Below are 57671 nucleotides of genomic sequence, written 5' to 3' on the forward strand. Positions count from 1 at the left end.
TTCCGCTCGACTTGCATGTGTTAAGCCTGCCGCCAGCGTTCAATCTGAGCCATGATCAAACTCTTCAATTAAAATCGTTTGTGAAGCTAAAAGCTTCTGCTCAATGAATTCTGTACTATAAAACTTAGTAAGTTTGTATATAGACATTCATCAAGATAAATTCGTTGCCGAAGCAACTTTTAGTTGAATCTATCATCGTCGTGAATGCCCACACACATTGCATGATAACTACTTGTTAAAGAACTTAATCTTGCGATTCAAACAAAACATCGCACTCGTGTTTTGTTGTTGCTCTCTCGTTGAGAGCGGATGCGCATTTTACGCTTCCTAGTTTTGATGTCAACAACTTTTTGAAAAACTTTTCTTAAAAAATAAGTAAATCGTTTTTCTAAGTTATCTGACCCGTTTACCTAGCATATTCACCAACTAAACTTATCAAAACACTTCGTTGGGCTGCCCCGCGGAAGTGGATGCGCATTTTAGAGATTTTTATCTTGCCGTCAACACTTATTTTAAAGTTTTTTCGTTTTTTTGTTTGTTTGCTCTATTTTTCCACAAACTGCGTAATAATTAGCTTTAATTGGCTTATTTATGGTGATGTAAGTGTTTAAATAGAGATTTATATACTACTTAGCACTCATAGTTAGAAAACTATACTTTAGTCAAAATTAATAAACTATTTGTTCTGCTTCGATGATATTTTGCTAGAGTTAAATGATAAAAACAGATCAATAGGCATATTTAACTATGACAAATAATATTAGAGCTTATAAAAATACAACGCCAACATTTGGTAAGTCGAGCTATGTCGATCAATCAGCAGTACTTATTGGTGATATCGTATGTGGTGATGATGTTAGCATTTGGCCTTTAGTTGCAGGCCGAGGAGATGTTAACCATATTCGCATTGGTGACCGCACTAATATTCAAGACGGTACAATTTTGCACGTAACACGCAAAAGCCCTTCTCAACCGGAAGGTTTTCCATTAATCATTGGTGAAGATGTCACAATTGGCCATCAATGTATGTTACACGGCTGCGAAATAGGCAATCGCATCTTAGTGGGAATGGGAGCCATTGTTATGGATGGTGCTGTTGTTGAAGATGATGTCTTTATCGGAGCCGGAACAGTAGTGCCACCCAATAAGCGTTTAGAAAGTGGCTATTTATATGTAGGTAACCCGATGAAGCAAGCAAGGCCACTTAAACAAGCTGAAATCGATTTTTTAAAACAATCTGCTGTCAATTATGTCGAGCTTAAAAACGATTATCTCGCTGAACAAGAATAATCATCACTAGGTTAATGTAATAACCACTGGATTTTGAACTGGCTCGTTATCTTCGAGCCAGTCTTCTATTTGCAGCTCCCAATCAAACTTAATTTGCTCTGTCAGCTCATTGACCTTGGTTTTCAACTCAAATACAACTAACTCGCCCTGATAAAAGCCAGATAACTGCCATATGCCATCAGCTTTTTGGCAAAGGTCATCGTTAAATAATATTGCTTGATTCAATTTACTTGCCTGCTAAATATGGTTATTGACTAAGTAACTGCTTAAGTTTTTGCTTTACAGCTTCGGTTTCAGGTTTGACCCCACGCCAAATCCTGAAACTTTCAGCAGCTTGCTCAACCAACATGCCAAGACCATCAATTAATCTAACAGCCCCTGCCTGCTGTGCTTGTTGCAAAAACGGCGTTAAACCTGTGCCATAAATCATGTCGTAGCACACGCTTTTCTCGCTAAAGATAATATCACTAACGGGAAGTTTGCTTTTTGACAGACCTGCCGACGTTGCGTTGATAACAATGTCATAACTTTGTTTGAGCTGTTCGAAACCGCAAACGTAGACATTATTGTAGTTTTCGACACTATCAGCGATCGCCTGTGCTTTACTTAACGTGCGGTTAGCAATAATTAAACTTTGTGGTGCTTGCTCTAGCAATGGCAAAACAACACCTTTGGCTGCGCCGCCAGCTCCGAGCAGTAAAATAGATTTGCCGCTAAATTCGACCTGCTGATTAATTAAATCAGTAACTAAACCAATACCGTCGGTATTGTCACCGACATACTTTCCGTCGAGACAAGAAATAGTATTTACCGCGCCAGCTAAGCGAGCGTACTCGCTTAATTGATGACAAACACTGTAGGCCTGTTCTTTAAATGGCACCGTGATATTCAAGCCTTTACCACCGCTCTGTGAAAACTGTGCGAGCGCTTGCTCAAAATCAGTTAATTCGACCAGCTCACTTTGATAATTGAGTGCTTGACCTGTTTGCTGAGCAAACCATTGATGGATTTGTGGTGATTTTGATTGGGCAATTGGATTGCCAAAAACGCGGTATTGATCCATAGCGATGGGCGATTAAAAAATTTGCCATAGAGTACCCGATACTAGGCCAGAAATGAATACGTGCTAATTCTACGCTTAATACCATCATTAACTAAGATAGAGCTTATAAAAAGACACTGTTGGTCAGGAAACGTTGTTGCCTCAGATACATGTGATCACAATATGTATATACGCTTGTGTATAAAAAAAGCAGTAACTAGGTTACTGCTTTTTAGAGGAGAAATTATTGTAACGTCTAACTTAGAAAGTATAACCTACCATCAAAGAAACAACGATAGGGTCAACATCAACGCTTACTTTACCTGGCACAGCACCACCAACAGCGGTAAATGTAGCTTCTGTGTCAATGTCGATATAGCGAACTGAAGCATTTACAGACCAGTGATCATCAATGTGGTAGTCAGCGCCAATTTGTGCACTTAAACCCCAAGAGCTATCTAAGTCTAAGTCGTTTGCATCCAATGGAGCACCAACTGGAGTAGTTGTTGTACCATCGCTAATGCTTACGATAGCTGGGCTATTAGCACCTTGTAATGCTGAGTTGAACTTGTCATCAAAGAAAATTGTGTAGTTAATACCAGCGCCAACGTAAGGCTTAAAGTTCGAGTTAGTATCAAAGTAGTACAATGCCATTAACGTTGGTGGTAAGTGCTTAGTTTCACCTAAATTAACTGAGCCAGCACCAGTGTTAACAGTAATGTCGTGGTTAAATGGTGTCGCTGCTAACAACTCAACAGCCCAATTTGAATCAATGAAGTAAACAAAGTTCAAGCCTAATTGAGTGTCGTCTTCTACTGACGCAGTGATCGCACCAGCACCTAGATTAACAGTGTTGTTTAAGTTGGCACCAGCATAGATAGTTGCATCTTGATCATCAGGGTTTACGTTAGTTAAACCACCGCGAATTAAGAAATCGCCAGCTTTGTTACCTGCAGCTAATGCAGTACCTGATAATGTAGTTAATACTGCTAATGCTAAAAGACTTTTTTTCATGAGAACTTTCCTTCACTTGAGATTTGAGGCTATTGTAGCCAGCCCGATAATAGGAAAGTTGATTTAGCGCAAGTTACGAATTAAATGGCAGGAATGGAGCCTAAAACCAAATTAAATACTGATCTAAATCAATAAATATTCGGCTTTAGACTTGTGCTCGACAATAAATATTGCTCGGCGTTAGGCTAAAAACAACAAATAGAGTTTATACCCCCACACCAGCAAAAAGTAGCCAATGGCAACGGCAACCGCTGCTGAGCCCAGATCTTTAGCGCGGCCACTGAGCTCGTGATGCTCAAGGCCTACCCTATCTACAACCGCTTCAACCGCAGAATTGAGGAGCTCAGCGATAATAATGCCGAAAATAGCACCGACTAAAATAGCGAAATCGACAAAGCCATCACTAATAACAAACGCAACAGGTGTTAACACCAAAAACAAAAATAGTTCTTGTCGAAAAGCAACTTCATATTTATAGGCCGCTTTAGCTCCTTTCCAGCTATTAATTGCGGCAGGACCAAAACGACGAAAGTGACCTAATTGATTTTTACCGTGATTTTGCTTAGACACTTGCCAGCTCCGTCAACCAGTCTCTCGGTACTAAATAAGATTGCAATTTGGCTTCGGCACTGTCTTGCTCTGGTTGATAATTATATTGCCAACGCGCTAGTGGCGGCATTGACATCAAAATAGATTCGGTGCGACCACCCGATTGCAGACCGAATAAAGTACCGCGATCAAATACTAAGTTAAACTCAACATAGCGACCACGACGATAGAGTTGGAACTGACGCTCACTATCGCCGTAACCAGTATCTTTGCGGCGTTCAACAATCGGCACGTAAGCGTCGATATAACCTTGGCCAACGGCTTTAATGTAATTTAAACAAGTATCAAAGTCCCACTGGTTTAAATCATCAAAAAACAGCCCGCCAACGCCTCGGGTTTCATCGCGGTGCTTCAAATAGAAATAGTCGTCACACCATTTTTTGTGTTCTGGGTAAACATTATCACCAAATGGCTGACATAAATCATGGGCAACTTGGTGCCAATGCTTAACATCTTGATCAAATGGATAAAACGGGGTTAAGTCGAAACCACCACCAAACCACCATACCGGTGCTTCACCTTCTTTTTCGGCAATAAAAAAGCGGACATTGGCATGTGACGTTGGAATATAAGGGTTTTTTGGGTGAATAACTAAAGACACACCACAAGCTTGCCAACGACGACCGGCCAACTCAGGACGATGTGCCGTAGCCGACGGTGGTAATTTATCACCAGACACTAAAGAGAAGTTAACACCGCCCTGCTCGATAACAGCACCATCGGTTAATACGCGAGTGCGACCACCGCCACCTTCTGCTCGTTGCCAATTGTCTTCAACGAATTTAGCACTGCCATCAGCTTGCTCTAAGGCGTGGCAAATTTGGTCTTGAAGCTGTTTTAAAAACTCGATAACGGTTTCAATGTTAATTGTGCTCATTAGCGAAATACTTCTCCAGTTAGGCCATTAATAATGGTAGAAGGTTTGTCGAAACCAAGGGTTTCACCTTTGACGATAAAATCGATTTGCTCTACTAAGGCAGGATCAAGTGTTTGCCATGTTTTCGCTGGCTCTTCGCCTGTAAGATTGGCACTCGTAGATACAATTGGGCGATTGGTGGCATTGCATAGGGCAACTACGTCGGGTTGGCTGGTCACTCGCACAGCAATGGTGTCAAATGCTCCCGTTAAATATTTGCCTATACCTGCTTTGGCTGGTAGTACTTGAGTTATGCCATCTGGCCAGCGCGACAACACGGTAAAGCGCATGTCTTGTGGAATTTTGCTGTCTTCAACATAGTCGAGTAATTGAGAATAACTTGCCGCAAGTAAAATAAGGCCTTTTTCGATAGGGCGTTGCTTAACGGCCAATAGTTTGTGTACTGCAGCTTCATTCGCTGGATCACAACCTAAACCAAAAACGGCTTCAGTCGGGTAAGCGATTAAGCCTCCACTTTCAAAGCTTTCTACTGCGCTCGTCATTTTTGTTATTACCTCAACAATTAAATGCCGAGAATTATACTTGAACAAAAACAAGAAGCGAATTAATAGAGTCGATTAAACAAAAATGGCATAGTCATTAATAACTATGCCATTCGAACGCTGATTAAAAGTATTCAGTTATTACTATTCAAATAACGTTTTAACTTTTTGGCGCAGGATAAATTTCTGAATTTTACCGGTAGACGTTTTAGGTAAATCACTAAAAACAACGGTTTTAGGACACTTAAAATGTGCCATGTGGCTGCGACAAAACTCAATGACTTCCGCTTCAGTTAACTCGGCTCCCTCTTTAACGCTAACAAAAGCACATGGGGTTTCGCCCCACTTTTCATCTGCGCGCGCCACCACCGCTGCTTCTAAAATATCAGGATGTTGGTACAAAGTGCCTTCAACTTCTACCGATGAGATATTTTCACCGCCAGAGATAATAATGTCTTTTGATCTATCGCGAATCTCGATGTAGCCATCAGGGTGCTTAACGGCGAGATCACCAGAGTGAAACCAACCGCCGGCAAACGCGGCTTCGGTAGCGGTTTCGTTTTTCAAATATCCCTTCATGGTTGTGTTGCCGCGAAACATAATTTCACCAATCGTCTCTGCATCGGCAGGCACAGGTTCCATAGTATTAGGATCTAGCACATCAACTTGCTCTTCGGTTGGGTATCGGACGCCTTGACGCGCTTTTAGTGCGGCTCTTTGGTCAACGTCACAATCGTCCCACTCATGCTTCCATTCACTGACCACGCAAGGCCCATAAACTTCGGTTAAGCCATAGCTTTGCGTTATTTCAAAGCCGAGCTCTTCACAGCCCTTAATAACAGCCGCAGGAGGTGGCGCACCGGCAGTCATGACCTTGATATTTTTAGGCAATTGAGCAAGCTTCTCAGGTGCTGCATTCATGATCATGTTTAAGACAATTGGCGCCCCACAAAAATGGGTTACCTGATTTTTCACCATGCTGTCAGCAACGGCGTCGACATCAACACAGCGCAAGCAAACTTGAACACCACCAACCGCGACAATTGTCCATGGAAAGCACCAACCGTTGCAGTGGAACATTGGCAACGTCCATAAATAAACCGGCTGCTCCCCCAATGGCCAAACAAGTGTGTGACCAATCGCATTCAAGTATGCACCGCGATGAGAATAAACGACGCCTTTAGGGTTACCAGTTGTGCCAGAGGTATAATTGAGTGCCATCGCTTGCCACTCGTCGGTAATATTATTACCTGTAAAATTTGGATCGCCTTCCGCGAGCAATGCTTGATACTCAATAACACCTAAATGCTCGCCACCTTCGCTCATCGGATCATCAATATCAATCACCAAAGGCTGCCTTGAGCATATCGCTAGCGCTTTTTTAACCACTGGTGCAAAGGCAGTGTCAGTCAACAACACATCACACTCGCTGTGGTCGAGAATAAACGCAATCGCTTCGGCATCAAGCCTAATGTTAATAGCATTAAGCACCGCACCCGTTAAAGGAACGCCGTAGTGAGCATCGAGAAATGCAGGAATGTTTGCGGCAATAACACTTACCGTATCGCCGGTTTTTACGCCTCGATTAATCAACGCTGAAGCCAATCTGCGAACATTAGCTAAATACTCAGCATAGGAATACTTATCATCACCGTGAATAATCGCCGTGCGATCTGGGTGAACATCAGCTGTACGCTGTAAAAAAGTAATAGGTGTTAACGGTAAACTATTCGCTTGTTCTTTATCTAAACCATGATTATATATATTCATCACTGCCACCATGTCGACAAACACAATGAAAAAATGACAAAAACCGATTAAAAACTCACTTTAATCTTAATTCTCGCCCCCAAGTGTCGACAATTTTACATACCAAGTCAGTTTTCGATATTATCCTTTGGTCTAATATTGACCGTTTTACACGCTCAAACAGAGGCTGTTTAGCTCGCCTTTAAATCCCTTTGCGTATATAATCGCCAGCCATATTAATTCCAGCTTCCAGCACAACACAAAAAGGTATAGACGATGACAGTGGGTATTATTATGGGGTCAAAATCAGATTGGCCGACAATGCAACATGCCGCAGAGATGTTAGATTTATTGGGTGTTGCTTATGAAACTAAAGTTGTTTCAGCTCACCGAACTCCTCACCTACTTGCAGATTATTCTGAAAGCGCTAAAGACCGCGGTATCAAAGTAATTATCGCAGGTGCTGGCGGCGCGGCACATCTGCCGGGTATGACAGCAGCATACACAAGCTTGCCAGTACTTGGCGTGCCAGTGCAATCAAAAGCACTAAGTGGCCAAGACTCATTATTATCAATTGTCCAAATGCCTAAGGGCATTGCCGTTGGTACACTCGCTATTGGCACCGCTGGTGCTGCTAACGCAGGCTTATTAGCCGCACAAATTTTAGGTACTTCAAACCCAACGATTCAAGCAGCGATCGAAAAATTTCGCACTGAGCAAACTGAAACTATCTTAAGTAATCCAAATCCTGCGGAATAACAAAGTATGAAAGTTCTCGTTTTAGGTGCTGGCCAACTGGCGCGAATGATGGCGTTAGCAAGTACGCCACTAAATATTGACGTACTCGCTTATGACGTTAACAACAACTCGGTGGTAAACCCGCTTGCCCCCGGTGAGAGCTTGGGTGACTTAACTCAAGGTATTGCCGAATGTGACGTAATTACTGCCGAGTTTGAGCACATTGATCACGCTATTTTAGAGCAATGCCAACGTTCGGGAAAACTGCAACCAAGCGCCACCGCCATTATGACTGGCGGCGACCGTCGCTTAGAAAAAGCACTATTAACTGAATGCAGCGTTAGCAATGCCAAACATGTGATTGTTGATAATCAACAAAGTTTTGAACAAGCATTATCTGAACTTAGCCTACCGATTATTTTTAAAAGTGCGCTTGCAGGTTACGATGGCAAAGGCCAATGGCGCTTAAAAGACAGTGACCAAGCCCAAGCACTGTGGTCTGAACTAAGCGAGTTTCTTACAGAAAACCCAACTCAAGCGCTAGTTGCCGAGCAAATGGTACCCTTTGATCGCGAAATCTCGATTATTGGTGCCCGTAATAAAAACGGCGAAGTAAAGATTTACCCTCTGACCGAAAACTTTCACCAAAATGGCGTTCTCAGTGTTTCACTAGCACAAGCGTGTGATGAAGCGTTACAACAGCAAGCCCTAAGCGCTTTCACTAAACTTACTGAAAACTTAGGCTACACTGGCGTGTTGGCCATTGAGTTTTTCCAAGTAGGCGAGCAGCTACTCGTTAATGAAATTGCGCCGCGAGTCCATAACTCAGGTCATTGGAGCCAGCAAGGTGCAGATACTTGTCAGTTTGAAAATCACATTCGCGCAGTGACAAATTTACCTTTGGGCAACACTGAGTTAGTGAGACCAACGGCAATGATCAATATTTTAGGTACAGATACTGTGCCTGAAGCGCTGTTGGCAATTGCTGGGCTCAGTTTACACTGGTACGGCAAAACTAAACGTGCAGGCCGAAAAATGGGTCACATTAATGTCTCAGCAGCCGACTGCGAAACACTGGTTAGCAAACTAGAACAAGTCGCAAGCTTGTTACCTGAAACTGATTTTCCAGGCGTTAAAAGCTATATACAGAGCCTTTAAGCGAATAACGAAGGCTTTAAAACAAAAAATAGCGGCAACTGCCGCTATTTTTTATTCTCCAAAACTATTAGCGCTAACTGGACTGAAAGTGACCACAGCGCTTTTGTCCACATTGGAATTTTTCGCCAGCAGCCATATCACGCTTTAACAATAACTCAAAACCACATTTTTCACAGGTACCAACCACAGGTGGATGATTAACGGCAAATTTGCACTTTGGGTAAGCGTTGCAAGCGTAAAAGGTTTTGCCAAACCGACTTTGGCGTTCAATTAATTGTCCTGCATGACAACTAGGGCAGCTCACCTCTTCGCTGATCGATTGCTCATCCTGGTGTTCGTGTTCAATATGGTGACAACTGGGAAAGTTAGTACAACCAATAAACATACCGTAACGGCCTTGCTTAACAGCCAGTAAGTTACCGCACTCAGGACACTCTGTGCCCGGTAATACTTGGTCTTCTACTTTTTCATGCTCTACCACAGGGCGTGTGTATTGGCAGTTTGGGTAGTTGCTACAACCAATAAAGTTGCCTGCCTTACCGTGCTTGATCATTAGCTCAGCACCACATTCAGGACACACTTCATAAGCTTGCTCTAAGGCATGCTCGTGTCGGGTAAATAACGGCTGATCTGATTTAGACTTATCTGACATTAGTGCTGGTGAGGCATAATTGCTTATGCGCAAAGTCGTTGAACATAACGACAATTATGCCATAGTGGTTAAAAAGTGACGAGCGCTTTCAATTCGCTGAATTTAGTGTGGAGGGCCTTCTGGCTGTTCATCAAAAATCAGGTCTTCCATCTGCGAATAGGCATTTTCACGCCCAGGGACATTAAACAAGACCATCAAGATAACCCACTTTAAATCGTCGAGATAAAAGTCTTTGGTATCGAGCTCCATCACCCGATCAATCACCATTTCTCTGGTGGTAAAATCAAGCACGTTAACTTGCTCTAAGAACATAATAAAACCACGACATTCAGTGTCGAGTATCGCCATTTCGCCTTCGGTATATATTCTGACATTGTTACTGGCAACTTTGGTCAGATAAGGATAAGCATCGGTGTCTTGCAAAGCAGCCAGTTTTTCTAGCCAACTCAATGCTTTGTAGATTTCGTCTTGATGAAAGCCAGCGCGTGTTAGCTCATCTGTCAAAACGTCGTGGTCAACCATTACTTCGGCTTCAGAATGAATATAGTTTTCAAAAAGGTACATCAGAATGTCGAACATAATTACCCCCTGTCTAACCTAAGATAACCACCTGGCACTGCAGCTACCAGACCTTTGAGTTCAAGTAGTGTCAAACGAGTCAGTGCGTCGTTAGCGCTTAACCGACTGCGCGAAACAATCACATCTACAGGTGTTGTTTCATATCCCACACTAGCTAACAATGGATCGAGAAACAAGCTTTGTTGCTCATTTTTCTCAACTTTCACCTGTTGTTCACTATCACTGTTATTAATACGACCGGAGTCTGACTGAAAATCTAACTGGCTTAAAATATCATCGGCTGATTCCGTTAAAAAAGCGCCTTGTTTAATCAACCAGTGGCAGCCTTTAGCAAGTGGGTTGTTAACAGCGCCAGGCACCGCAAAAACGTCTCTATTTTGCTCAAGGGCCATTTTCGCGGTAATTAATGAGCCGCTTGGTAAGCCAGCTTCAACCAGTAATACGGCTAAACTCAAACCACTGATCAACCGATTGCGCTTTGGAAAATGGCCAGCCCGCGCTGGTGTTCCCGGCAAAAACTCACTAACAATCGCACCGCCCTGCTCAATAATACTGTGGGCCAAGCTGCGGTGACGACTCGGGTATACCGTATCGAGTCCGGTGGCGACAACAGCCACTGTCGCGCCACTAAGAGCCAAGCAAGCGCGATGTGCAAAACCATCAATACCAAGCGCTAGGCCACTGGTTATCGTTAACCCGGCTAAACTTAAATCGCGAGTAATAGCCTTAGTAAATTCACGGGCAGAAACACTCGCATTACGACTACCGACAATGGCCAGCTGCTCACTTGATAACAATTCGACATTGCCACGGACAAATAGCACCAGTGGTGGATCGTAAATTTGCTGTAAGCGCTTAGGGTACAAATCGTCGCTGTAACCAATAGCAAGGCAACCGTGCTGCTGCGTTTGTTCGAGAACCGTCTCGATTTTTTGCCAGTCAGGTGATTCAATTGCAGCTTGTTGTTTGTCGGTGAGTTTATAACGACTCGGTAAAGGTTGAGTAAAAAGAGCTGTTAAACCAAGCTGCTCAACCAACTCGAGCTTTTTTTTGACCGACAAACGCGGAACAAATTTTAGCGCGAGCCAGTAATCAAGAGGTTGGCGAATTTGAGGCACTGTCCTTGGCCTTTTCTAATAGTTATTGATTTAACTATAGCCCACCTTTGCTCAAAGCGTTAGCCTTGAGCAAAGGATAAAAGAAGGGGAATTTAAGGCGCCGTTACCACATCGGCAAGACGAACAGGCTTCTCAGTTTTAAGAATCAATGCCATGCTGACACGATCATAGACCTTAAATACCATCATTTCGCCCAGCGCTTCTTCTGGCATTTTATAGTCTGAATCTTTATTGGTGAGTTTGTGCCAGCCCGACGCATCTTTTAGATACTGTGGTCCAGACTTAGTCTCAACAATACCAGGGCTTTGACGTTTAATTGCAAAAACATCTCCAGGCTCAACACTGTGGCTTTGACCACGGTTAATCATCACTACATCAAGCTTGCCAAATTCGCGGACATCAATGCTCGACTGGACAATGGAACCGCGCAAGCTATCGTCTGCGGCTTGCATGGTAAAGTACGAAGGTAGTAATTGTCCTTCGTTAACAGGAACAACAACATCACCGGCACGAATTTCTCGCTTCGAGCTTTCTACGTATAGAGTACTTGGCTCTTTATCACTAATATTACCCGCTCTTAGCGCTTGACCGGTACCCGCTAAAATAACTTGATAGCCGAGCATTTCATTGGTTTCAGGATCAATAACGGGTTTGCCTTTTTGATAAATGGCATAGGCTTTAGCAAGTTCTAAATCGCCTTTGACATAAAGTTTGAAGCCGTCGATACTGGATTTATGGCCGCGATCACTCCCTAAAACATAAGGCAATTGCTCAACTTGCGCTTCGGTGAATAAACTGTCGTATTTAATATAAGGCGCTATGGTGCTAAGCGGTAAAGTACTAACTGGGTTTTGATCTTTTAACTGAGTGCGTACTCGCGGTGACCATTTTAATTCAGGCTTGCCTTTAACCAGCATAGGCTGGCCTTGCTCGTCAAACACCAAGCGCAACTCATCGCCGGGATAAATCAAATGTGGGTTGTTAATTTCAGGGTTTAAACGCCATAGCTTAGGCCAAAGCCAGGGTTGGTCGAGGAAAATACCGGAAATGTCCCAAAGTGTATCACCCTTTTTAACCACATAGGTTTTCGGCGCGTTTTCTTTGAGGGTTAGTTGATCAGCAAGCGCTAACCAAGGAAGAGAAAAGCTAATGACGATTAAGATTATTTTTTTTAGCATGCCGCTGCCCTGCCTGTTTTGTTCATAATCGAAAGTGACTTGGCGATATTTATACCTATTACTTCCTATATTGTCAGCTATTAGCTGAAAGCACTAGGATTAATTTCATTTAATGGCTAAAATTACAACATAACACCGTATCAGAATTATCGCTAATTCTTTTACCCAGACAACGATTTACTAACAGTAGAAAACAAATAAATAGCTATGGCAGTTTTACCCGTATTACGATTTCCAGATGAGAGGCTCAGAACCAAAGCCGCAACCGTTGAACTAGTTGACGATAGTATTCGCGCGATTGTCGACGATATGTTCGACACTATGTACGACGAAAAAGGCGTTGGTTTAGCCGCGACTCAAGTTAACATTCACAAGCGCATTGTGGTTATGGATGTCTCAGAAAATGCCGATCAACCGCGCGTTTTTGTCAACCCTGAAATTATCAAAAAGAGTGATGCGACCTTTGTTAATGAAGAGGGTTGTTTATCCGTTCCGGGCTGCTACGCAAAAGTCACTCGTCACGAAACAGTTACGGTTAAAGCACTGGACCGCGACGGCAATGAATTTACCTTAGATGGCGATGAACTATTGAGTATTTGTATTCAACACGAGCTCGACCACTTGGCTGGTATCTTGTTTGTTGATTATCTATCACCACTAAAACGCCAGCGCATTAAAACCAAACTCGAAAAAGAAGCGCGTTTACAAAAAGCTAGTGCCTAATCACTAGCTTTACTTTCTGTTCGACCCAACGCTTAACTATCAGGATATCCCCTTGTCTAAACCTCTCAATATCATCTTTGCTGGCACGCCAGATTTTGCCGCGCAACACTTACAAGCACTGATCGACTCACCACACAATGTTGTCGCCGTTTACTGTCCGCCAGACAAACCCGCGGGTCGCGGTAAAAAACTCACCGCCTGTGCAACTAAAGAGCTTGCCCTGAAACACGACTTAATCGTTGAACAGCCGGTTAATTTTAAAGCCGAAGCAGATCAAGAGCAGCTCGCCAGCTACAAGGCCGATGTCATGGTCGTTGTCGCCTACGGCTTATTGTTACCGGAAGTGATTTTGAACACGCCGAGGTTGGGCTGTATTAACGTTCACGGGTCAATTTTACCGAAATGGCGCGGCGCCGCGCCAATTCAACGTTCATTAGAAGCAGGTGATCCGCAAACGGGTGTCACCATCATGCAAATGGACAAAGGCTTAGACACCGGCGATATGATCGCTAAAGCCTACTGCGATATTACTCCACTGGATACCAGTGCCAGCTTATACCAAAAACTAGCCGAGCTAGGACCACAAGCGCTAATAGACACACTTGCGCAAATGGCAACGGGTGATTATCCGAGAGAGCCACAAAATAACGAGCTAGCGAACTACGCAGCGAAATTAGACAAAGCCGAAGCAGAGTTAGACTGGCACCAAAGTGCAGATGTCCTCGACCGAAAAATTCGCGCTTACAACCCTTGGCCAGTTGCTCAGTTTACCTTTAACGAAAGTACAGAGAAAAGCCACCGCATTCGCATTTGGCAAGCACAGCCAAAGCCGTCAGAGCAACACGACCAAGTGCCCGGCACCATTTTAGCTGCCGATAAACACGGCATTTTAGTTGCCACTGGCGAAGGAGCATTGCTGCTAACCAGTATTCAACTGCCGGGCAAGAAGGCGCTAGCTGTCGCTGATGTACTTAATGCTCGCGCCGATTGGTTTAGCCCAGGTCAGGTTATTACAGGTTAACATTGGTATGACAACTCACGCTAACGTTCGCGCACTGGCTGCCAAATGCCTCTATAAAGTTGTTGATGGAGGCCGCAGCCTATCTGATGAGCTACCGCAAGCGCAAAGTAAAGCCGCGATTAAAGACAAAGGCTTATTGCAGGAGCTTTGCTACGGGGTATTGAGATATTTACCCGAACTTGAATACGAAGTTCGCACCTTTATCAGCAAACCGTTGAAAGGAAAGCAACGCGTCTGTCACTTTTTAATGTTAGTAGGTGTTTACCAACTTAAGTATTTACGGATACCAGATCACGCGGCAGTCAGTGAGACGGTTGCCGCTTGTAAGCCATTAAAAAACTTTCATTTAAAAGGGTTAATTAACGGCGTCTTGCGCAGTGTTCAACGCGCTAGCCAAAAGAGCGCCAGCCAAGAGAATCCAGCTCCAGAATCAATAACGCAAGCACCTTACAACAAGCCAGCGCCTGTGAAATACAATCACCCGTCTTGGTTTATTGATAAAGTTCGCAGTGCTTACCCAGAAAAGTGGCAACAAATTCTCGCAGAAAATCAGCAAAAACCACCGATGTGGTTACGGGTCAATCAGCGTCACCACAGTGTTGAACAATACCTAGAGAAACTCGCTCAAGCCGAAATTGCAGTTGCGCAAACAGACGCACAAAGTGGTGGCATCTTGCTGACTAAAGCGGTTGATGTTGAGCTCTTGCCCGGCTTCGACCTTGGCCACGTTTCAGTGCAAGACGGCGCCGCACAGCAAGCAGGTATTTTATTAAATCCTAACAACGGCGACCAAGTCTTAGATTGCTGCGCAGCACCGGGCGGTAAAACCTGTCACCTGCTCGAGCTCAACCCTAATATTGACATGACCGCACTCGATGTCGACCAAAACCGACTAGACCGAGTACAAGAAAACCTAACGCGCCTTAAGCTTGATGCCAAACTGATTTGTGCTGACGCCAGCCAACCAGAAAATTGGGCGCAAGCTCAGAGTTTTAATCACATTTTGCTCGATGCACCTTGTTCCGCAACTGGCGTGATTAGACGTCACCCAGATATCAAGTGGTTGCGCAAAGCGGCTGACATTGCCGAGCTAGTAGAACTACAACAACAAATTTTGGTAAAAATCTGGTCTTTGCTCAAACCGGGTGGTACTTTGCTCTATGCAACCTGTAGTATTTTGCCTGAAGAAAACGAGCAACAAATCGCCCGTTTTATCGACCAGCACGACGACGCTAAGCTGATTAGTCTCAGTCAGTACAGTGCCGATGAAAACGCTTTGGGCTGGCAAATTTTACCCAATACTCAGGGCATGGATGGCTTTTACTACGCCAAGTTAGAAAAGCAGCCAAGCGCTTAATTCATTTTTAAGTAAGCGGTTTGGCTCCATTAGCGATACGTTAAATACAAGCAAAAAAGCAGAACAACAATAACATGAAGATTATCATTATTGGTGCAGGTCAAGTCGGTGGCACACTAGCGGAAAATTTAGTTGGTGAGAATAACGAAATTACGCTAATTGACACCAACCAAGAAATACTGCGCGAACTGCAAGACAAAATGGATTTACAGGTTGTCCACGGCCACGGTAGTCACCCTGAGGTACTACTGAAAGCAGGTGCCGAAGATGCCGATATGATTGTCGCGGTCACCAATGATGACTCGACCAACATGATTGCTTGTCAAATTAGCTATACCCTGTTCCACACCACGCGCAAGATCGCCCGTATTCGCTCAGAGCAAATCCTAAAATTCGGCGATGAATTGTTCCACAACCAGCATATTCCAGTAGACAACATTATCGCTCCTGAGCATTTAGTGACCCGAGATATCGCCCGTTTAATCGATTACCCGGGCGCATTACAGGTACTTGAATTTGCCGGTGGTAAAGTGAGCTTAGTCGCGGTTAAAGCCTACTACGGCGGCTTACTGGTTGGCCACGCACTGTCGACTTTGCGCGAGCACATCCCGAACGTAGACACCCGCGTAGCGGCAATCTATCGCAACGGTAAGCCGATCAGACCACTGGGGACAACCGTGATCGAGGCCGACGACGAAGTATTCTTTATCGCCGCCAGTAAACACATTCGCGCGGTGATGAACGAGTTGCAAAAACTCGAACCGGCTTATAAACGCATTATGATTGCCGGTGGCGGTAACATAGGCGCCGGGCTTGCCAGTATCCTAGAGCAAGATCACCAAGTGAAACTGATTGAACGCTCACCTAAACGCGCTGAAGAGTTGGCCTCAGAACTCGATAACACGGTGGTATTCACTGGTGATTCGTCGGATCAAGAATTACTCAACGAAGAAAATATTGACCAGTTCGATGTCTTTATCGCCGTCACCAATGACGATGAAGCCAATATTATGTCGTCCTTGCTCGCCAAACGACTTGGCGTGCGCAAAACCATGGTGTTAATTCAGCGCGGTGCCTATATAGACTTAGTTCACGGCAGCACTATCGACATCGCCATTTCACCACAGCACGCGACAATTTCAGCACTACTAACCCATGTCAGACGCGGTGCTATCGACAATGTTTACAGTTTGCGCGGTGGTGCAGCTGAAGCGATAGAAATAGTCGCTAAAGGTGACGAAACTGCATCAAAAGTTGTCGGTCGCACTATAAAATCAATCAAACTGCCGCCGGGTACCACCATAGGTGCGATTGTCCGCGGTGAAGAAGTGTTAATTGCTCACTCCAACACCGTTATTATGGAAGAAGACCACGTTATTATTTTCTTGGTCAACAAACGATACATTTCAGATGTAGAGAAATTGTTCCAAGTCGCGGCCATTTATTTCTAATAAAATCAGTGCATTGCTTTGATAAAGCAATAGTCTTTCGCGCTAACTATTCAATATTCATAATTTGTTACAAGGCAACTTTAGCAGTTGCCGCTAGCAGCCGTTAAACTCTGCCGCTTATCACTATTAATAGCCAAACTCAGCATGCGCATTTCATCACTGATGCGGTTGGGTTAAACTGTTATTGGTCTCAACAAATTAAGTATTCGTGAACAAAACTATGTCTTCAACAAGCACTAAACGCCAATGGTTGGCGCAGCGTCCATATATCCTCGCCATTATTATCAGTCTGCTACTCATTACTTGGATGGCATCTGGCATTATGCAAGCGCAAGAGCTACCGGAAACCGTCGACAAGCAAGAACAAATCATCGCCAAAGTTAAGGTTGAAACCATTCTGGCTGACAACATTAATGACGTTGTTGAGCTATACGGTCGCACCGAGCCTGACCGTGTTACTACCTTAAAAGCCGAAATTAACGGTCGCATTGTTGAGGTACTTGCTCAAAGAGGTGCCCGAGTCAACCAAGGCGACATTATTGCCAAGCTTGGCAAAGACGACTTACCCGACCAGCTTAAACGCGCAAAAGCGCTGTTAAAGCAGCGCGAAATTGAATATCGCGGCGCAAAAAAATTAGCAGCAAAAGGCTTGCAAGGTGAAGTACAACTGGCAACCGCTGTCAGCAACTTAGCAGCAGTAAGAGCAGACATTGCACGCATTGAATTAGCATTAGAAAAAACTGTAATAAAAGCGCCATTTGACGGTGTACTCAATATTCGTCATGTTGAACAAGGTGACTATGTCCAAAGCGGCGACAATATTGCCATGGTGGCAGATCTAGAGCCGTTGATTGTGCGCGCCCATGTGACCGAACAACAAGTCGCCCAATTGTCAGCCGATCAAAAGGCGCAAATTAGAGTGCTCAACCAAGGTACAGTGACAGGTAAAGTGCGCTACATTGCCAGTGTTGCTGACGAAAACACTAATACCTTTCGAGTTGAAGTGGCGATTGCCAACTCCGATTATCAGTTGCTCGCCGGTTTAAGCAGTGAAGTGACCATTCCACTAGAAACGGTTGCAGCAATTAAAGTATCGCCAGCCCTACTCGCCCTCGACGAAAATGGCAATATTGGCGTCAAAACTGTCAAAGACAATATCGTTGTGTTTACGCCAATCAATATGGTTAAAAGCGAAAGTGATGGTATCTGGCTAACCGGTTTAGGCTCTCAGGCTGACATTATTACGTTAGGTCAAGGCTTTGTCCGCGCAGGCGATACTGTTGAGGCGGTTTACGACACTGAACTCAAGTCAGTAAATCAAGACAGTAAATAAGGGTATCGCATGTTAACTATTATTGATGCAGCCCTAACCCGAACGCGTTCGGTGTTAATGGTTTTTATGTTATTACTTATTGCTGGTGGTATTACCTACGCCAATATTCCAAAGGAATCTAACCCCGACATCACAATTCCGATGATCTATGTCTCGATGACTCACGATGGTATTTCGCCGGAAGATGCCGAGCGTATGTTAGTCAGGCCGATGGAAAAAGAACTCAAATCAATTGCCGGCATTAAAGAAATGACCGCCAATGCCGCCGAAGGTCACGCTTCTGTCACCATAGAGTTTGTCGCCGGCTTAGACCCCAAAGAGGCATTGGCTGATGTTCGCGATAAAGTGACCTTAGCAAAAGCCAAACTGCCGTCGGAATCAGAAGAGCCAGAAGTACACGAAATCACTATCGCCAACCAAGTGCCGGTCGTCACGGTAATTTTATCAGGCCCGGTCACTGAACGCGGTTTAATTACCCTTGCACGCTCACTAAAAGACAACATTGAAGGCCTACAAGAAGTACTAGAAGTCGATATTGGCGGTGACCGCGAAGACATGGTTGAAATCATTGTCGACCCATTGCTAATGGAGAGCTACAACCTAGATCAAAACGATATTTTTAATCTGGTGGAACGCAATAACCGCCTAGTGCCCGCAGGTACTATGGATACAGGTAAAGGTCGTTTCGCGATTAAAGTACCGTCTGTTTTTGAAACAGTGCAAGACTTGTTGGAGCTGCCGATTAAAGTCGACGGTGACAAGGTTATTACTTTTGAAGACGTTTCTATTGTTCGTCGCGCCTACAAAGACCCGAGCACATTCGCACGTTTAAATGGCGAACGCTCTATTTCACTTGAAATCAAAAAGCGTTCAGGTGAAAACATTATTAACACGGTTGAAAAAGTTAAAGCGCTCATCGAAGCCGATCGCAAACGCTGGCCAAATCAAATTCAAGTGGATTACGTTGGCGACCAATCAAAAGACGTTAAAGACACTCTGAGCGATCTTCAAAACAACGTATTTTCTGCAGTACTTTTAGTTGTTATTGTCGTAATTGCCGCGCTTGGTTCGCGATCAGCTTTACTGGTTGGTTTAGCTATTCCGGGTGCTTTCTTAACCGGTATTTTAGTACTAGCGATTGCTGGCCTAACGGTAAACATAGTTGTATTGTTTGGCTTGATTATGGCCGTTGGTATGTTGGTTGACGGCGCTATTGTTGTCACGGAATTTGCTGACCGACAATTGCAAGAAGGCAAGCCGCGCAAACAAGCTTATGGTTTAGCCGCTCGTCGTATGGCATGGCCAATTATTGCATCGACCGCGACCACTTTAGCCGCCTTTGCACCTTTGATGTTTTGGCCGGGTATGATGGGCGAGTTTATGAAGTATTTGCCAATCACTCTAATTGCCGTACTTACCGCCTCATTGGCAATGGCTTTAGTTTTTGTGCCAACCATTGGTGGTGCTATCGGTAAGTCTCGCTTGCTGACACCAAAAGCACAGCAACAAATAGAGCAGGCTGAACAAGGCAACTTAGAACAACTGTCCGGCTTTACCGGCAAATACATTCGCCTACTTAAAACGGCTATTAGTCATCCGTGGAAAGTGGTTGCCGGTACTATTGCAATAGCTGTGGCGGTTATTATGCTCTACGGCTCTTCGGGCTTAGGCGCGGTATTTTTTCCAGAAATCGAACCCAACAGCGCCACTATGGTAGTGCGTTCTCACGGTGATTTGTCAATCCGTGAAAAAGACCAAATTATGCGCGATATTGAAAGCCGCGTTTTAGACATGGAAGAAATAGAAACCCTATATACCCGCACGGGTGGCAGCGATATTGTTGGTACCTTTCAAGTCAACTTCACCAACTGGCAATTTCGTCGCCCTGCCAATGAAACCATTGAAGAGATCCATCAACGTACCGATGACTTAGCTGGCGTAGAAATTGAAGTCAGGAAGAACGAAGACGGGCCGCAGAGTGGTAAAGACTTGGTGATTCAACTCAGTGCCAGTAACCCGGATAAACTCGATGACGCGGTTAAGAAAATCCGCCATGCACTCGAAGCTCACGGCACTTTTACCGATTTTGAAGACACCGGCTCAAAACCGGGCATCGAATGGCAGCTAAAGATAGATCGCAACCGCGCGGCAACCTATGGTGCTGATGCAACGTTGGTCGGCTCGACCGTACAAATGGTCACCAACGGCTTAAAGCTTGGTGAGTACCGCCCTGACGACGTCGACGATGAGCTCGATATTCGCGTGCGCTTTCCCGAAGACAAACGCAATATTGGTCGTTTAGACAGCTTACGCCTAAAAACGCCAAATGGCCTAGTACCGGTTGGCAGTTTTGTTGAGCGAGAAGCAGCGCCGAAAGTCGATACCATTCGCCGAGTTGACGGTAAACGCGTGGTGTCAATTCAAGCGAACTTGGTTTCAGGCGCTCAACTGATTAGAGAGCTGCCGCTACTGCAAGCTAAGTTTCCAGAGTTGGGCATCGACCCATCAGTTCAAATTGAAATAAAAGGCCAAAATGAGGACCAAGCAGAATCAGAAGCCTTCTTACTCAATGCTTTTGGTATTGCGCTGTTTGTTATGGCGATTATTCTCGTGACTCAGTTCAACAGTTTTTATCAAGCCTTCTTAATTTTAAGTGCTGTCGTATTCTCTACCGTCGGTGTATTTTTAGCGCTATTTTTGGTGCAAAAACCATTTGGTATCGTGATGGGCGGGATTGGCGTTATTTCACTCGCGGGCATTGTGGTCAATAACAATATCGTCTTGATTGACACTTATAATGTCTTGCGCCGTGAAGGCCTATCGGCAATTGATGCCATCTTGAGAACCGGCGCTCAGCGTTTACGCCCCGTTATGTTAACCACGATTACCACAATACTTGGCTTGATGCCTATGGTCTTGCAAGTTAACCTTAACTTTTTCGAGCGCACAGCCGTTTTTGGCGCGCCATCAACACAATGGTGGACTCAGTTGGCCACCGCAATTGCCGGTGGTTTAACCTTCGCAACCATACTAACGTTAGTGTTAACACCGTGCTTATTGATACTAAGAGATCGTCGCAAAACGCGTAAAAAAGTGATACCAACACCATTGCCACAAACAGCGCGAAAAAAATTAATCGCTTAATTGCATTTAGTTCTTCGCCGCAGGTTATTAAGGAATAAACACCGATGAAACAGTACGAAGCAAATTTTGACGGACTCGTAGGTCCAAGTCACAACTATGCCGGTTTGTCTTTTGGTAATGTTGCCTCCCTCAACAATGCCAATGCGGTCAGCAATCCTAAACAGGCGGCGAAACAAGGCTTGGCCAAAATGAAAGCGCTCGCCGACATGGGCATGTTACAAGGTGTATTGGCACCACAAGAGCGACCTGATGTTAACGCCTTGCGTCGTTTAGGTTTTACCGGTTCTGACAGCCAAGTACTGGAAAGTGCAGCCAAACAAGCACCGGAAGTGTTTTTGAATTGCTGCTCAGCATCGAGTATGTGGACAGCCAATGCGGCGACAGTCTCGCCAAGTGCCGATACCTGTAACGGTAAAATTCACTTTACGCCAGCTAACTTAACCAACAAATTTCACCGTTCGTTAGAGCCCGAGGTTACTGGCCGGATTTTGGCAGCGACCTTTAACAACAGTGACTTCTTTGAGCATCACCTACACTTACCTGAAAACGACCATTTTGGTGATGAAGGGGCCGCTAACCACACTCGTTTATGCGCGGGTTATGGCGAACCAGGACTAGAACTGTTTACTTATGGTCGTTATGCCTTTAACAGCAGTAAACCGGCGCCAACTAAGTTTCCGGCTAGGCAAACCATTGAAGCATCACAGGCGATTGCTCGGTTGCACGGCTTGAATGAGCAAAACACTGTCTTTATGCAGCAAAACCCCGCCGTGATTGACCAAGGGGTTTTTCACAACGATGTTATTGCCGTCGGCAATCGCAATGTTTTGTTTTATCACGAGCAAGCGTTTTTAGACACCCAATCAGTACTCAGTGAAATTGAACAAAAGTTTGCTGCCATTAACAGCAACGAGCAACTGCACTTTATTGAAGTGCCAACGGCGAAAGTATCGATTAATGACGCGGTAAAAACATACTTGTTCAATACTCAAATCATTAACATGCCGAGCGGTGAAATGGCGATTATCGCCCCGACCGAGTGTCAGGAAAATCCAGCGGTGTCTGCTTACTTAGCGGAGTTGGTGACCTTAGGTACACCAATCAAAAAAGTGCATTTTTTCGACGTTAAACAAAGCATGCAAAACGGCGGCGGCCCAGCCTGTTTGCGCTTGCGAGTGGCGTTAAACGAACGCGAAGTTGCAGCAGTTAACCCAAATACTTGGATTAACCAAGGTCAAATTGACCGTTTAAACGCTTGGGTTGATCAGCATTACCGCGACCGCTTGTCTATTGCCGATTTGAGCGACCCAGCATTCTTAGTTGAATCGCGCACCGCTTTAGATGAACTCACCCAAATATTGAACTTGGGCTCGGTTTATCCGTTCCAACGAGTCTAATCGTAAATATTCAAACCATAAAAAAACCGCCGAATGGCGGTTTTTTGTTTTCTAGTATCTGTTGTGATTAAAGGTTAGCGTTTATTTGAACACATCCTCAATCGCAACTGTTTTAAGCTGAGCCGCAGGAATCGTTAGCTTGTAATCTTGAATGATTTTGTCGGTAGCTAATAATTCAGCTGGCTTGTCACTGTTGTACTTAAGCGGTGAGGTTTGTTCTGACAGTAAGCGCTTTTTCATATCATCGGCATCACCTGAAATAAAGACATAGTGAATATCGTCAGTTTGCAAATTGTCTTTAATAACCCGGTTTACATCGGCAAGTGTTAGCTGTTTTAACTGCTTGCGAACATAGTTAACAAAGTCATCAGTTTGATAAAACTTGCTGTCTAATGCATAACCCAACTGCTTATCTTGACTAGCAACTAGTTGTGGCGCGTAGTTAAGCAAGAAATTACGCGTAGCTTCAAAGTCTTTTTCGGTCATGCCCTTGGCAATTAACTGATCCAATTCGTACAAAGCAGCACGAGTAGCAAAGTGCGCATCGTTATTGCTTCTCAATGGACGCAACCACACTTGGAAAATTTGACTTGAGCGCCCTAAGTTAGCGTCTGGCTTAGTTTGGAACATACCGCGAGGAAAGTACTCAATATAAGCATAATCACCGTAGTTCATGCCGCGCGCTTGGCGAATTTGTTGATACAAGTAGCTGTTTGAACTTCTGTGCTCACCAAAGTAAGAACGTACTAACCACAATGCCGCCCAGTCTTTATCACTGCGCACCGTATCGATTGGAAAACCGAAAGACACGGCTGTCGACTGGGCATTTTTCTCAACAATAGTCGCGTGATGACCACTTAACGATGGTGCTTTTGGTAAAACCAAACGCGGCTCATCACCAGCCGGTAACCCAGCTAAATCAGCCATTAAACGCTTTTTGATTTTCTTTGGCATGGCGCCGGTTAAGCCCAAGTTTAACTTAGCTTGGGTTAACTGGGAGTTGTAGAAAGCTTTAACATCGTCAAGCGTCAATGCTTCTAAATCTGATAAATCACCATAGTTATAGCTCTGGTATGGGTGGCCTTGGTAAAGCTCACTGTAAAGTACCTCTTTACCTAACTCTTCATCGTTTGACGACTTTAAGCCCGCTTTAATACTATCGATTAGTTCTTTCTTCAAACGGGCAAAATCATCTTGGCGCCAGCCCGGGTTGAGCAATTGGTCGCTAACCAACTCGTACCAAGCTTCGACGTTATCTTTGTGAACGCGACCGGTAAACGACATCATTTCTTTATCAATTTGCGCTTCAAACTGGCCGGCAATCGGATACAAGCCCTGTTGAATGTCTTGATAGCTTCGCGTTGCTGAGCCACCTTGAGTGAGCATGCTTGCAGTGAGCGCTGCAACACCCTTTTTACCTTGCGGATCAGCGGCTGCACCCGTGTAGAATAAAAAGTTAACGTCGATTAACGGCGAGTCGTTAGTATTGTCTAAAACGGTAAAGTTAGGCTTTGACGAACCGCTGCTTTTAGCTAATTTGTTCGCTTTATTTTTTGCTTTAGCTGTCGATTTAGCCTGAGCAACAGCGTTAGTTAAGCTTACTTCACGATCAAAACCATCAATACTTTCTAATGCTGATAAGGTAACTGTAGTGCGGTTGTTATCTACAAAGTACTTGTTGGCAACCTCGACAATGTCATCACTCGAAATGCCATCAAAACTGTTGTACAAGTAGTTAATCGTTTCTGGATCGCGGTCAAAATGCATGTACTCAGCCAGTGTTTCAGCAATTGCTTGCGATGAATCGAGACTGTTGGCAAAGCTGTATTTTAAGTTTGCTTTTAACTGCGCCAGCTTTTCAGATGATACTTTTTCAGTCAGTACTTTGGCGTAAGTTTGATTGATTGCGTCACGCACTTTAACCAAATCTTTTGCATCGTTTACTTTGACAAAGACGTGACGCAAGCCCGCATCTTTAGTTGCCGGGTTGTAAACAAACATCTGACTGGCCAATTGTTTTTCAACGACAAGATCTTGGTACAGCGCTGAGTTTTCAGAGAAATAAAGTTCAGAAATTAAATCAAGTGCCGCTCTGTCTTTAGCTTTTGGTTGAAAGTCAGTACCTTTGTATGAAACTAATAACCAATGTCCAGGTAAACCGTCAAACTGCTCGTGGTTATAGCGCGGCGCTGTTTGTTTCGGTTCAGGCGTGATATCACTAACGTAGCTGCCCTTCTGCCAATTGCCCCAGTATTTTCTCACCAAATTCATGGTCTCGCTCGGATCGACGTCACCCACAATCACAATTGAAACGTATTCCGGCTTGTAGAATCGCTCAAAAAATTGTTGCCCATAGGCCATTTGCTCTGGCATGGCTTCAATGTCTTTTAAGAAGCCCATGGTTGTGTGTTTATAGGTGTGATTGTCAAAGGCGGTATCGCGCACATTGGCGAGTAGTTTGCGAATAGGGTTGGCGTTGTTTTTTAAGTATTCACCTTTTACGGTTAACGCTTCTGTTCTAAATTGCGCTTCAGAGTACTTTAAGTTTTGAAAGTGATCTGCCTGAATCTCAAGTACTTTTTCCAAATGCTCTTTGGCAAAATCTAAGTGATAGTTGGTGTAATCGTTGGTGGTATATGCGCCGTTATCAACACCGGCATTTTTAAAAATATCTGCGTAAACGTCTTGAGGAAATTTTTCAGAGCCTTTGAACATCATGTGTTCAAAAAAGTGAGCAAAGCCGGTTTTACCTGCTTCAGCTTCATTGCGCGAACCAACAGACACTGGAATTTGTACTGAGACTAAATCAGGGTAATCTGTTTTAACAACTAATACGCGTAAACCATTATCGAACTCTTCTAAAAGGTAATCTTGCGCGAAAACTTTGTTATTTGAGCGACTAGCGACGGAAGAACTTTGGTAGTTATCTTCAATCACTGAATCAGGGGTGATTTCTTCGTTGGTAGAAACACAGGCAGAAAGCGCCAAACTTGCGGAAATAGCCGCTGCTAAATACGTTATTTTCACGTTAATGAACCTTATTATTAACATTGCAGTTGTTGCTATGGTAGGCAAAATAACAAGGTTTTTCACCTATTCTTAACAAATAAAGCGAGAAATACGGTTACTAGTGTGTAACAAATAACGAACAGCGATAGACTTTCGTTTATCAAGACTAAAATTAGTGATATTTTCCAACAAATTCAGCCATAGGCCTGCGCTACCAAGGTGTGCGCTTGACAATCGCTTCGGCTTTATCCAAATAACGTGATAATTTCCCGATTGATTGGTAATCGGCAACAAATGGTCCCCATGATTCAACCAGCGCACTCTGTTTAATATCGTTGCGAACCGGTGACTCAAAATTAATTTCGGCGTAAATTTTTTGCGCCTTGGGCATCAATAAAAATTCGATAAAGGCAATTGCATTAGCTTTGTTTTTAGCAGCACTGGTGAGCGCAGCACCACTAATATTAACATGTGCGCCAACGCTTTTTTGCTCTGGCCAAATAATACCAACATTTTGATAGACAGCTCGATCGGCCTGTTTATCGCTTGCCGACATCATGCCGTAGTAATAACTGTTGGCGATGGCTAAATCACAAACGCCATTATTGATATTTCTGAGTTGATCGCGATCACCACCCTGTGGCCTCATTGCCAAGTTGCCCGCGAGCTTTTGCGCCCAACCCGCAGCCCACTGTTCGCCATACAAGCTAATAAAGCTGGCTAACATTGAGGTGTTATAGACATGACTGCCCTTGCGCACACATATCTTGCCTCGCCACTTTGCGTCAGTTAAATCCTGATAGCGCTTAATATCAGTGTGTTCAACTCGGTCTTTGGCATAAAAAATAGCGCGAGCACGCACCGAAATACCATACCAATAACCATCAGAGTCACGCAGTGTGCTTGGTATCTGACGATTGAGATAGTCGGACTGAATAGGCTGAATCAAACCAAGTTGTTTGGCCTTTTCTAAACGAGCGACATTTGAAGTTAACAGTAAGTCGGCAAAACTATCTTGGCCATCTTCAATCAAGCGCGCTAGCAGCTTATCAGCTTTGCCACTGACCACATTCACCTTAATGCCAGTTTGTTGATAAAACTCATCGATTAATGGTTGAATCAGCTTGGCTTCTCGAAAAGAATAAACATTAACGACTTCTGGCTTGGCAAACACAGGGGTAGCGAGCAGAAAAACTGAAGTAAATAGTGCAAAAAACCACTTAAACGGCATATCAACAACACTCTATTAGATTAAAACTTAAGCAGAAAGAAATACAACACTTAATTGATAATAATTCTTATTTACAATATACCTATTTTCTTCTAAGATGCAATGGTTATCGCAATCAAGGAGCTGAAATGATCTGCCCTGCTTTTGCTCGCATTTATTAGTTAAGTTATCCCGACATATGCCAGCAATTTTATCTCGCTATAAGAGTTTAGTGTTTACTTTTATCGTAGGCATTGCGCTGTCGTGCGCAGCTTTTAGCACCATCAATTTTTACCAACACAAGCAAATTGAGCAGCAGTTCACCGCCACATTTTCCGACAAAGTCACAGGCTTGCGCAAAGCAATTATCGCAATTGAAAAGGTGCTGATCGCAAGCCAACATTTAATTACCATCAGCCCAGACTTAACCCGCCAGCAGTTTAGCCAACTGGTTGATAGTGATCTGCTCGCTAATACCAGTATTCAAGGTATAGAGTGGGCTCCTAAAGTAGCTACAGCAGAGCAATCACAGTTTCGCCAAAATATGCAAGCAAGCGGCATTTTTGACTATCGTTTGCGCTTTAATAAACAGCCATCGAATTGTCATTTATTTGATAACACCCTATTTCCTGTTGCTTACGCAGAACCGGCAGAACGCTTAGGCGATCAACTAGGTATAGTACTGAGCAGTTATTGTGACTTGTCACAGACCATGGCCCTAGCCGATCAAACCAATAAAATAAGCTCGCTTAATTTTGTCAATCAACAACAAGAAGCTGGTGTCCGTTTGTTTTTACCGGTTAAGCCTGAGCAATCACTGCAGGGCTTTATTGTTGGCCATGTGATGATCAATCACCTCATCGATAACCTATGGGCTGACTTAAGGCGCTCTGAGCACTACCAGTTGACCATAAAAGACAATAGCCAAACGGCCTTATACAACTCGTCATGGTTGGCAAATTGTCTATCTGATGACTGTCCACCAGCACCAGCAATATTTACTAAGCAAACTCAAATTCCTTTTACCAACCAACTGTGGACAATTGAATTTACCCAAACTGAACTACAGCTCAGCAATAACTATTACGCCTATATTGCCGCTTTTTTACTGCTGACCATCACTTCAGGTTTAGCTTACTATCTGTATACCTCAATCAATCGCATTGCTTGGGCAAATCAATTAGTAGAGGAGCGCACTGTATCTTTACAACATCAAGCGAGTCACGACCAATTAACGGGTCTCCTTAATAAGAGTACCCTGTTTAATCAACTAGACTTACTCACTAAACATCAAGACAAAACGTTCGAAGCGTTTGGCTTATTGTTTATCGACCTCGACCATTTCAAACGAATCAACGACAGCATGGGCCATGTCATTGGCGATCAACTATTACAACAAGTAGCAGATACCCTAATTAACAACAGCCGCTCTGGTGATGATTTGTTCAGATTTGGTGGTGATGAATTCGTGATTATTTTACAAAAGCTCGCGCACCAAGAAAAAATTAACCATATTGCCCAGCGCTACCTAAAAGCACTACAACAACCTTTTGAAATTGAAGGATATTCATACCGAATCAATGCCAGCATTGGCGCTTCTGTGATAAACACACCAAATAGTACGCCAGAGGAAATTGTCCGCAACGCCGATATCGCCATGTACCAAGCCAAAGATGCTGGTCGTGGGCAAGTGACCTTTTTACATAAGCACATGCATGAACAGATAGTTGCTGAATACAACTTGGTGTTTGATTTAGAGCGCGCGATAAAAGCTCAAGAATTTGAACTGCACTATCAACCTATCGTCAATCATCATTATCAACTGGTTGGTTTTGAGGCATTGGTCAGGTGGCAACACCCTACCCGTGGCTTAGTGATGCCGTTTGACTTTATTCACTTGGCTGAATCAAGTGGTTTAATTCAGCCACTGGGTAAAACCATTGCCAAATTAGCCATTGCTCAACTAGCGATGTGGCGACGCCGATTTAGCGTTGAGCATTGCCCTTACATCAGTATTAATGTTTCAGCAAGACAATTGATTAACGATGATATCATTGACCTAATTGAACAAGAGCTTGGACATTATCAACTATCACCACATTTGTTAGTGGTCGAGCTAACCGAAAGCGCCCTTATCGACAGCAAAAGTAAAGTAAAGGCCCAACTAACCAGACTTAACCAACTCGGTGTAAAGCTCTATTTGGATGACTTTGGCACTGGCTATTCATCACTGTCGATGTTGCAAGACTTCCCAATCGATGTCGTGAAAATTGATCGATCATTTATCTCAGCGTTAGACCAGCCAACAAAGGCAGCACAAGGCTTGGTTAAAGCGATTATTTCAATGGCAAAAGCACTAGATATGGCGGTTGTTGCAGAGGGGATTGAACAGCAGCAAACAATAGACTGGCTAATTGACCATGGTTGTACCGCATTTCAAGGTTACTACTTTGCCAAGCCGTTAGCTCCACTGCAACTACAAACTTATTTAAAAGCCCACAAGAGCGAATCGACTAAAGCCAGTTAATCGCAGCCCGAGTTTAGCTACTTAAGAACGCCAAAACGCTGGCGTAAATAGCACTAAGAGGGTAAATATTTCCAAACGGCCAAATAGCATAGCAACGATTAAGACCCATTTACTAAAGTCACTAATACTCGCAAAATTCGCCGCAACTTCACCTAAACCTGGGCCTAAGTTATTTAAACAAGCAGCAACCGCGGTAAACGCGGTGATATCATCCATGCCCGCGGCTAGTAGCAATAACATACAAACAACAAAAACAGCGGCATAAGCGGAGAAAAAACCCCAAACAGCTTCAACAACGCGATTAGGTAGTGCTTTACGACCGAGTTTTATCGTGAAAATCGCCTTCGGATGAACCAGTTTATTGAGTTCCCGAATACCTTGTAAATACAGTAGAATGACTCGTACAACTTTCATACCGCCACCCGTACTACCGGCACAGCCACCAATAAAGCTTGAGAATATTAGCAATATTGGCAACAAGGTTGGCCAGTCGGCAAAGGATGTTGTCGCAAAACCTGCGGTTGTACTTATCGAGACCGATTGAAATAACGCCTGATCAAGGGCGATACCAGCACTGTTATAGGTGCCGTGCCACATTAAGACAGCAAAACAAATTAACGTGAGTAGTACTTGAATCGCGATAAACACTTTAAACTCTGGGTCGTAAAAATAGCTTTTCAACGATCGACTTTGCACCACAGCGTAGTGCAGAGCAAAGTTAACACCGGCGATAATCAAGAAGAAAACACAAACTAAATTGATGACCGGGCTGTTGAAGTAACCCATGCTGGCGTCATGGGTAGAAAAGCCGCCGATAGCAATCGTCGAGAAGGCATGACAAACGGCGTCAAACACCGACATCCCCGCTAACCAGTAAGCCAATGAACAGAAGATGGTTAACGACAGATAAATGTACCAAAGGTGCTTCGCAGTATCGGCAATGCGCGGGGTCATTTTCGAGTCTTTAACCGGCCCTGGCGTCTCGGCGCGATATAACTGCATACCACCAATACCAAGCATTGGCAGTACCGCAACAGCGAGTACGATGATCCCCATACCGCCCAACCATTGCAATTGCTGACGATACCATAACAGTGCATGTGGCAAGCCATCAATTTGAGTAAGCACCGTCGCACCGGTTGTCGTCAATCCAGAAAATGACTCAAAAAAAGCGTCGGCAGTAGATAAATTGGGTTGTTCCAATAACAACAAAGGCACCGCAGAGAAACTTGCCAATACCGTCCAGAATAACACGACAATTAAAAAGCCTTCGCGCGCGCGCAAGTCCCCTTTTTCATCTCGCTGTGGATACCAAGCGAGCAACCCCATAAACAAGCAAAACAGAAATGATGTTAAAAAAGGCACACCACCGCCATCGCGGTAAACAAGAGAAATAATTGCAGGAGGCAGCATGGTAACACTGAGGAGCATTACCAACAGACCTAAGATCCGAATAATATTTTTGTATTGCACTGTTATTGCACTGTACTGTTATGCTTATCTACGTTTTTCTTTAATAAACAGCAAAGTTAGCAAACACTTACTAACTATAGCGGATTATTTATTAGCGGTAGTTTACAATTTAACTAATGCTAATTGCCCTGCTGATGCGGTTTTAAGCGCAGCGCTAAACTGCTCAAGGTTCGCACTTGGCAGTGACAAAGTCATGGCTATATGCTCACCATAGTCTTGCTCAATAACTTCACCACCTGCTTGCCCTAACAAGTGTAACACGCTATCAACTTGATTATATTGACACGCTAAGCCTCTATGTACCATAGGTATTTTAGTTTCGCTGGACAAAAAAGCGAGCGCTTCGCGGACACTAGCGCCATATGCCCGCTGTAAACCGCCAGTACCGAGTTTGGTACCGCCAAAGTAGCGAACAACGACCGCACATACTTCGCCAATACCACCACCTTGTAAGCTCGCTAACATAGGTTTACCCGCGGTACCACTGGGTTCACCGTCATCAGAAAATCCGTAGTGACGACTATCGTCAGCGGCTGCCGACAAATAAGCATAACAATGGTGAGAAGCATTGGGGTGTTGCTGTTGCAGCGCTTTAACGATAGTTTTAGCTTGATCCGTGCTCGTACAGGGCGCTAAAAAACAAATAAAGCGGCTACGGTTAACAATAATTTCATGTTCAACCTCACTCGCCGCTATCAGATAACTTTTACTCATCTAACCGAAAAAACTAGTCGAGTTTAGCGTCTCTGGTCATATTTTCATTGTGTGACTGGTGGACAATAATATTGTCCTCAATGCGAATACCACCGTAAGGGCGCATTTCGTCGACACTTTGCCAATTAACCATATCAGCATGTGCAGATGCTTTGAGGTCAGCCAGTAATGAGTCAATAAAATACAAGCCAGGCTCAATAGTAAATACCTGATTTGTTTCGACAACACGCGATGTTCTTAAGAATGGATGTTGCTCTGGCGTATTGACGTGAGTGCCGCGCTCATCAGCCATAAAGCCACCAACGTCATGAGTTTGAAGCCCTAAGTGATGACCCAAACCATGCGGGAAGAAGGTTGAGATAATACCTGCTTCATACGCTGTGTCAGCGTCAACGGTCAAAAAGCCAAACTCTTGTAATACTCGGCCAATATCTAAGTAAGTCGCGATGTGCAAATCAACATAACTCGCTCCCGGCTTTAAGCCAGCAACAGCATTGAGCATCAATTGGTCCATGCGTTTGATCAAATCGGCAAACTTGTTTTGCTCAAAGGCATAAGTGCGGGTGATATCTGATGCGTAGCCGTGGAAATTAGCGCCAGCGTCAATCAAGAAAGACTTGTGGGCCGCAGGTGCTGTCCGTTCAAGTGCCGTGTAGTGCAAAATAGCGCTGTTTTCGTTTAGCGCCACGATATTACCGTACGGTGTTTGATTATCAGTGTGCTCAGTGGCTTTCAAGTACGCTTGTTGAATAGCAAACTCTGTTTCACCTGCTAAAAACGCTTGCTTAGCGGCGATATGACCTTTTACTGCAATAGCGTTAGATTTGCGCATGCACTCTTGCTCGTAAGCGGTTTTATAAGCGCGATGGTAATGCAAATAACTCAACACGGGTTCAGGGTTAATGCTGTCAAAACCTAGTGCTTGTGCTACTTCAATATGCTCACCTAAGTAGGCATAGCCCTTTTTGTCGTATGGCAATACCTGTTCAATATCCGTTGCTTTAGTGATCACCGTAATATCAAAAAACGCGTTCCAGTAGCTATCTGGCAAGGCGATAACCTTGTGCCAAAAATCAACCGGTTGATAATAAACGAGCTTAGGTTTATCCGAACCATTAATGATTAACCAAGAGTTGGTTGCTTCAACCAAAGGTAACCAGTGCTTAAAGTGAGGATTAACCTTAAACGGATAACTCATATCGTCTAAGAATACTTTTAGTTCTTTACCTGAGTGAATCACTAAAGCGTCTAGATTTTCTCGCGCCAATACATTTTGAGCGCGCTGTTGTAGCTCACTAACATGAGCTGGATATAAGTTTGCGAGTGTCATTATTATTATCCACAGAGTTCAATTAATTCGATAATAGCACAAGGGTATAGTGTCTTGCGCTATCTATGCAATATTCAATACAAACAAATCGATAAATAAACAATTAAATTTTCATTGCGACGATTTTGGCAAACAAAGATTCGGTTTGACCGACCTTTAGTTGATAAATCTGCTGATATGCCATAACACTTTTGACATAGTCTCGGGTTTCTTTAAACGGGATAGTTTCAATCCACATATCCGCCGGCAAACTCGGCGTGTTTTGCAACCATTGTTTTACTCGATGTGGACCTGCATTGTATGCCGCCGTAGCCAAAATCGGGTTACCTTGATGACGGTCGAGCAAGCGCTTTAAATACTTAGTCCCTATTTTGATATTGTCGTCAGCATTGAGCAGTTTTTTGCTGGTAATGCGACGATCAACCTGCTTTGCGGTTGCAGGTAATACTTGCATCAAGCCTTTGGCACCAGCAGATGAATTGGCGTCAGACATAAACGAGCTTTCACGTCGAGTAATAGCAAAGGCCCATGCCGGGTTAATATTTTGTTTGCCTGCTTGCTGTTTTATTGCAGTATCAAAAGCAAGCGGGAAACGCAGCTCAACATCATTTAAGTAACCGACATTTGCCAAGGTAAATATCGCTCTGTCGTACCAACCCAGTTCATAAGCCAGTTTAGAGGCCACTAAACGGTCTCGTTCACTCGCCTTGCGATTCCAATAATTCCACTCACTGCGAGCTTGTTTATAACGACCTAGATGAAAAAATTCAAAAGCTCGTTTGAGTGGCAAGTTTTGTAATACTGCATTTTTCTCTGTCAATGATACCTTCAAAGGCTGATCTTTAAGGTTAAAGCCCTGGTCTAAATGCCCCGCGGCCAAAAAGCCGTAGTAATGACGTTCGTCAGCAAGCGCAATTAACAACTGCTTGGCTTGTTGGGTTTGCCCTCTTTCAAGCAATGCCCGTGCATACCAATAACGCCACTGTAAACTTTGCTGTGTTTTTTCGGGAAAGGTTAATAATTCTCGCTCGATAGCTTGCCAGTCTTGTTGCAGTAAACTATCAGCAATGCGCCATTGAATAACGTGATCGGTCATCATGTTCTCAGGCACATCGCGCAACCAGCTTTGCGCGTCTGGATGCTTTTTACTCGCCAGCGCTAAAGCAAATCGTTGCTTTACTTTACCTAATTGTTGTTCGGTAAAAGCAAACTGCTTAACGGCTTGTTGATAGGTTTTCAGTGCCCTATTTTGATCACGCCAAATATAACGCTTCAAACCGTAAGCAACTATTTGTGCTTCGCGATCTGATTTTTTTGGAAAGCGAGATAGTTTGCGAATGTAGCTCGGGTCTTTTCTCACCTTGTGAAACAAACGACCGAGGTATTGCTGGTTTTCCGGTAACAGGCTGGTTAAATACGGGATTAAGGTATGCTTACCGCCATCCGCAGCAAGTGCCAAGCGCTGCCACACCATATTTTCAGTGCGATAACCGGCTTGTTGCCAACGCTTAAACAAAGGGTCACACACTTTAGGTTGTGATTTGCCCACTAACCAAAGCTGATTTACTTTTGGTAAAACTCGCTGTTCACTTACACCAGCATTCAATTGAAACAAGGCATGTTGGCAGCGCAATTTAGGGTCTGAGGTCGGTTGGTAAAATTTTAAAAAGAGCGCTTGTCGGTTGCGTTTAGCCAAGTAATTCAACCATTTTTTGCGCAATGGCCAATCTAGTGGCGTGCCTTGGTAGCGTTCTAAAAATGCGTCTATTTCAGCAGCTTTAGACAAGGTTAATTTATGCATCAACCTTTGCTGATCGAGATAAGGCTGCAACGGATAATAATGTAGTTGGCGATACAAACTTTGGTATTTAGCAGAATCGGAGCGCCAAATGTGTTTTTCCGCTTCAACGTAAGTTTTGCGTTGTTCAATATTTTCAGCCTGACCTTGAGAGGCCCAAAGCGACAAACCAGCTGAAATCATTAACACGGCTTGCTTTAACATATGAGAAAAAGTCCTTTGCAAATCGAGATAAATGCCGACGAGAGCCGATTGCCCTCTTTGTTTTAAACTAGCATAAATGCCATTAAATATGCGACCTTATCAGTAGACAATTTCTTACTAAAAAAAGTTTATTTCAAACGTGGATTTTGTGATTTGGCTGGCAAAGGTTAGACTATGCGCTTAGCGTTTTAAAATTGAAAAGATTCACCATAAAAGCGACCTCGTCGTTTCAACGTAAACCGATAGTAATGACTCAAGATATATTCAACCAAGCCGATCACCAACTTGACGCCATAGGCCTGCGCTGTCCAGAGCCCGTAATGATGGTGCGCTTAAACATTCGCAAAATAAATGATGGTGAAACACTATTGGTAACAGCTGACGATCCATCAACGGCTCGAGATATTCCAAGCTTTTGCCGCTTTATGGACCACCAATTAGTTGCCAGCCAAACCGACGAAAAGCCTTTTCAGTATTTAATTAAAAAAGGTCTTTAGAAAAAGTTCTGTTATCTTGTTATCTTAAAGTGTTGTTTGAAATCGGTGAACTTAATACAGACCTTATTTAATAGTACTGAATTAAAATGAACTGCTTTTAGCGTTTTTTGAACCTCTTGGTTTAAAAGTGCTGTAGAATTTACCAGCACTTAACAAGAATATATTATTTATGAAAGGTCAAAAAAACTAGTATAAACTACTTATCCTCGTCTAAACCGAGTAAAGGAAGAGCTTTAGACAATACTTTTTGTGCTTTAAATGCCATAGCTGTCGCACTATCTACCTTAGAAAGTAATGATGCGATACTTTTCATGAAGGCAGGGTTCTTTTCCTTTGTAGAAGATAGTTGTTCTTGGTTCGCGACAATTCCCCCCAAACTTAACTGAAACGCACTTCTTAACCCTTTAGCTCCATAAATTTTATAATAATTTATTGAACGACGTATAGCCTCTAATGATTCTAGTATAAAGGTTTTAACATTAGGTTCTAAATCGGTATTAAATGTTGTTTCAAATAGCTCATCAACCATATTAGAAATATGAGATAACTCTTCTTTAGTTAACTCACCTTCATCATAATATGTTGAAAGTAAATCACTGCAAAAATGAAGCGACTGTAGGACAGTTTCATTAACTAGCTTAGCAGTATATGCAAAGTCGCTATCAAGATCGCCAGGAAAAACAGCTTTCTCTATTGCATCAAAATTTCGTAAATAAAGCTCTCCATTAGTAGCAACTCTACCAATCACCTCTTTTGTATCACGAACTAACTCATTGACAGCTAATATTGCATGAAATAAATCACTATCATCATCTGATTCTATTTCTAATATATCTTTCCACGCATCTCGAGCTGGAATAATTTTTAGAGGATCACTTTGAGACGAAAACTTCTCAAGAATATTAATTAATCTTCCAGCTGGATTAGTTGTATTAGTCAATTTGAATTTTCCTTTTTAACGTTCAAATCAGCCGCATAGTATTCATACCAAGCGGCATAATTCCGATTTTGAATTAGAGTAAAATAACTACGACTGTAGTAACGAGATATCGGCAATATCAAAGAAAGTATTGCGTACTTTATTGAGTAACGTTAAGCGATTGGTTTTAACTTGCAAGTCGTCAGCCATCACCATTACGTTGTCAAAAAAGTTATCAATCGGTTGTTTTAGCTGAGCCAACTCAGTTAACGACGCTTGATAGTCTTTTGCTGCCATCAAAGGCGCTACTTTCGCTTGAATCGCGTTAAAGCTCTCTGCAAGTTCTCGCTCTGCACTTTCTTCAACAAGCGCTTGGTTGAACTCAGCAAACAGTTCGCCGTCAAATTTAGCGAGAATATTACCGACGCGCTTATTGGCTGCCGCTAGCGCTGCCGCTTCAGTTAAGCTTTGGAAGTAGCTCACGGCTTTAATGCGCTGTTCAAAGTCTAATGGAGCCGTTGGCGCTTTCGCTAGTACCGCCTGAATTACGTCAACTGCAATGCCTTGCTCTTGATAAAACGCTCTGAAGCGTCCCATGACAAAGTCAATAACGTCAGTTAAAGTGTTGTCATTAACGAGCTTGTCACCGTAGTTAGCAATACTTTGTTTAACTAAATCGGCAATGTCCAATGGCAGTTGTTTTTCAATAATAATGCGAATTAAACCGATAGCGGCACGGCGCAATGCAAACGGGTCTTTATCGCCTTTTGGTGCTTGGTTAATGCCGAAAATACCAACCAAGGTATCAACTTTATCAGCAATGGCAACGGCGCTACCAATATTGCCTTTTGGCAAAGCATCGCCAGCAAAGCGAGGACGATATTGGTCTTCTAGCGCTTGTGCGATCGCTTCGGCTTCGCCGTCGTGACGAGCGTAGTACTTACCCATAGTACCTTGTACTTGCGGGAATTCTAATACCATCTCGGTCATCAAATCGGTTTTACTTAACAGACCCGCGCGGTAGGCTTGCTCAGCATCTTCATTTAACGCTTCAGCAATGGCTTTGCTCAACTGGCCAATACGCTCAGACTTGTCTTTCAAAGTACCCAACTGTTTTTGGAATAAAACTGATTCCAGACTTGCCAAACGAGATTCAAGCGATTGTTTTTTATCGGTTTTAAAGAAAAACTCAGCATCAGCCAAACGCGGACGAATAACTTTTTCGTTACCAAAGATAACTTGATTAGGCTCTTTACTGTCGATGTTAGCGACGAAGATAAACTGGTTTTTCAGATTGCCTTCGCTGTCTTTAACCGGAAAATATTTTTGGTGGTCCTGCATCGAGTAAATTAAAGGCTCTGGCGGTACCGCTAAAAATTCTTGATCAAAGCTGCCCACTAAAGTGACTGGCCACTCATTGATACTAGTAACTTCTTCAAGTAAGTCTGGGTCAACAATTGCTTCACCGTTAATTTGCTGAGCAGCTTTTGCCACTTGGTCAACGATTAACGCTTTGCGCTTGTCGTAGTCGGCAATCACATAAGCTTGCTCTAACGCAGCTTCGTAGTTGTCGGCGTGGTCTAACGTTACTAACCCTTGGTGATGGAAACGATGACCTTGCAGTTGATTTGAAGACTGAATTCCCAAAGCTTCACCGGCGATGACCTCGCTGCCGTAAAGCATGGTTAACGTATGCGCAGGACGAATAAATTGAATGCGCTCACTGCCCCAGCGCATAGGCTTAGGTATAGGCAATTTGTTTAGCGCATTAACCACCATAGTTGGGATAAGCTCAGCAACTGATTGGCCAGCTTGAGTTGCTTTGTGCAAAAGCCATTCGCCTTTATCTGTGACTAAACGTTCAGCTTGCTCAACAGTAATGCCATTTGAACGGGCCCAACCTTGTGCCGCTTTACTTGGCTGACCTTGGTCATCAAAAGCAACATTGACCGCAGGGCCGCGCTTTTCAACAACTTTATCAGCTTGTTTGACTTGTAGTTCTTTTACCTGTATTGCCATGCGACGAGGTGAGGCAAACCATTTAATATCGCTAAAGCTCAAGTCGGCACTTTCAAGCTGAGTTTTAATTTGCGTGAAAAAAGTCTCAGCAAGTGTGCTCAGTGCTTTTGGTGGTAGCTCTTCTGTACCTAATTCAATTAATAGTGTTTCAGTAGTCATTATGCCTTTTCCTCAGCTGATTTTTCGTTGCCTGCAGCTAATGGGAAACCCAATGCTTCACGCGCATTGTAGTAAGCTTCGGCACAAGCTTTTGCCAAGGTTCTAACTCTTAAAATATAACGCTGTCGTTCAGTCACAGAAATGGCGTGACGTGCATCTAATAAGTTAAATGCGTGCGATGCTTTCATCACTTGCTCGTATGCTGGTAACGGCAATCCCTTTTCAATCAGGTTTTGTGATACTTTTTCACACTGATCGAATTGATGGAATAAATCGCTAACATCAGCGTGTTCAAAGTTGTAAGCGGATTGCTCAACTTCGTTTTGATGGAAAACGTCACCGTAAAGCACTTTGCCCATAGGGCCGTCAGTCCAAACTAGATCGTAAATGCTGTCCACGTTTTGAATATACATCGCAAGGCGCTCTAAACCGTAGGTGATCTCGCCGGTTACTGGAGAACACTCTAAGCCGCCCACTTGTTGGAAGTAAGTAAACTGGGTGATTTCCATGCCGTTTAGCCATACTTCCCAACCTAGGCCCCAAGCGCCAAGTGTTGGTGATTCCCAGTTGTCTTCAACAAAGCGAATATCGTGAACTAATGGATCTATGCCTAACTCTTTTAATGAGTTTAAGTAAAGCTCTTGAATGTTTTTAGGGTTCGGCTTAAGCATTACTTGGAATTGGTAGTAGTGCTGAAGGCGGTTTGGATTTTCACCGTAGCGACCGTCGGTAGGACGACGGCACGGTTGTACATAAGCGCTGCTCATTGGCTCCGGTCCAATCGCCCGTAAGAATGTCATAGGGTGAAATGTACCAGCTCCTACTTCTAAGTCTAATGGCTGAATAATTACACAGCCCTGGCGCGCCCAATAATCTTGTAATTGTAAGATTAGGCCCTGAAAAGTTTTAATATCAAAGCTACTCATGTTGTTCCAATCTAGAGCAAAAGCTCTTAGTTGTTATTTAACGGTTAGCTATGTGCTTGCCGCTAAACCTTAGTGAATAAAAAAATAGTCGCCTAGTATACCCAATGGCGTTTATTTCGCCTAGGGCTAAGGGCTAAGATTCATCAGGTTTTCATCTAAAACCAAGCTTTTATTGTGCACAAAAAAAAGAGCTACTAAATTAGCAGCTCTTTCAATATGACTTATTTCTGTGATCGCTGTAACTACAGACGCAAACTACACATCTAAGTTCGACACTTTAAGTGCGTTGTCTTCAATGAAGTTACGACGCGGCTCAACATGGTCACCCATCAATGTATTAAACAACTGGTCAGCAGCAATGGCATCTTCAATAGTTACACGAAGCATACGGCGCGTTTCTGGATCCATGGTGGTTTCCCAAAGTTGGTCTGGGTTCATTTCACCTAGACCTTTGTAACGCTGTATGTATTGTCCGCGTTTTGATTCAGCCATCAACCAATTTAACGCTTCTTCAAAACTGGCTACAGGCTTAATTTTTTCGCCACGCTTAATGTAGCCACCCTCTTCAATTAATCCGCTTATCGCCTTGTTTAAACTGATAATCGACTCAAACTCTTTTGAGGTTAAAAACTCATAGCCACAGTTGTATTGCTTGTCGATACCGTGTTGACGCACATTAAATTTCGGGTAGAAAATTTTGCGTTCTAGGTCTTGCTCAACTGAGACAGAGTAAATAGAACCATTACCTTCTTGGCTTTCAAGTTGCTCAAGAATATCTTTCGCCCATGCTTCAACTTTTGCTTGGTCAGTTAAGTCACTTTGCTCTACCGCTGTTGAGTACACCATGCGCTCTAAAATTTCACTTGGCACTTGGCGTGAAACACGTTTAATCGTTTCAAACGTTTGGCGATACTGGTTAACGATTTGCTCTAAAGCAACACCTGAAATCGCAGGAGCAGATTCATTGACATGAAGCTCAGCGTTTTCAAGTGCTAAGGTTGTTAGGTATTCTGTTAAGGCTTCGTCGTCTTTAATATAGCGCTCTTGTTTGCCTTTTTTCACTTTATAAAGTGGTGGCTGCGCGATATAAACATAACCACGTTCCATAATTTCGGGCATTTGACGATAGAAAAAAGTCAGCAACAAGGTACGAATGTGAGAGCCGTCAACGTCAGCATCGGTCATAATGATGATGCTATGGTAGCGCAACTTCTCTGGGTCATATTCATCTCGACCAATACCACAGCCCAATGCGGTAATTAGCGTGCCCACTTCAGCAGATGATATCATCTTGTCGAAACGCGCTTTTTCAACGTTAAGAATTTTACCTTTCAAAGGCAAAATTGCTTGGTTTTTACGATTACGACCTTGTTTCGCTGAACCACCCGCAGAGTCACCCTCCACTATATATAATTCAGATAACGCAGGGTCTTTTTCCTGACAATCAGCTAATTTACCTGGTAAACCTGCGATATCTAAAGCACCTTTACGACGTGTCATTTCACGAGCTTTTCGCGCCGCTTCACGAGCTCTGGCTGCATCGATAATCTTCATAATGATTGTCTTAGCAACGTTAGGGTTTTCTAATAGATATTCACCTAACTTTTCACCCATGGCTTGTTCTACTGCTGTTTTAACTTCGGAAGATACGAGCTTATCTTTGGTTTGAGAAGAGAACTTAGGATCAGGTACTTTTACCGAAATAACAGCAGTCAAACCTTCACGGGCATCATCGCCGGTCGCACTCGTTTCACCTTTCTTACTCTTGTTTAAACCTTCTTTAACCATGTAGCTATTTAAGGTACGCGTTAAGGCTGTTCTAAAACCACTAAGGTGAGTACCACCATCGCGTTGTGGAATATTATTGGTGAAACAGAAAATATTTTCTTGGAAGCCATCGTTCCATTGCATCGCCACTTCAACAATAATACCGTCATCTTTTGCTAAGTCGAAGTAAAACACTTCTTCATTGACTGCGGTTTTGTTGGTATTTAAGTAGTCAACAAAAGCTTGAATACCACCTTCATAGTGGAAGTGCTCTTCTTTACCTTCTTCACGCTCGTCGATTAATCGAATAGAAACGCCAGAGTTTAAGAATGATAATTCACGGATACGCTTAACAAGGATATCGTAGTGAAATTCAATATCAGAGAAGATTTCTGCACTTGGCCAAAAGCGAACTTCAGTACCAGTTTGGTCACTTTCTCCAATAACCGTTAGTGGCTCTTTTGGCTCACCCAAGTGATATTCTTGCTCGTGAAGTTTACCATCGCGTCGGATAGTCAGTTTTAGCTTGTCACTTAAGGCATTTACTACCGAGATACCTACGCCATGCAGACCACCAGAAACTTTATAACCAGAGTCTTCACCACCAAATTTACCACCAGCATGAAGTACTGTCATAATAACTTCTGCCGCTGACACACCTTCTTCCGGGTGAATCGCCGTTGGAATACCACGTCCATCATCTTTTACAGAAACAGAACCATCAAGGTGAATAGTTACAATAATATCACTACAATGACCGGCAAGTGCCTCATCGATAGAGTTATCTAGTACTTCAAATACCATGTGGTGTAGGCCGGTGCCATCATCAGTATCACCGATATACATCCCTGGTCGCTTACGGACAGCATCAAGGCCCTTTAAGACCTTAATACTCGATGAGTCATAATTATTTTCTTCTGTCATAGCATTTAGCCTATTTATCTATTTCTACTATTTCACCATGTTTCACGTGAAACATCTTATAGTTTTTATCTTGTGGAACCAAAGGTTCTAGCACAATTTCTTCAATTGCCGTGATTATCACCTGACAATCTATGGCATCAATCGCTTTAGCTAAGGCGGTTCTTGAATGAATATCAAGTTCAGCACCTATATCATCAATAAGCAAAATTGGTTTTACTCGCTTAACTTTTTCTATCAACTTCGCCTGTGCGAAAGTTAACGCGAGTAAAAACAACTTTTGTTGACCACGAGACAAGGTGTGCTCTAGGGCAGCTCGTCCAATGACAAAGCGAATATCATACTTATGTGCCCCACTTGTTGTGTGGCCAAGTTCGATTTCTTTTTGTTGACTGGCTGTCAGTATGTCTTTTAACGTCTTCTTTTGATTCCAGCCTTGAAGATATTGAATTTTAATATCCTGCTTTAGCTCAGGCAATAATATCGCCAACCACTTACCTACTTCAGTCGTTAAATCGTCGATATAATGTTGTCGTTGTTCGGCGATTAGCTCGGACAAATGACAAAATTGCTGAGTCCAATATTCTAACATATTGTGCTGAGCAATCGATCTTAAACACGCATTTCTTTGTTTTAAAACTTTGCTGAAGTCTCGCCATAAATGTGAAAATTGATGTTTCACGTGAAACATCCCCAAATCAACAAAACGTCGGCGTTCTTTTGGTCCACCAAAAAAAAGTTTAAAACTTTCCGGCGTGATGATTTGGACTGCGATGTTAACCGCTAATTCAGACAGTCGAGAAAGTCGCTCGCCGTTTAACTTGAGTTCAGTTTGTCCGCTAGTAAAATTCTTCTTTAAACCAAACTGGTTGTCGCGGCTAAATGCGCTTAGCACAAATTCACTTTGTTCATGATGACACAAACTGTCTAACTTAGTGGTTCGAAATGACTTGCCATGCCCCAAGAAAAAAACAGCCTCTAAAAGGCTGCTTTTACCACTACCATTATCCCCTAGAACAAAATTTACATCCGGATGAAACTCTAAAGTATTGGAGGCTAAATTTCGAAAGTGATATGGCGTAAGTTTAGTTACACTCATATAAATTGGCGGCAACTCAAACTACAAGCGCATTGGCATAACAACGTACAAGGCTTCTGATGAATCATTACCTTCTATGACGACACTGCTACTAGCATCAGACAATGTGAATTTAACATCGTTATCTTTAACAGCATTGAGTACATCAAGTACGTAACTCACATTAAAACCGATTTCTAACGCTTCAAACGGAAAATCAATTTCAATAACTTCTTCTGCTTGTTCTTGCTCAGGGTTGTTAGCCGTAATCTTTAGTTCTTGATTTTCAAAGTTTAAGCGAACGCCTTTAAACTTTTCATTCGACAAAATTGAAGCACGAGACAGCACCTGCTTTAACTGGTCTTTATTAGTTCTAAGCTCTTTATCACCATTGCGAGGTAATACTCGGCGATAGTCAGGGAAACGGCCATCAACAAGCTTACTGGTAAAAGAGAATTCACTATCAATAATACGAATGTGGTTTGCACCAAGATAAACTTGAATTTCATCGTCGACAGGATCAAGTAAACGAATAATTTCTAGAATACCTTTTCTCGGCACAATCACCTGTCGAGATGGCAGTGACAAGCTGTCATTCGTAATTTTACAAATAGCTAAACGGTGACCATCAGTAGCGACTGAGCGAATATCACTACCTTCTGTTTCAATAGACATACCGTTCAAGTAATAACGAACGTCTTGGTTAGCCATCGAGAAATGCGTGCTTTCAATAAGTCGCAACAATTCAGATTTAAGCAACTTAAACTCAGTGTCGCCTTGCCATTGTTCTATGTTTGGAAAATCAGTCGCGGGTAAGCAAGCTAATGAATATTTACTTCGACCTGAACTAATCGTGACATTGTCATTTTCACTGGCAAATGTCAGCATTGAGTCTTCAGGCAGACTTTTACAAATATCGAGAAGTTTTCGCGCAGGAATAGTGACCTGACCACCTTGACCCTGATTGTCGACCTGACACTGAGAAACCATTTCAAGTTCTAAATCAGTGGCAGTCAACGTAAGTAATTGCTCACTTATATCGAACAATATATTGCTTAAAATAGGTAAAGTGCTCTTGCGCTCAACTGCGCCAGATACTAATAAAAGCGGTTTAAGTAGTGCTTCCCTATTTACTGAAAACTTCATTTTTAACCCTTAATTATTGAGCTTACTTGTTACTGATATTACGAGGACAAGGTTCTGCTTAAATTAGAGTAATCTTCTTTAATATCATGGCTCTCTTCTCTAAGTGCCTTAACCTTGCGGCATGCGTGAAGCACTGTCGTGTGATCTCTACCGCCAAAAGCATCGCCTATTTCAGGCAAACTATGGCTGGTAAGCTCTTTCGAGAGTGCCATGGCAATTTGTCTCGGCCTAGCGACAGAACGGCTGCGTCGTTTAGACAATAAATCAGCAACTTTAATTTTGTAATATTCAGCAACGGTACGTTGAATATTGTCTATAGTAACAAGCTTATCTTGAAGTGCCAGTAAATCTCGCAATGCTTCGCGAACAAAATCTATTGTAATCGCTCGACCAGTAAAGTTAGCATTGGCAATCACCCGGTTTAACGCACCTTCTAAGTCGCGAACATTGGCGCGAATACGCTTAGCGATAAAAAACGCAACTTCATCGGCAAGGTTGATCTGACGCTCAAAAGCTTTCTTTTTCAAAATAGCTACCCGGGTTTCAAGTTCAGGTGGCTCGATAGCAATCGTTAAGCCCCAACCAAAGCGAGACTTCAAACGATCCTCTACCCCGTCGATCTCTTTTGGGTAACGATCACTGGTCAAAATAATTTGCTGGTTGCCTTCAAGCAGCGCGTTAAAGGTGTGGAAAAACTCTTCTTGAGTTCGCTCTTTGTTGGCAAAAAACTGAATATCATCAATGAGTAACGCGTCAACTGAGCGATAGTATTGTTTGAACTGCTCGATAGCATTATTTTGTAATGCTTTAACCATATCTTGAACAAAGCGCTCCGAGTGCATATAAGCAATCTTAGCTTTCGGGTTGTTCATTAAAATACCGTTACCGACCGCGTGCAATAAGTGAGTTTTACCTAAGCCGGTATCACCATATATAAACAGCGGGTTGTATGCAGAGCCGGGATTGTCGGCTACTTGTGAAGCCGCTGCGCGCGCTAGTTGGTTTGACTTACCTTCAACAAAATTATCAAACGTATACTTAACAAAAACGTTTGTCGTTTTAGGTAAATTAGCTTCTGGTTGTGCTGCGCTATTGTTACTTGTCGGCGCACTGATAGGGCTTGCCTGACTTGGCTGAGCCGGCTTATTTTGCGCAGGTATGCTACCGACATCAAATCGCAATAGTGGCGGATTACTAGGATCCTGCATCGCAACGAGTTCGTTGATTCGATTTACATATTTTTCACGAACCCAATCAAGAACAAATCGATTAGGGGCATATAAAGTAAGTATATTGTCGTCAACAACGCACTGCAGTGGTCTAATCCACATACTAAATTGCTGAGCGGGTAATTCTTCTTCTAATACAGACAGGCAACTCTGCCAGAGTGAGTGTTCCACTCTTTGACTCCTAAAAATTTGTCACCTTATATAAACAAGTATCTACCAATTATTGTGCAAACCAACAATTTAAAGACTACTGTGCCCACGACTAAATATCTGTAAAGGGCATAGGAAAGGATCGAAAATGAAAATTATTATTTTGTTTTGTCTCAGCATTTGCGCTAGCGATCATATAATTTGGCGATCCTAAAGGGATCTTGAACGAGCTTGGCAAACGATCTGTGATCTATTATCACTTTAGTTATCCACAAGTTCAATATTGACTTTTATTAATTTAGCGATTTCCCACTAATTTTTTCACAGGCTTGTTATATCTACCCTGCGAGCCAAATAAGATCTTATAATCTTTAAAATAGCAAGCAATTATTGTTAATAAACACCTGTAAAGATCCACAGCTTACTAAAAGGTACCGATCCACCTGTGGATAGATTTAGCGTATTAGCTAGAGGTATTGTCGGATCGATCAACTTTGTTGGATCCTTAATCAATTTTTTCTTATTTCCCGTTGACAAAAGTTAAGCGCGGCTATAGAATCACGCCTCATTTTTTAGACATCAGTGTGCTCAATACGGCGGTTTGCCAGGGCAACAACAACCGACGGAAATAGCGTAATGAAAAGAACATTTCAACCTAGCGTATTAAAGCGTAAACGTAATCACGGCTTCCGTGCTCGTATGGCTACTAAGAACGGTCGTGCAGTATTAGCACGTCGTCGTGCTAAAGGCCGCGCACGTTTAAGCGCTTAATCTCTTAATTATTTTTAGGAGACAGTAGCCTCTATGGTTACTAGAAAATTTAACCGGGAGTCTCGTCTTTTGACTCCCGGTCACTTCAAACAAGTTTTTACTCATCCTACTCGTTTTTCTTCAAAACACTTTACTGTTCTGATTACTGCTAATCCACAGCAGCAAAACCGTTTGGGCTTAGCAATAGCCAAAAAACGCGTCAAACTGGCCGTGCAAAGAAACCGAATTAAGCGATTAACTCGAGAAAGCTTTCGCCTAAATCAACATCGTCTGCCTGCTATTGATCTTGTGGTAATGGTAAAATCAGGTATTGATGAACTTGAAAACAAAGACATTAATCACCAGTTAAATGGCATATGGCGAAAAATCATTCAGCGTCACAAAAAATAGCCATTGGTGTAATAAAGTTTTATCAAAAATTTATTAGCCCCCTACTTGGTGTAAACAAGTGTCGTTTCCATCCAACTTGCTCATTTTATGCCATTGAAGCAATAAATCGCTTTGGTGTGTTAAAAGGTGGTTGGTTAGCGAGCAAACGTATACTAAAATGCCATCCTTTACATGCGGGCGGCAATGATCCCGTTCCACCCAAAAAACAAGAGAACAAATAGCTTATGGAATCTCAACGCAATCTACTGGTTATTGCACTATTAGTTGTTAGCTTTTTCCTCTATCAAGAGTGGCAACAAGAAAATGCCCCTGTTGTTGCACAGCAAACATCTTCAGTTAATTCAGCAGAGCAAAGCGAAGCTGATGCTGAAGAATTTGTGCCAGCATCATCAGAGCAAACCGCTTTACCGCAAGTAAGCAAAAACACCAAAGCACAGTTAATTGAAGTGACTACTGATGTTTTTACCGCCAAAATCAATAGCCAAGGCGGTGATATTGTCGAAGTAACCTTGCTAAATTATGAAACTGAGCAAGGCAGTGGCACACCACTAACGATTATGCACGACAACAATAGTCAGTACGTTGCGCAAAGTGGCTTAACGGGTGCAAATGGCCCAGATCGCTTAGTTAAAGGTCGTCCTATTTATCAATCTGACGCCACCAGCTATCAACTAAGCGATAACGCCGACAACTTAGTGGTAAAACTTAACTATGTCGACGCTAACGGCTTAACCGTAGTAAAAAGCTACACCTTTACCCGCGATAGTTACGACATCAAGCTTGATTACCAAGTAATTAATAGCACAGCCAATAACGCTAGCGTGCAACTATACGCGCAATTAAAGCAATCAACTTATGTCGATACTGGTTCTAATGCACTGATTCCAACCTATCGCGGTGCAGCGTACTCAACAGCTGATGAGCGCTATGAAAAGTACGACTTTGATGATATCGCTGATGCAAACTTAGAGAAGTCTACTCAAGGTGGTTGGGTTGCCATGTTGCAACATTACTTTGTTGCCGCATGGGTACCAAATGCCAGTGAAATCAACCAACTGTATACAAAGTCTGTTAATAGTGGGCAAAAATCAGTTATTGGTTTTAAAGCGCCTGCGGTTATCGTACCAGCCCATGGTGAAGCAACAACATCAGCGGTGTTATATGTTGGTCCAAAAATTCAAGATGACCTGGAGCAACTCGCTGACGGCTTAGACCTAACGGTAGACTTCGGCTTCTTGTTTATGATCAGTAAGCCACTTCACTGGCTATTACTTCAGATTCAAGCATTAGTCGCTAACTGGGGTATTGCCATCATTATTATCACCATTATTGTTAAAGGTGTTATGTACCCGCTAACTAAAGCTCAGTACACTTCAATGGCAAAAATGCGTGATCTACAGCCAAAAGTTACCGCGCTTAAAGACCGCTATGGCGACGACAGACAAAAAATGTCTCAAGCGATGATGGAGCTTTATCGCAAAGAGAAAGTGAACCCAGCAGGTGGTTGTTTGCCTATCCTTATTCAGATGCCTATTTTCTTAGCGCTTTACTGGGTGTTCTTAGAGAGTGTTGAATTGCGTCACGCTTCATTTGGCCTGTGGTTACAAGATTTATCGTCACAAGATCCATACTTTATCTTACCTATCTTAATGGGTGTAAGTATGTTCATTATGCAAAAAATGCAACCGATGACTATTCAAGATCCGATGCAGCAGAAAATTATGCAGTACATGCCTGTCATGTTCACCGTATTCTTTTTCTTCTTCCCTTCAGGCCTAGTTCTATACTGGTTGGTTAGTAATATTATCTCTATTGTTCAAATGAAGATAATTTTCTCAGGCATGGCAAAAGCCAAGCAAAATAAGTAATCAGCAATCGCTAAAATATTGAGCAAGGCGGCTATTTAGCCGCCTTTCTTTTATCTGTATAATTAATTGAATTCAGGTTAGTTCAAAAACACCGACAACATTAAGCCAAAACAACTATGAGCCAAGCACAATTACCCAGTAATCAAGAAACCATCGCCGCACAAGCGACGCCACCGGGTCGAGGTGGTGTTGGCATTATTCGCGTATCAGGGCCTGCAGCCAGCCAAGTTGCCGAAAAAATTCTAGGTAAAGTGCCCAAGGTTCGATACGCGGAATATTTACCATTTAACGACAGTCAGGGACAAACCTTAGATCAAGGTATCGCTTTATTTTTCAAAGCACCCAATTCATTCACCGGTGAAGACGTGCTCGAATTACAAGGTCACGGCGGGCCAGTTATTCTCGATATGTTGCTCAAAGAGATTGTCAACGCGAGTAATGTTCGAATGGCAAAACCCGGTGAATTCAGCGAACAAGCATTTTTGAACGACAAGCTCGATTTAACTCAAGCAGAAGCTATTGCCGACTTGATTAACTCTAGTTCAGAACAAGCGGCTCGATGTGCCTTACATTCACTACAAGGGGACTTTTCAAAGCTCGTTCATCAACTCGTTGAAGAAGTTATTCACTTGCGGATGTATGTTGAAGCAGCCATTGACTTTCCCGAAGAAGAAATCGACTTTCTCGCCGATGAAAAAGTGGTTAACGATTTAAACGGCCTTATCGAACGAGTGGAATCAGTTAAGCAACAGGCACAGCAAGGCGCTATTGTTCGCGAAGGCATGCGAGTGGTGATTGCCGGTCGACCAAACGCGGGGAAATCAAGCCTGCTCAACGCGCTAAGCGGCAGAGAGAGCGCAATCGTTACTGATATTGAAGGTACGACTCGTGATGTATTGAGTGAACAAATTCACATTGACGGCATGCCCCTACACATCATTGACACCGCAGGCCTTAGAGAAAGCCCAGATAAAGTTGAACAAATAGGTATTGAGCGAGCCTGGCAAGAAATAAAACAGGCCGATCGCGTGCTACTCATGCTAGATTCAAATCAAGCACAGCCTGAAGATATTACGACTTTTTGGCCTGAGTTCTTTGAACAGTTACCCGAAAATATTGGTTTAACCTTAGTGCGAAACAAAGCAGATCTAAGCGGGGTAGCAACAGGCTTTGACAACGGCTCTGCAAGCAGCAGTAAACACCCAACGGTAACGCTCTCAGCAAAAACTGGTGCGGGTTTAGCAGAGCTAAAACAGCACTTAAAAGACATTATGGGTTACCAAGGAAACACCGAAGGCGGTTTTATGGCGCGCAGACGCCATTTAGTTGCGCTAGAAACCGCCCACCAGCACTTATTAACCGGAATGGATCAGTTGCAAAGCTATGTTGCCGGTGAAATCTTGGCGGAAGAATTGCGCATTTGCCAACAAGCGCTCAACGAAATTACTGGTGAATTTACTAGTGATGACTTGCTAGGAAAAATCTTCTCGTCGTTCTGTATTGGTAAATAAGCGTTATCAAAAAGTAACTAGCAGTGATGATTTCGTAAGTTTCACATATAAAAGGCATAGTATTAACTATGCCTTTTTTATTAAGAAAATCTTAACCTTTGACCAAACAAACTAACGTTTTTGTTCAACACATTTTGCTAACATCTGGACATTGTACTGCTTCATATAACGCATTAGCTGTTCTCTAATACGAGGATCGTCAGTTCTGCGCTTTAGATCGCCAGTGCCAGAAATATAATTAGCACCACATAAGGCTTTGTGTTCTTGATACAAGCTGTGATCAAGGCCTGGAAACTGTGGCAACCGCGTTGACGTTGACAATAAACGAAAATCTTTTTTATCGACGGCATCGGTAATATCTTGCTGCAAGTTGATATTCGCATCGGCATCAGGCGACTCGGTTAATTGAGGCTGATGTTGACAACCAGCCACAAAAACCAATGAGATCAAACTAAGTGTTATTGTCGATTTCATTAACAGCTCCTATTCAGTACTTGCGCTTAGAGTACCTTAAACCAAACATCACCAACAGAGCCAACCAAAAAGCAGCACCGCCGCCAGAGTCTGAGCTTGCAGCAGGAGCGGGTGTTGGATTAGGTGTTGGGGCTGGCGCAGGCGCCGGAGCATTAACTGTTATAGTAAGTGTTGCACTAGCATTACTATTAGCACTATCGCTAATCGTATAGTTAATCGTTTCCGTACCATTAAAACCCGACGCTGGTGTATAGCTAATTTGATTGTTAACAATACTGGCTTGCCCAGTACCACTATAGTTTATTGTACTTAGCGTCAAAGTATCATTAGCGTCAATATCAGTGTCGTTGCCAACAACATCAATAGTTTGCTGACCAGCGTCTTGATTAATAGTCAAAGTATCATTGTTAGCAACAGGTGCATCATTAACCGGATTAACCGTAACTTGGGCAACAAATGTCGGTGTTTGCTCTGCACCGGCGTTAGCAGTTACATTAACTTGAAGTTGGCCATTAAAATTCGCCGATGGTGTCACCTGATTATTGCTAACTGTGTAGTTATCTCCTGCAGCTACGGTAATACTATTTGCTACCCGGCCTTGAACAATAAAATTAGCAACAGATAACGATAAACTTTCATCTTCATTAACTGACAATGGCGTAATCAAACCAGTAATAGCAAAAGCTAGTCCTTGACTATTCACTGAAAAATTTCCCGAATTTACAGCGAAAAAGACATTGTTAATACATGAGATTCTCAGTCTGGCATCAGTACTGGTAGCCGCTGGCAACTCAACGTCAAAGCTGCCGTCATTAGGCGTGCTTTGTGCGAGACTTATTGTGTAATTGGCACCGCCATCAAGTGATAAATCGATCGCTACGTTTGGACATGAAATTGGCGTTTGATCGGTTTGCGCAACATTCCATCTAATGGTTTGTTGTGGCACTGTCCAGCTAGATCCAGCGCTCGGCTCTGCTACAGAGAAAGCCTCGCCTGTATCAACAACCGTAACCACAGTGTTATCACTGGCGACACCTCCTTTATTATCGCGAACAATCAAACGAAAATTAAGATCGCGATTCGTTGTCGCGTAAGTTTCCCCTAAGGTTAAGGATCCCGATAATACATCGCTAATTTGTGGAAAGGTTCTACTCGCCGTGTCTTTTGGCGCAAATGCCCTAAACAACGGACGTTGGCCATCATCAATTTGCTCTGCAGTACCGTTACTGCCTGGTCCTAAATCAAACTGCTGCCAATCATAAGTTAACGTGTCGTTATCTTGGTCTGAACCAGATCCCGTTAAAGTAAATGGCGTATTTGCTGGAATAGTGAAATTGTTGCCGGCCTCAGCTACTGGTGTTCTATTACTCTGCTCGGTACTACTACCACAACTAGTAAACCGCCCCAAATGGCTGTTTATCTCATCCATAGAATGACCGTGAAAAACAGGATCTGCATTGCGTTGTAGGTTCTGACTACCACAAATCCCCGCATAAGCCATGATTGTAGAACCACTACCAACTTCATAGCTACTGCTGGCCGAGCGATTACCATTACAAGCACCAGTTAAACCATTAAAAGTGTGATTTGCGCCAAATTGATGACCCAACTCATGGGCGACAAGATCAACGTGAAACGAATCGCCAACAGGACGTGATGAGCCGCTGGCACCACCACCTTTAATACTATCGCGACAAACAGCACCTAAAAACGCCAAGCCACCACCATCAGTAGTCAAGACATGGCCAACGTCATAACTGGCAGCACCAATGCGCTCAGAAATTACCTGCGTTGCCTCACTGCTATCATTATCCAATTCATTTTGAAAAGGATCGGTAGCTGCATCAGTAAAAATTAATTGTTCATTGTTGGCAACTAAGCTCATTCGAACAGCCAACTCTTGTTCGTAAATCATATTCATGCGATTTACGAGTGTTGCGAGTTCAGTCATGACATTACTAACGCTGCCGTGAAATTGCGTATATTCACCGGTTGTCGTAATAGCTAAACGATATTCTCTAAGCGCTACAGGTGTCCGAGCGAGCTTTTCAGTATTTGCTGTTTCCTGAGTTTTACTACTTAAGGCTGGAGAATTATTTATCGGAGCTTTTAAAGTAATGCGTTGGTCAGCTTGACTAACAGCGTCCGACTTATAATAGCTAGTGTAAATACGATCGTTATTCAAATACTTGGGATCTAAATAAATCAAGCGCCCTTGGTCGTAAAACATACCGCGAAGACCAGCGGGCGTTAGCTCGAATTTACCAACATTAGTAGGATCATCAACTTGATAACCATCATATGTCTTCAACTCGGGATATTTTGCTGTCAGACCTTGAGCTAGTGCAGTATTAGCCTTAAGTTGGTAGGTGACCATTTTACCTGTTGGTAACGGCACACTAACCATTAGCTGATTTGCCCTACCAGACAAAACGGCTAACTGTTCTATTGCAAGTTCAGCGGTAAACTCTTTTTTCGCATATATTCTGTGATGCTGTTTATCATTTGCCGCGCGCTCAATTTTACTTGAACTAAAAGGCGTCCACGCATTACTAGCCAATTCTTCTTGACCATAGCTTTGTCCAGATATCAACAACAACAAACAAGATACCACACTCGTTTTATTCATAACTCAACCACCTGTAGTTAAATAATTCATCATTAACTGTATATCAATAGACCAGCTTTGTATTAAAAACATACAAAAAACCAACAAAACACAACATTGATCGACAAACAACAACGAGTTAAACCTAATGCGTTATCAATGCTACACTGGCGACATCAATAAATAAGATAGGATCCAAAATGGCAAACATTTCAATCATAGTAGGCAGTATGTTAGGTAACGCTGAGTACGTTGCAGAAGCCTGCGAGCAAACCTTAGTTGAGCTTGGTCATCAAGTTGAGCTGCATTTTTCACCCAATTTAACTGACATTGAGCAGAAAAACCGCACATGGTTAATTTGTACATCAACTCACGGCGCCGGAGACTATCCAGACAATATTCAGCCGTTTGTCGATCAACTCACAGCATCAAAACTGAACTTTGATCACAACCAATTTTTTGTTATTGGTCTTGGTGATAGTAACTACGACACTTTTTGCTACGCCGCAAAAAACATTAAAAAACTAATGATATCAAAAGGTTCAAAGGAATTAATTGAATTATTAACACTCGATATCAGTTGTGATATCGATCCAGAACAAGCATCACAAGATTGGATTATTAAAAACCAAGATCAGTTATCATGATCTTATAAATAGGTTATTCACAAAAATACATAATTTTAGATCGATGTGTGGATAACTCTGTGATCTAATTATTAAAAACTTATGATTATCCCGTGTACTAAATAAATATTTAATTTTGCTGTGGATAAAACAGCTATTTGATCAGAGTTTATTTGCTACTTGATCAAGCCTTGATCACAGGATCCGATCTAAACTAACAACTTAATATTGTTAAAAAAAATCAACTTACTAACAGAAAAGCACGATCTTAATAAAAACAACAATAAGATCTTTATATAGATCTTTATATATTATTTACTGATCACACATAGATCAGAACAAGATCTTTTTTACATCAGATCGTTTTCTTCATTAGAAAAAGAGAGTAAAATAACCGCCCTATTTTTTGCAGGTAACCTATAAGTATGTGGTATCAAGAAAGTTATGACGTAATTGTTGTCGGCGGTGGTCATGCTGGCACAGAAGCTTGTTTAGCAGCAGCTCGCATGGGCTGTAAAACTTTATTGCTTACTCACAATATTGATACTTTAGGTCAAATGTCATGTAATCCTGCGATTGGTGGTATTGGCAAAGGACATTTAGTTAAAGAGATCGACGCCTTAGGCGGCTTAATGGCAACGGCTATCGATCACGCTGCGATCCAATTCCGCACCTTAAACGCGAGTAAAGGCCCAGCCGTTCGAGCAACCAGAGCGCAGGCAGATCGCGCCTTATACCGCGCTTTTGTTCGTAGCTACCTAGAAAACCAAGAAAACCTGACAATATTCCAACAACCTTGTGACGATCTGATTATTGAAGACGATCAAGTGGTTGGTGTTTCAACGCAAATGGGCCTTAAATTTAAAGGAAAAACGGTTGTTTTAACAGTTGGAACTTTCCTTGCAGGCCAAATTCACATTGGCTTAAATAACTATCAAGGTGGTCGAGCAGGTGATCCTGCCAGTGTAAATTTAGCCAGTCAACTCAGAGATTTGCCGTTTAGGATTGATCGCTTAAAAACCGGTACACCACCGCGTTTAGATGCCAGAACATTAGATTTCTCAGTTATGGAAGAACAACCGGGCGATACACCGCGACCGGTATTCTCCTTTATTGGTGATCGTTCACAGCATCCTGAGCAGGTTCCTTGTTATATCACCCATACTAACGAAAAAACCCATGATATTATTCGCCAAGGTTTAGACCGCTCCCCTATGTACACAGGGGTAATCGAAGGTATTGGGCCGAGATATTGTCCGTCAATCGAAGATAAAATAATGCGCTTTGCCGATAAGCAAAGCCATCAAATCTTTGTTGAGCCAGAAGGTTTAACCACCCACGAAATTTATCCAAATGGCATTTCAACTAGTCTGCCATTTGACATCCAAATGGAGCTAGTTCGTTCAATTAAAGGTTTTGAAAACGCCCATATTACTCGCCCGGGTTATGCAATTGAATACGATTATTTTGATCCACGCGATCTCAAACAAAGTCTTGAAAGCAAATTTATTAAAAATTTATATTTTGCTGGCCAGATCAATGGTACTACCGGTTATGAAGAAGCCGGTGCACAAGGTTTGGTGGCTGCCACTAATGCTGGTTTACGCGTTCAAGAAAAAGACGAATGGATCCTTGGTCGTGATCAAGCATACATGGGCGTACTTATCGACGATCTCGCGACGCTTGGAACGAAAGAACCTTACCGCATGTTTACTTCGCGTGCGGAGTACCGTTTGTTATTGCGCGAAGACAATGCCGATATCCGCTTGACGGAAAAAGGCCGAGAGCTCGGTTTAGTATGCGATAAACGCTGGGCGCGCTTTAATGAGAAAATGGAAAATATCGAACTTGAGCGTCAGCGCTTAAAGTCAACTTGGATCACCAAAGATCACGTTGCCGTTGGCGAGCTCAATCCGCAATTGAAAACGCCGATCAGCCGTGAAAATAGCTTAGAAGATATTCTTCGCCGCCCTGAAACTCGTTATCAAGAGGTGATGGCGATTGAAAGTTTAGGGCCTGGCTTAGCCGATACACAAGCTGCTGAGCAGGTTGAGATCCAAATTAAGTACGCCGGTTACATCGACCGTCAATTGGATGAAATCGCTAAGAAAAAGCGTCACGAAAATACCCTGATTCCAATTGATTTCGATTACGGTCAAATTTCTGGTTTGTCGAATGAAGTCGTCGCTAAGTTAAGCGATGCTCGTCCTGAAACCATTGGTCAGGCCTCAAGAATTTCTGGTATCACCCCCGCCGCAATTTCGCTATTATTAGTTTATCTAAAAAAACACGGTTTATTACGCAAGTCTGCATAAGACTTGCGATACCATATCCTTAATAAAAAATTCATTTATATCACATGACATTAGCTCATCAGCTTGATAGCTTACTTGATCAAACGCCATTACAAGTAAGCCCTGCTCAACGTCAGCAATTAGTTGCCTACGTCGAGTTATTAAACAAATGGAACAAGGCTTATAACTTAACCTCGGTACGCAACCCAGAAGATATGTTGGTAAAACATATTTTAGACAGTTTAGTGGTTGGCCCTAAGTTAGCTGGGCAACACTTTATTGATGTTGGTACTGGTCCTGGTTTACCTGGAATTCCTTTGGCAATCTTGTATCCGGAAAGAAATTTTGTTTTATTAGATAGCCTAGGGAAAAGAATTACCTTTTTAAGACAAGTTGTTTTCCAACTGAAATTAACCAATGTAACGCCAATGCTGTCGCGGGTTGAAGAGTTTCAACCAGAGCAACCGTTTGACGGCGTGTTAAGTAGAGCTTTTGCTTCACTGCAAGATATGGTTAACTGGTGTCAGCATTTAATCGACACAAACGGTCGATTTTATGCGCTCAAAGGGTTACTCCCTGAACAAGAGTTTTCTGAGTTACCTGACAACATTCAGGTATCTGCTAGTCACCAATTACAGGTGCCGCAGTTAGATGGCGAACGCCATTTAATAGAATTGATCAAGCTTAACTAACGAGTTCGAGGATACTGTGGGTAAAATAATTGCAGTTGCCAATCAAAAAGGTGGTGTTGGTAAAACCACTACATCGGTTAATTTAGCTGCATCGCTAGCAGCCACCAAACGCAAAGTGCTTTTGATCGATCTCGATCCTCAAGGCAACGCGACGATGGGCAGTGGCGTTGATAAATACGACGTTCACGCAACGTCATACGAGCTTTTGATCGAAGAACAACCGCTTGAAAAAGTCGTGGTAAAAGAAACCGAAGGTCACTACGACTTAATTGCCGCTAATACCGACGTAACAGCGGCTGAAATCAAATTAATGGAAGTATTTGCCCGCGAATTAAGACTGCGTAACGCACTGGCTCCGGTGAAAGACTACTACGATTTTATTATCATCG

At 43.0% G+C, this 57671-nt stretch carries 47 protein-coding genes and 1 rRNA gene (1 of these 48 running past the window's edge); 21 read left to right on the forward strand and 27 right to left on the reverse strand.

The genetic code is table 11. From position 1 onward, the window contains the following. Nucleotides 1-71: ribosomal RNA gene (locus tag J7384_RS12780) — 16S ribosomal RNA — on the reverse strand; the annotation flags it as partial. 676 nt (nt 72-747) lie between these two features. On the opposite strand from J7384_RS12780, the gene J7384_RS12785 reads away from it, so the two are divergent. After that, nucleotides 748-1290 carry a gamma carbonic anhydrase family protein gene (locus J7384_RS12785; RefSeq protein ID WP_209114643.1) on the forward strand — a complete coding sequence of 181 codons (543 nt, stop codon included), beginning with the start codon at nt 748-750 and terminating at the stop codon, nt 1288-1290. 6 nt (nt 1291-1296) lie between these two features. Here the strand turns inward: J7384_RS12785 and J7384_RS12790 are convergent, their stop codons facing one another. From J7384_RS12790 to J7384_RS12820, 7 genes are all read right to left on the reverse strand, one after another. Continuing rightward, nucleotides 1297-1515, reverse strand: a complete 219-nt coding sequence (locus J7384_RS12790) for a hypothetical protein (RefSeq protein WP_209114645.1) — start codon at nt 1513-1515, stop codon at nt 1297-1299. 22 nt (nt 1516-1537) lie between these two features. Beyond that, complete coding sequence (gene aroE / locus J7384_RS12795) at nt 1538-2353, reverse strand: shikimate dehydrogenase (protein ID WP_209114647.1); 816 nt, start codon at nt 2351-2353, stop codon at nt 1538-1540. Nucleotides 2354-2593: 240 nt separating this feature from the next. Continuing rightward, entirely contained in the window at nt 2594-3346 is a 753-nt protein-coding gene (locus J7384_RS12800; RefSeq protein WP_209114649.1) for an OmpW family outer membrane protein, read from the reverse strand. A gap of 180 nt (nt 3347-3526) precedes the next feature. Continuing rightward, nucleotides 3527-3916: a diacylglycerol kinase gene (locus tag J7384_RS12805; protein WP_209114651.1), complete on the reverse strand. Its 390-nt coding sequence runs from the start codon at nt 3914-3916 to the stop codon at nt 3527-3529. After that, nucleotides 3909-4832 carry an oxygen-dependent coproporphyrinogen oxidase gene (gene hemF / locus J7384_RS12810; RefSeq protein ID WP_209114653.1) on the reverse strand — a complete coding sequence of 308 codons (924 nt, stop codon included), beginning with the start codon at nt 4830-4832 and terminating at the stop codon, nt 3909-3911. The genes J7384_RS12805 and hemF overlap by 8 nt, the downstream gene beginning before the upstream one ends. Beyond that, nucleotides 4832-5374: an L-threonylcarbamoyladenylate synthase gene (locus tag J7384_RS12815; RefSeq protein ID WP_209114655.1), complete on the reverse strand. Its 543-nt coding sequence runs from the start codon at nt 5372-5374 to the stop codon at nt 4832-4834. Before J7384_RS12815 ends, hemF begins: the two co-directional genes overlap by 1 nt. A 144-nt stretch (nt 5375-5518) precedes the next feature. Next, nucleotides 5519-7144: an acyl-CoA synthetase gene (locus tag J7384_RS12820; protein ID WP_209114657.1), complete on the reverse strand. Its 1626-nt coding sequence runs from the start codon at nt 7142-7144 to the stop codon at nt 5519-5521. Nucleotides 7145-7399: 255 nt separating this feature from the next. Here J7384_RS12820 and purE point away from each other — a divergent pair, with 255 nt between their 5' ends. Further along, the gene (gene purE, locus J7384_RS12825) at nt 7400-7882 is read left to right on the forward strand and encodes a 5-(carboxyamino)imidazole ribonucleotide mutase (protein ID WP_209114659.1); all 483 of its coding nucleotides are present in this window, start codon (nt 7400-7402) and stop codon (nt 7880-7882) included. Nucleotides 7883-7888: 6 nt separating this feature from the next. Continuing rightward, nucleotides 7889-9019 (forward strand): 5-(carboxyamino)imidazole ribonucleotide synthase, encoded by a 1131-nt coding sequence (locus J7384_RS12830; protein WP_209114661.1) that lies wholly within the window; start codon nt 7889-7891, stop codon nt 9017-9019. Between the two features lie 73 nt (nt 9020-9092). Here the strand turns inward: J7384_RS12830 and J7384_RS12835 are convergent, their stop codons facing one another. From J7384_RS12835 to J7384_RS12850, 4 genes are all read right to left on the reverse strand, one after another. Next, nucleotides 9093-9671, reverse strand: coding sequence for a topoisomerase DNA-binding C4 zinc finger domain-containing protein (locus J7384_RS12835; protein ID WP_209114663.1), 579 nt, complete (start codon nt 9669-9671; stop codon nt 9093-9095). 102 nt (nt 9672-9773) lie between these two features. Then, the gene (locus tag J7384_RS12840) at nt 9774-10250 is read right to left on the reverse strand and encodes a DUF494 family protein (protein WP_209114664.1); all 477 of its coding nucleotides are present in this window, start codon (nt 10248-10250) and stop codon (nt 9774-9776) included. 2 nt (nt 10251-10252) lie between these two features. Then, on the reverse strand, nt 10253-11368 hold the full coding sequence (gene dprA, locus J7384_RS12845; RefSeq protein WP_209114666.1) for a DNA-processing protein DprA: 1116 nt from the start codon (nt 11366-11368) through the stop codon (nt 10253-10255). A gap of 92 nt (nt 11369-11460) precedes the next feature. Continuing rightward, complete coding sequence (locus tag J7384_RS12850) at nt 11461-12546, reverse strand: LysM domain-containing protein (RefSeq protein ID WP_209114668.1); 1086 nt, start codon at nt 12544-12546, stop codon at nt 11461-11463. A 207-nt stretch (nt 12547-12753) separates the two neighbouring features. On the opposite strand from J7384_RS12850, the gene def reads away from it, so the two are divergent. From def to astB, 7 genes are all read left to right on the forward strand, one after another. Then, nucleotides 12754-13269: a peptide deformylase gene (gene def, locus J7384_RS12855; protein ID WP_209114670.1), complete on the forward strand. Its 516-nt coding sequence runs from the start codon at nt 12754-12756 to the stop codon at nt 13267-13269. Nucleotides 13270-13321: 52 nt separating this feature from the next. After that, nucleotides 13322-14290, forward strand: coding sequence for a methionyl-tRNA formyltransferase (gene fmt, locus J7384_RS12860; protein ID WP_209114672.1), 969 nt, complete (start codon nt 13322-13324; stop codon nt 14288-14290). Then, nucleotides 14235-15647: a 16S rRNA (cytosine(967)-C(5))-methyltransferase RsmB gene (gene rsmB, locus J7384_RS12865; RefSeq protein WP_209114674.1), complete on the forward strand. Its 1413-nt coding sequence runs from the start codon at nt 14235-14237 to the stop codon at nt 15645-15647. The genes fmt and rsmB overlap by 56 nt, the downstream gene beginning before the upstream one ends. A 74-nt stretch (nt 15648-15721) precedes the next feature. Continuing rightward, nucleotides 15722-17098, forward strand: coding sequence for a Trk system potassium transporter TrkA (gene trkA, locus J7384_RS12870; protein ID WP_209114676.1), 1377 nt, complete (start codon nt 15722-15724; stop codon nt 17096-17098). Nucleotides 17099-17318: 220 nt separating this feature from the next. After that, on the forward strand, nt 17319-18431 hold the full coding sequence (locus tag J7384_RS12875) for an efflux RND transporter periplasmic adaptor subunit (protein WP_209114678.1): 1113 nt from the start codon (nt 17319-17321) through the stop codon (nt 18429-18431). 9 nt (nt 18432-18440) lie between these two features. After that, a complete protein-coding gene (locus tag J7384_RS12880) occupies nt 18441-21575 on the forward strand; it encodes an efflux RND transporter permease subunit (protein WP_209114680.1) in 3135 nt (1044 codons plus the stop codon). 44 nt (nt 21576-21619) lie between these two features. Next, the gene (astB, locus tag J7384_RS12885; RefSeq protein WP_209114682.1) at nt 21620-22972 is read left to right on the forward strand and encodes an N-succinylarginine dihydrolase; all 1353 of its coding nucleotides are present in this window, start codon (nt 21620-21622) and stop codon (nt 22970-22972) included. 81 nt (nt 22973-23053) lie between these two features. On the opposite strand, the gene J7384_RS12890 is transcribed toward astB, so the two are convergent. After that, nucleotides 23054-25999: a pitrilysin family protein gene (locus tag J7384_RS12890; RefSeq protein WP_209114684.1), complete on the reverse strand. Its 2946-nt coding sequence runs from the start codon at nt 25997-25999 to the stop codon at nt 23054-23056. Between the two features lie 193 nt (nt 26000-26192). Next, nucleotides 26193-27212 carry an extracellular solute-binding protein gene (locus J7384_RS12895; RefSeq protein WP_209114686.1) on the reverse strand — a complete coding sequence of 340 codons (1020 nt, stop codon included), beginning with the start codon at nt 27210-27212 and terminating at the stop codon, nt 26193-26195. Between the two features lie 178 nt (nt 27213-27390). Here J7384_RS12895 and J7384_RS12900 point away from each other — a divergent pair, with 178 nt between their 5' ends. Further along, nucleotides 27391-29718: an EAL domain-containing protein gene (locus tag J7384_RS12900; protein WP_209114688.1), complete on the forward strand. Its 2328-nt coding sequence runs from the start codon at nt 27391-27393 to the stop codon at nt 29716-29718. 21 nt (nt 29719-29739) lie between these two features. On the opposite strand, the gene J7384_RS12905 is transcribed toward J7384_RS12900, so the two are convergent. From J7384_RS12905 to J7384_RS12920, 4 genes are all read right to left on the reverse strand, one after another. Next, a complete protein-coding gene (locus tag J7384_RS12905) occupies nt 29740-31191 on the reverse strand; it encodes a TrkH family potassium uptake protein (RefSeq protein ID WP_209114690.1) in 1452 nt (483 codons plus the stop codon). A 102-nt stretch (nt 31192-31293) separates the two neighbouring features. After that, nucleotides 31294-31905: a YigZ family protein gene (locus tag J7384_RS12910; RefSeq protein WP_209114692.1), complete on the reverse strand. Its 612-nt coding sequence runs from the start codon at nt 31903-31905 to the stop codon at nt 31294-31296. Between the two features lie 13 nt (nt 31906-31918). Beyond that, nucleotides 31919-33235: a Xaa-Pro dipeptidase gene (pepQ, locus tag J7384_RS12915; RefSeq protein WP_209114694.1), complete on the reverse strand. Its 1317-nt coding sequence runs from the start codon at nt 33233-33235 to the stop codon at nt 31919-31921. Nucleotides 33236-33338: 103 nt separating this feature from the next. Further along, a complete protein-coding gene (locus J7384_RS12920; protein WP_209114696.1) occupies nt 33339-35237 on the reverse strand; it encodes a transglycosylase SLT domain-containing protein in 1899 nt (632 codons plus the stop codon). A gap of 248 nt (nt 35238-35485) precedes the next feature. On the opposite strand from J7384_RS12920, the gene tusA reads away from it, so the two are divergent. Further along, nucleotides 35486-35734: a sulfurtransferase TusA gene (gene tusA / locus J7384_RS12925; protein ID WP_209114698.1), complete on the forward strand. Its 249-nt coding sequence runs from the start codon at nt 35486-35488 to the stop codon at nt 35732-35734. 196 nt (nt 35735-35930) lie between these two features. Here the strand turns inward: tusA and J7384_RS12930 are convergent, their stop codons facing one another. From J7384_RS12930 to dnaA, 7 genes are all read right to left on the reverse strand, one after another. Continuing rightward, nucleotides 35931-36674, reverse strand: coding sequence for a hypothetical protein (locus J7384_RS12930; protein WP_209114700.1), 744 nt, complete (start codon nt 36672-36674; stop codon nt 35931-35933). 87 nt (nt 36675-36761) lie between these two features. Beyond that, nucleotides 36762-38831 carry a glycine--tRNA ligase subunit beta gene (glyS, locus tag J7384_RS12935; protein WP_209114702.1) on the reverse strand — a complete coding sequence of 690 codons (2070 nt, stop codon included), beginning with the start codon at nt 38829-38831 and terminating at the stop codon, nt 36762-36764. After that, nucleotides 38831-39757, reverse strand: a complete 927-nt coding sequence (gene glyQ, locus J7384_RS12940) for a glycine--tRNA ligase subunit alpha (protein ID WP_209114704.1) — start codon at nt 39755-39757, stop codon at nt 38831-38833. Before glyQ ends, glyS begins: the two co-directional genes overlap by 1 nt. A 255-nt stretch (nt 39758-40012) precedes the next feature. After that, entirely contained in the window at nt 40013-42448 is a 2436-nt protein-coding gene (gene gyrB / locus J7384_RS12945) for a DNA topoisomerase (ATP-hydrolyzing) subunit B (protein ID WP_209114706.1), read from the reverse strand. Between the two features lie 10 nt (nt 42449-42458). Continuing rightward, nucleotides 42459-43544, reverse strand: coding sequence for a DNA replication/repair protein RecF (recF, locus tag J7384_RS12950; RefSeq protein WP_209114707.1), 1086 nt, complete (start codon nt 43542-43544; stop codon nt 42459-42461). 21 nt (nt 43545-43565) lie between these two features. Next, nucleotides 43566-44669 (reverse strand): DNA polymerase III subunit beta, encoded by a 1104-nt coding sequence (dnaN, locus tag J7384_RS12955; protein ID WP_209114709.1) that lies wholly within the window; start codon nt 44667-44669, stop codon nt 43566-43568. 38 nt (nt 44670-44707) lie between these two features. Continuing rightward, nucleotides 44708-46069 carry a chromosomal replication initiator protein DnaA gene (gene dnaA, locus J7384_RS12960; RefSeq protein ID WP_209114711.1) on the reverse strand — a complete coding sequence of 454 codons (1362 nt, stop codon included), beginning with the start codon at nt 46067-46069 and terminating at the stop codon, nt 44708-44710. A gap of 615 nt (nt 46070-46684) precedes the next feature. Here dnaA and rpmH point away from each other — a divergent pair. The 5 genes from rpmH (at nt 46685) to mnmE (ending at nt 50588) form a co-directional block, all read left to right on the forward strand. After that, entirely contained in the window at nt 46685-46819 is a 135-nt protein-coding gene (gene rpmH, locus J7384_RS12965; RefSeq protein ID WP_074496262.1) for a 50S ribosomal protein L34, read from the forward strand. A 33-nt stretch (nt 46820-46852) separates the two neighbouring features. Continuing rightward, on the forward strand, nt 46853-47209 hold the full coding sequence (gene rnpA, locus J7384_RS12970; protein WP_209114713.1) for a ribonuclease P protein component: 357 nt from the start codon (nt 46853-46855) through the stop codon (nt 47207-47209). After that, nucleotides 47176-47430, forward strand: coding sequence for a membrane protein insertion efficiency factor YidD (gene yidD, locus J7384_RS12975; RefSeq protein ID WP_209114715.1), 255 nt, complete (start codon nt 47176-47178; stop codon nt 47428-47430). Before rnpA ends, yidD begins: the two co-directional genes overlap by 34 nt. A 3-nt stretch (nt 47431-47433) precedes the next feature. Continuing rightward, the gene (gene yidC, locus J7384_RS12980; protein WP_209114717.1) at nt 47434-49077 is read left to right on the forward strand and encodes a membrane protein insertase YidC; all 1644 of its coding nucleotides are present in this window, start codon (nt 47434-47436) and stop codon (nt 49075-49077) included. Nucleotides 49078-49193: 116 nt separating this feature from the next. Then, nucleotides 49194-50588 carry a tRNA uridine-5-carboxymethylaminomethyl(34) synthesis GTPase MnmE gene (gene mnmE / locus J7384_RS12985; RefSeq protein WP_209114719.1) on the forward strand — a complete coding sequence of 465 codons (1395 nt, stop codon included), beginning with the start codon at nt 49194-49196 and terminating at the stop codon, nt 50586-50588. A 111-nt stretch (nt 50589-50699) separates the two neighbouring features. On the opposite strand, the gene J7384_RS12990 is transcribed toward mnmE, so the two are convergent. Next, nucleotides 50700-51062 (reverse strand): hypothetical protein, encoded by a 363-nt coding sequence (locus J7384_RS12990; protein ID WP_209114721.1) that lies wholly within the window; start codon nt 51060-51062, stop codon nt 50700-50702. A 13-nt stretch (nt 51063-51075) separates the two neighbouring features. Next, the gene (locus J7384_RS12995) at nt 51076-53691 is read right to left on the reverse strand and encodes a reprolysin-like metallopeptidase (RefSeq protein WP_209114723.1); all 2616 of its coding nucleotides are present in this window, start codon (nt 53689-53691) and stop codon (nt 51076-51078) included. Nucleotides 53692-53870: 179 nt separating this feature from the next. Between J7384_RS12995 and mioC the strand changes: the two genes are divergently transcribed. From mioC to J7384_RS13015, 4 genes are all read left to right on the forward strand, one after another. After that, complete coding sequence (gene mioC / locus J7384_RS13000; RefSeq protein WP_209114725.1) at nt 53871-54317, forward strand: FMN-binding protein MioC; 447 nt, start codon at nt 53871-53873, stop codon at nt 54315-54317. A gap of 404 nt (nt 54318-54721) precedes the next feature. After that, complete coding sequence (gene mnmG / locus J7384_RS13005) at nt 54722-56611, forward strand: tRNA uridine-5-carboxymethylaminomethyl(34) synthesis enzyme MnmG (protein ID WP_209114727.1); 1890 nt, start codon at nt 54722-54724, stop codon at nt 56609-56611. 44 nt (nt 56612-56655) lie between these two features. Continuing rightward, entirely contained in the window at nt 56656-57282 is a 627-nt protein-coding gene (rsmG, locus tag J7384_RS13010; protein WP_209114729.1) for a 16S rRNA (guanine(527)-N(7))-methyltransferase RsmG, read from the forward strand. Nucleotides 57283-57298: 16 nt separating this feature from the next. After that, nucleotides 57299-57671, forward strand: partial view of a ParA family protein gene (locus J7384_RS13015; RefSeq protein ID WP_209114731.1) — the beginning only. The gene runs 425 nt beyond the window's last position; only the first 373 of its 798 coding nucleotides appear in the window; it begins with the start codon at nt 57299-57301; its stop codon lies beyond the right edge, outside the window.

The organism is Endozoicomonas sp. G2_1 (assembly GCF_017744155.1).
Lineage (GTDB): Bacteria > Pseudomonadota > Gammaproteobacteria > Enterobacterales > Alteromonadaceae > JAGHQT01.

Excerpts from the sequence above, each read along its gene's own strand:
- J7384_RS12850 (WP_209114668.1), bottom strand. The coding sequence starts at position 12,546 with ATGCTAAAAAAAATAATCTTAATCGTCATTAGCTTTTCTCTTCCTTGG.
- J7384_RS12830 (WP_209114661.1), top strand. The coding sequence starts at position 7,889 with ATGAAAGTTCTCGTTTTAGGTGCTGGCCAACTGGCGCGAATGATGGCG.
- astB (WP_209114682.1), top strand. The coding sequence starts at position 21,620 with ATGAAACAGTACGAAGCAAATTTTGACGGACTCGTAGGTCCAAGTCAC.
- hemF (WP_209114653.1), bottom strand. The coding sequence starts at position 4,832 with ATGAGCACAATTAACATTGAAACCGTTATCGAGTTTTTAAAACAGCTT.
- glyQ (WP_209114704.1), bottom strand. The coding sequence starts at position 39,757 with ATGAGTAGCTTTGATATTAAAACTTTTCAGGGCCTAATCTTACAATTA.
- J7384_RS12880 (WP_209114680.1), top strand. The coding sequence starts at position 18,441 with ATGTTAACTATTATTGATGCAGCCCTAACCCGAACGCGTTCGGTGTTA.
- trkA (WP_209114676.1), top strand. The coding sequence starts at position 15,722 with ATGAAGATTATCATTATTGGTGCAGGTCAAGTCGGTGGCACACTAGCG.
- yidC (WP_209114717.1), top strand. The coding sequence starts at position 47,434 with ATGGAATCTCAACGCAATCTACTGGTTATTGCACTATTAGTTGTTAGC.
- tusA (WP_209114698.1), top strand. The coding sequence starts at position 35,486 with ATGACTCAAGATATATTCAACCAAGCCGATCACCAACTTGACGCCATA.
- J7384_RS12800 (WP_209114649.1), bottom strand. The coding sequence starts at position 3,346 with ATGAAAAAAAGTCTTTTAGCATTAGCAGTATTAACTACATTATCAGGT.
- rsmG (WP_209114729.1), top strand. The coding sequence starts at position 56,656 with ATGACATTAGCTCATCAGCTTGATAGCTTACTTGATCAAACGCCATTA.
- J7384_RS12785 (WP_209114643.1), top strand. The coding sequence starts at position 748 with ATGACAAATAATATTAGAGCTTATAAAAATACAACGCCAACATTTGGT.
- J7384_RS12900 (WP_209114688.1), top strand. The coding sequence starts at position 27,391 with ATGCCAGCAATTTTATCTCGCTATAAGAGTTTAGTGTTTACTTTTATC.
- recF (WP_209114707.1), bottom strand. The coding sequence starts at position 43,544 with ATGAGTGTAACTAAACTTACGCCATATCACTTTCGAAATTTAGCCTCC.
- mnmE (WP_209114719.1), top strand. The coding sequence starts at position 49,194 with ATGAGCCAAGCACAATTACCCAGTAATCAAGAAACCATCGCCGCACAA.
- J7384_RS12920 (WP_209114696.1), bottom strand. The coding sequence starts at position 35,237 with ATGTTAAAGCAAGCCGTGTTAATGATTTCAGCTGGTTTGTCGCTTTGG.
- mioC (WP_209114725.1), top strand. The coding sequence starts at position 53,871 with ATGGCAAACATTTCAATCATAGTAGGCAGTATGTTAGGTAACGCTGAG.
- gyrB (WP_209114706.1), bottom strand. The coding sequence starts at position 42,448 with ATGACAGAAGAAAATAATTATGACTCATCGAGTATTAAGGTCTTAAAG.
- J7384_RS12835 (WP_209114663.1), bottom strand. The coding sequence starts at position 9,671 with ATGTCAGATAAGTCTAAATCAGATCAGCCGTTATTTACCCGACACGAG.
- rpmH (WP_074496262.1), top strand. The coding sequence starts at position 46,685 with ATGAAAAGAACATTTCAACCTAGCGTATTAAAGCGTAAACGTAATCAC.
- J7384_RS12815 (WP_209114655.1), bottom strand. The coding sequence starts at position 5,374 with ATGACGAGCGCAGTAGAAAGCTTTGAAAGTGGAGGCTTAATCGCTTAC.
- J7384_RS12995 (WP_209114723.1), bottom strand. The coding sequence starts at position 53,691 with ATGAATAAAACGAGTGTGGTATCTTGTTTGTTGTTGTTGATATCTGGA.
- J7384_RS12910 (WP_209114692.1), bottom strand. The coding sequence starts at position 31,905 with ATGAGTAAAAGTTATCTGATAGCGGCGAGTGAGGTTGAACATGAAATT.
- yidD (WP_209114715.1), top strand. The coding sequence starts at position 47,176 with ATGGCGAAAAATCATTCAGCGTCACAAAAAATAGCCATTGGTGTAATA.
- J7384_RS12990 (WP_209114721.1), bottom strand. The coding sequence starts at position 51,062 with ATGAAATCGACAATAACACTTAGTTTGATCTCATTGGTTTTTGTGGCT.
- J7384_RS12895 (WP_209114686.1), bottom strand. The coding sequence starts at position 27,212 with ATGCCGTTTAAGTGGTTTTTTGCACTATTTACTTCAGTTTTTCTGCTC.
- J7384_RS12840 (WP_209114664.1), bottom strand. The coding sequence starts at position 10,250 with ATGTTCGACATTCTGATGTACCTTTTTGAAAACTATATTCATTCTGAA.
- rnpA (WP_209114713.1), top strand. The coding sequence starts at position 46,853 with ATGGTTACTAGAAAATTTAACCGGGAGTCTCGTCTTTTGACTCCCGGT.
- mnmG (WP_209114727.1), top strand. The coding sequence starts at position 54,722 with ATGTGGTATCAAGAAAGTTATGACGTAATTGTTGTCGGCGGTGGTCAT.
- def (WP_209114670.1), top strand. The coding sequence starts at position 12,754 with ATGGCAGTTTTACCCGTATTACGATTTCCAGATGAGAGGCTCAGAACC.
- J7384_RS12875 (WP_209114678.1), top strand. The coding sequence starts at position 17,319 with ATGTCTTCAACAAGCACTAAACGCCAATGGTTGGCGCAGCGTCCATAT.
- rsmB (WP_209114674.1), top strand. The coding sequence starts at position 14,235 with ATGTACTTAATGCTCGCGCCGATTGGTTTAGCCCAGGTCAGGTTATTA.
- purE (WP_209114659.1), top strand. The coding sequence starts at position 7,400 with ATGACAGTGGGTATTATTATGGGGTCAAAATCAGATTGGCCGACAATG.
- J7384_RS12820 (WP_209114657.1), bottom strand. The coding sequence starts at position 7,144 with ATGAATATATATAATCATGGTTTAGATAAAGAACAAGCGAATAGTTTA.
- glyS (WP_209114702.1), bottom strand. The coding sequence starts at position 38,831 with ATGACTACTGAAACACTATTAATTGAATTAGGTACAGAAGAGCTACCA.
- pepQ (WP_209114694.1), bottom strand. The coding sequence starts at position 33,235 with ATGACACTCGCAAACTTATATCCAGCTCATGTTAGTGAGCTACAACAG.
- dnaN (WP_209114709.1), bottom strand. The coding sequence starts at position 44,669 with ATGAAGTTTTCAGTAAATAGGGAAGCACTACTTAAACCGCTTTTATTA.
- aroE (WP_209114647.1), bottom strand. The coding sequence starts at position 2,353 with ATGGATCAATACCGCGTTTTTGGCAATCCAATTGCCCAATCAAAATCA.